Source organism: Pseudomonas sp. URMO17WK12:I9, assembly GCF_900230165.1.
GTDB lineage: Bacteria > Pseudomonadota > Gammaproteobacteria > Pseudomonadales > Pseudomonadaceae > Aquipseudomonas > Aquipseudomonas fulva.
In genome coordinates, this window is record NZ_OCMQ01000002.1 from 341,852 (window position 1) to 397,646 (window position 55,795).

Below are 55,795 nucleotides of genomic sequence, written 5' to 3' on the forward strand. Positions count from 1 at the left end.
CGCGATTTCATCAACCTGCCGAAACAGGCAAGCGGCTGGCCCAATGTGCGGGCGCACTGCTTTGCCCAGCACCGGGCGCAGGCCATCAGTCAGCGTGTGGCCGAGCTCTTCCAGACTGCGCGGCAGTTGCACGCACAGGACGTTCCTGGCCGTTACCTGGTGCAGGTGGCGCACCAGGTTCATGTGCTGGAGTGGCTCCAGGGCAAGGTCGTCCTCACGAGCCTTGACGACCATGATGCGCTACTCACGTTCATGGGCCAGGAGCGCAGTACCTACAGCCCCGTGTGCCTGGATGCCAATGCCCTGCCGGACACCGATGTGGGCCTTGTGCTCGAGCAAGGCCGCCGCGACTGCGTCCAGGTCTTCTATCGACTGTTCGACAGCTGGGCCGAGCTCTACGTGCTGGATGAATGCAACGCTTTGTGGCACCAGCGCGTGCCGTTGCAGGACGAACCTCACCTTCTGCTGCCGCTGCACCGCTTTCTGGCTTCGGTCTTGCGCCGACGCGAGGCGCAGTTGCCTTATGGTGCAAGGCAAGCAGCACGCCTGGACATCGTGTACGCGCAGCTGCTTGGGTCTGGATCAGCCAGGGCACGGGGCCTGGAGCAGAGGGCGGCACCGGATGCGGGGAACGTGCAGCCCTACTACGACGTCCAGGCCATGATTCACGCCGACACCGACGGTGCCACGCACGTGACCTTGTTCTGCGAACAACAGGAGTTCTCCGAGCTCGACCATGGGCCGAGCCTGTATGGCGTGGTGGCACGAGAAATCATCGCCCAGCGGCGAAGTGCAGGCCTGTATCGGTGCTACATCACCGACTTGGATGTTTCCGGGTTACCCGATGGCCGCCAGGCCACGACGCAGGTTTACCTGAACTACAAGCGGACACTTGAGCAGGCCTTGAATGAGGGGCTACAGCAGGTGCTGGCTGGCCAGGCTTAGGCACTGGCCACGCCACAGGTGCGTTGAAAGCACTACAGGTCGAAATCGCCCGCCGCTTCCGGCTGATACTCGACTTCCAGCAACTCTAGCCTGAGGGTCTTGCCCCCTGGCGCCGGCCAGTCGATCTGCTCACCCACCGACAACCCGAGCAAGGCACAGCCGATGGGCGCCAGGACCGAGACCTTGCCGTCTGGCCCGGCATCCTTGGGGTAGACCAAGGTCAAATGGTAGTCCTTGCCACTGGCTAGCTCGCGGCAATGCACGCGCGAATTCATGGTCACCACACCTGCCGGCACCTCATCATGCCCCACCACCTGCTCGGCGCGGTCGAGCTCGCCGCTGAGCGCGAGCACGCCAGGGGTACTTTCGTCGAGACTATCGAGCAGACGCTCCAGACGTTGTACATCCAAACGGGTGAGGATAAGGGAAGGCTTGGTGCTCATGATCCAGTCAGACTCCTTTGAACAGGCAGTTTTCGATGCACAGATAAAGCAAAACCCCGCCCTATGCGCGTAGTGCTGTTCACTTGAGAGTGTTTGGGCTGCAGAGCAGCCCTAAGTGACCAGCATTACGCCCAAAGGCGGGGTTTTCGAATGCTTTGGCGTCATCGACGCAAGCCCCGACACTACCACAGCGGGGCAAATACTCAAGCCCTTGCTATCAGTGTGCCTTAAGGTCGCGAAGCGCAGTGGCCTCGCGGCAGATCTGCCGACGGCGCTCATCATCGGCAGACCGCCATTCGCGGATATGTTCAACATGCCGATGACAGCCGGTGCACACGCGCTGTTCGTCAAGGCGGCAGATGCTGATGCACGGCGATGGCACCGCTGGGCTGACGTTGCTGTAAAGCGGCTTGGGGGGCCGAACGGGTGCAGTGCTCATGTCAGATGTCGTCGAAATCCAGCTTTTCGCCGGCTCGCTCCCACACGATGCGCTCAAGCATTTCACCCAGCAGCTCTTCGCTCTTCTCGCACACCCATTTGCCGCTCTCTTCGTCATAGTCGAAGTGGAAGCCGCCGGACCGATCGGCCAGCCACAGCTGGCGCAGAGGCTCCTGGCGGCTGAAGATCAGCTGGGCTCCACCTTCGAACTTCACGGTCAGCACTCCAGCGGAGTTCTCCATGTCCAGATCCAGCCCGCTTTCGTCGAACAGGTCTTCCAGCGCCTGCTGGGTAGCGTCGACCAGATCATGGAAACGCGCTTCACTCAAACTCATTGCAGGAACCTCGAAATTGGCGGCGTGACAGGCAAGCCGGGCACGATACGGGCGCTTGCCGATGAATGCAAAGGTTTAGCCAGGGTCCTTGCAGGCCACTTCGCTTGCAACGCGGCCCTGACGGCAAACAGGTGCGGGTCGGCACCCAGAATAGCCTGCCCGGCGGGCCGGTACTTGCATAGGCAAGCCGCCGGTCGCTCGGTATACTCGGGCTCAATACTGCATTTTTCTAAGGATTTCATCCATGAAGCGCCTGATTTCCTCCCTCGCGGCGCTGGTCGCTGTTGCCTGCCTCGTTTCTGCATGCGGCCAGAAAGGCCCGTTGTACCTGCCCGATGACGGCAAGGACCGCAAAGACGCCCACTCGGCGCACCAGCACCAGACCAAAGCCAAGTCAGCACAGACCCAGGAGCAGCAAGACACGCTGCAGTCCGAGCCTGAGCAATCGCCTGAGCAGTAAGGGAATCGGATGAACGTCTTCAATTACCGCGACGGTGAACTGTTCGCGGAAGGGGTGTCCCTGTCGGCAATCGCCGAGCGGCACGGCACCCCCACCTACGTGTACTCGCGTGCCCACATCGAGGCCCAGTACCGTAGCTACACCGATGCCTTGCAAGGTTGCGAACACCTGGTCTGCTTCGCGGTGAAAGCCAACTCGAACCTGGGCGTGCTCAATGTACTGGCGCGCATGGGTGCAGGGTTCGACATCGTTTCCGGTGGCGAACTTGAGCGCGTACTGGCTGCCGGCGGGCGCGCTGACCGCGTGGTGTTTTCCGGCGTGGGCAAAACCCGCGAAGACATGCGTCGCGCGCGCCTGGGCGATCGGGACCTGGCGCTGGTATTCGAGCCGGGGCGCTACATCGTGGCCAACGCTGGCGTACTGCTGACCCGTGTGGAGTACCTCAAGCATACCGAACACAAGGACTTCGCCATCATCGATGCGGCCATGAACGACTTGATCCGCCCAGCCCTGTACCAGGCCTGGATGGGCATCTGTGCAGTCAAGCCGCGTGAAGGCGAAGGTCGCCCGTATGACCTGGTCGGCCCGATCTGCGAAACCGGCGACTTCCTGGGCAAGGACCGGGTTCTGAACCTCGCCGAGGGTGACGTGCTGGCCGTTCAGTCAGCGGGCGCCTATGGTTTCGTGATGAGCTCCAACTACAACACCCGTGGCCGTTGTGCGGAAATACTGGTCGACGGCGACCAGGCTTTCGAAGTACGCCGCCGCGAAACCATCGCCGAATTGTACGCTGGCGAAAGCCTGCTGCCGGAGTAAGCCCATGCTGCTGCGTTTTACCAAGATGCATGGGCTGGGCAACGACTTCATGGTCCTGGACCTGGTAAGCCAGCACGCCCACATCCAGCCCAAGCACGCCAAGCAGTGGGGCGATCGCCACACGGGCATCGGCTTCGACCAGTTGCTGATCGTCGAGGCGCCGAATAACCCGGAAGTCGATTTCCGCTACCGTATCTTCAATGCCGACGGCTCCGAAGTGGAACAGTGCGGCAACGGGGCACGCTGCTTTGCGCGGTTCGTGCTCGACAAGCGCCTGACCGCCAAGAAGCGCATACGCGTGGAAACCAAGAGCGGCATCATCGTGCTGGACGTACAGAACGACGGCCAGGTTAGTGTCGACATGGGTCCGCCACGCTTCGTCCCTGCCGACATCCCGTTCGTCGCCGACGAGCAGTCGGTGAGCTACCCGCTGGAGGTAGACGATCAGGTGCATTCGATTGCCGCGGTGTCCATGGGCAACCCTCACGCCGTACTGCGCGTGGACGACGTGGTCAGCGCCCCTGTGCATCAGCTGGGGCCGAAGATCGAACACCACCCGCGCTTCCCCCAGCGCGTCAATGCCGGCTTCCTGCAGGTCATTGACCGCCATCGCGGCAACTTGCGCGTGTGGGAGCGCGGTGCTGGGGAAACCCAGGCGTGTGGCACTGGCGCCTGTGCAGCTGCCGTGGCGGCCATCAGCCAAGGCTGGATGGACTCGCCCGTCGCACTTGACCTGCCGGGCGGGCGCTTGCATATCGAGTGGGCCGGGCCAGGCAAGCCGGTGGTGATGACCGGCCCGGCCGTACGCGTCTACGAAGGACAGGTTCGATTCTAAGCGAGTAACCGTCATGACCGATCACCCCAAGGATATACCCCAGCAGGCCGCTGAGCTCGATGCCGAAGCGGTGGTCGCCTACCTGCGTGCTCATCCAACCTTTTTCACCGAGCATGATGAGCTCTTGGTCGAGCAGCACATTCCCCACCAGCGCGGTGACAGTGTTTCGCTGGTCGAGCGCCAGCTCAAGTTGCTGCGCGACCGCAACATCGAGATGCGCCACCGCCTTTCGCAGTTGATGGACGTGGCCCGCGACAACGATCGGTTGTTCGACAAGACCAGACGCCTGATCCTGGACCTGCTCGATGCAACCACGCTGGAAGACGTGGTGATGGTCGTCGAAGACAGCCTGCGTCAGGAGTTCCAGGTACCTTTCGTCAGCCTGATCCTGTTTGGCGACAACGTAGCGCCGGTGGGGCGCTGGGTCAGCAACGCCGAAGCCCAGCAAGCGATCGGCCCGCTGCTCGGTAGCGGCAAGACCGTCAGCGGCAGCCTGCGCGAGCACGAGCTGGCGTTTCTGTTCGGTGAGGAGCAACGCCGCGACGTGGGCTCCAGCGCGGTGGCGACCTTGGAGCACCAGGGGCTGCATGGGGTGCTGGCCATTGGTAGCCGCGACCCGCAGCATTACAAGAGCAGTGTCGGCACACTGTTCCTGAGCTATATCGCCGAGGTGCTGGGCCGTGTGGTCCCCCGCGTCAGCCAAAGCCTGCGCCCGGTGCGCTGATGGAGCGCCAGCTGGAAGCTTACTGCGCACACCTGCGCAATGAGCGCCAGGTCTCCGAGCACACGCTTGTGGGCTACCGCCGGGACCTGGAGAAGGTCATGGCGTACTGCAGCGAGCAGGCTATTGGTGGTTGGCAAGCCTTGCAGATTCAACACCTGCGCCAGCTGATCGCGCGCCAGCATCACCAGGGCCAGTCTTCGCGCAGCCTGTCCAGGCTGCTATCGGCGGTGCGGGGCCTGTACCGTTACCTCAACCGCGAAAAGATTTGCCAGCACGATCCTGCCAATGGCCTGAGCGCCCCCAAGGGGGAGCGTCGATTGCCCAAGGTGCTCGACACCGACCGTGCCTTGCAACTGCTCGATGGCGGCGTGGACGATGATTTCATTGCCCTGCGCGATCAAGCCATTCTCGAATTGTTCTATTCCTCGGGCCTTCGCCTTTCAGAGCTGACCAACCTTGACCTCGACCATGTCGACCTGGCCGGTGGCCTGGTACAGGTGCTGGGCAAGGGCGGCAAGGCCCGCGTGCTGCCGGTAGGGCGCAAGGCGCGGGAGGCACTGCAGGCGTGGTACCGCCTGCGCGGCGCCGGCAACCCCAGGGATCGCGCCGTCTTCATTACCCGGCAAGGCAATCGCATCAGCCCACGCGCCGTGCAACAGCGGGTCAAGGTGGCCGGGGAACGCGAGCTGGGCCAGCACCTGCATCCACACATGCTTCGCCATTCCTTTGCCAGCCACGTGCTGGAATCGTCCCAGGACCTGCGCGCTGTACAGGAAATGCTCGGACACGCCGACATCGGCACGACGCAAATCTATACGCATCTGGATTTCCAGCACCTGGCAACGGTGTACGACAGCGCCCATCCCAGGGCCAAACGCAGCAAAGGCAACGACTGATGAACATCAAGCTGATCACCTTCGACCTCGACGATACCCTTTGGGACACCGCGCCGGTCATTGCCAGTGCCGAAGTCGTGCTGCGCGACTGGCTTCAAGCCAATGCCCCGTTACTGGGCGATGTGCCTGTCGAGCATCTGTTTGCCATCCGAGAACGGATCGTCCTGGCAGAGCCCGAGCTCAAGCACCGCATCAGCGCCTTACGCCGCCGCGTGCTGACCCGCGCCCTCGAAGACGTGGGCTACGGCCAGATGCAGGCACAGCAACTGGCCGAGCAGGGGTTCGAGGTGTTCTTGCAGGCCAGGCACAAGGTCGAGATATTCCCGGAAGTTCAACCGATGCTGGAATTGCTGAGCCAGCATTACGCCCTGGGTGTCATCACCAATGGCAATGCCGATGTCAGCCGGCTGGGGCTGGCCGATTATTTCCGCTTCGCCTTGTGCGCGGAGGACCTGGGCATCGGCAAACCCGACCCGGCCCCGTTTGTAGAGGCCCTGCGCCGCAGCGGCGTGCCTGCCAGCGAAGCGGTGCACGTCGGCGATCATCCTCGCGATGACATTGCCGGTGCTCAGCGCGCCGGGCTGCGCGCGGTTTGGTTCAACCCCCAGGCCAAGGCGTGGCCCGGTGAGCAAGCACCCGACGCCGAAATTCAGCGCCTGTCGCACCTGCACGAGGTGCTCGCCCGCTGGCAATGACCTTGCCGACAGCACCTCCCTGCGCAAGCCAGGCATAAAAAAACCCGCAGCGACGGCGGGTTTTTCGAAGGCATCGCTTAGATAGGGCGACTGCCGTATTTATTGTCCGGCTTCTTGGGTGGGTCGGCGACCACGTTGGCCTCGACTTCCTGAACCTTGCCACCACGCGACAGGAACTCTTCCATGGCCTTGGCCAGGGCATCACGCTCCTTTTGCTTGGCTTCCAGGCTGGGCATCTCGTCTACCGAGACAGCCGCCTTGGATTTGCCCTTGGCAGCGGGTGCAGGACTGCTGTCGTCGTCGCCAGCGTCTTCTGCAACATCATCGGCAGCCGCTTCAAGGCCGTCATCAGCCTCGTCTTCATCACCGACCTCGAGGTCATCATTTTCCAGATCGTCGTCGCTCATGTTCTACCTCATGACGTGCAAAAGCAGGTTAGTTAGAGACCAGTGCTGCCGTAGACCGGCAGCTTCTGGTGAAAATTCCACTGGCCGTGGGTTCGACCACGGCCTTTGGGCCAACGCATCTGACGGACGGCTGTACCCGGGTGGGCCTGCACGTGGCAGTGCCGCACAAAACCTGTGACCCCTGCTGGGCCACGCGCTTTTTAGCCAGCCTGGCAAAGGCCGGCAGGGGTGATGAATGTACGTTCCAGCACCCTTCGGCGCGCATTCTAGCGCGCTCGCAGAAAAAGCAAAGCGCCATGAATGCCCCAACTTTTGTAAGTTTTGTACCCGTGTCACAAATAGACGGGATAAACCGTTTGCGCACGTGAAAATGCTGGGCAAGTGATCAAAAAAAATGGCAGCAGGTGCCGCTTGTGAGCGCCTTGCCAGCCCCCTGCGCGCACGCTTGATCAGGCCGACCTTAAACACAAGACGAAAAAATGCCCGGCGAGCCGGGCACATTTCTGCAGCGTCGTTGTTAGAGGTTGTAGCCGCGTTCGTTGTGCTGCGCCAGATCCAGACCAACGGATTCTTCTTCTTCGTTGACCCGAAGCCCCATCACCAGGTCCAGGACCTTGAGGATGATGTAGGTGACGATGGCGGTGTAGGCCACGGTGAAGATCACGCCTTTGGCCTGCACCCAGACCTGCATGCCGATATCGGTGACCGCGCCGAAGCCACCCAGCGCCGGGGCTGCGAACACGCCGGTCAGGATGGCGCCGACGATACCGCCGATGCCGTGTACGCCAAACGCATCCAGGGAGTCGTCGTAGCCCAGCTTGCGCTTGAGGCTGGTGGCGCAGAAGTAGCAGATCACGCCCGATGCCAGCCCGATGACCAGCGCGCCCATCGGCCCCACCGTGCCCGCTGCTGGCGTGATGGCAACCAGGCCAGCGACCACGCCCGAGGCGATACCCAGCGCACTGGGCTTACCGTGACCGATCCATTCGGCGAACATCCAGCCCAATGCCGCGGCAGCCGTGGCGATCTGGGTGACCAGCATGGCCATGCCCGCAGTGCCGTTGGCCGCAGCCGCCGAACCGGCGTTGAAACCGAACCAGCCGATCCACAGCATGGCCGCACCCATCAGCGTATAGCCCAGGTTGTGCGGTGCCATGGGTGTGGTCGGGTAGCCTTTACGCTTGCCCAGTACCAGGCAGCAGACCAGGCCTGCGATACCAGCGTTGATGTGCACGACGGTGCCGCCCGCGAAGTCCAGCACGCCCCAATCCCACATCAGGGCACCGTCACCGCTCCATACCATGTGGGCGATCGGAGCATAGACGAGGGTGAACCAGATGCCCATGAACACCAGCATGGCCGAGAACTTCATGCGTTCGGCGAAGGCACCCACGATCAAGGCTGGGGTGATGATGGCGAACGTCATCTGGAAGGTGATGAACACTGCTTCAGGGAACAGCGCCGTGGCCGAGGTCAGGCTGTCAGGCGTCACGCCGCTGAGAAATGCCTTGGAGAAGCCGCCGACGAAGGAGTTGAAATTGAGTACGCCCTTCTCCATACCGGTGGTATCGAAGGCCATGCTGTACCCGTAGACGACCCAGAGAATGCTCATCAAGCCAGTGATGGCGAAGCACTGCATCATCACCGACAGCACGTTCTTGGAGCGCACCATGCCGCCGTAGAACAGCGCCAGGCCTGGGATGGTCATGAACAGCACGAGCGCCGTGGCGGTGAGCATCCAGGCGGTGTCGCCGGAGTTGAGTGCTGGCGCGGCCTCCTCTGCAAGGGCGAGCCCTGGCATGACGAAGGACAATAGGGCTCCTAGCCCTGCGATCTTACGCAGAGTCATGTTGTTTTCTCCTGGGGCGTTGGGTTTGGTGAGGCTTGTGTTGCTGCTTAGATCGCGTCGGTATCGGTCTCGCCGGTACGGATGCGGATCGCCTGCTCCAGATTCACCACGAAGATCTTGCCGTCACCGATCTTGCCGGTGTTGGCAGCCTTGGTGATGGCCTCGATTACCCGATCCAGGTCTTTGTCATCGATAGCAACATCGATCTTCACCTTGGGCAGGAAATCGACCACGTATTCGGCACCGCGATACAGTTCGGTGTGACCCTTTTGACGCCCGAAGCCTTTGACTTCGGTGACGGTGATGCCCTGCACGCCGATTTCCGACAGTGACTCGCGCACGTCGTCCAGCTTGAACGGCTTGATGATGGCTGTGACTAGCTTCATGAAACTCTCTCCCGATTTGGTGGACTTGCCCCAGGAAAACAAACCCGTCTCAAGTCTAAGCGCAGCGGTTGCCTTTTGTAACGCGTCGTCGGCATGCGCACTGCCTGGTCACAAGGAACTGCATCAGTGCATGGCTCGCTTAGCACTTTGCAGAAACCTTGCCAGGTCTGTGAACACCAGCGAAATCAGGGGGTTGGCCCGACGTTACAGCTTTGGCTAATCGCCAGCACTCAACCTGTGCACCCATACGGTGCGAGGCTGGTTCGGGCTTTGCGCGAAAAACGTGCAACACCGCCTCGTCATGGGAGGCACAAGGGTGCGTGCTACACTGGCCGCCATTTCTCGACACTGGTGGACACCCTCATGCTCGCGCCCAAAGCCCTTCTCGACGCCCTGAGCGACCAGGCCTCGCGCCTGTTCAGCAGCGACAACACCCAGCCTCGGGCCGAGCTGGAAAGCCAGTTCAAGGCCTTGATGCAAGGCGCTTTGAGCAAGCTCGACGTGGTCAGCCGCGAGGAGTTCGACAGTCAGATGGTGGTGCTGGCACGCACCCGGGCTCGCCTGGAGGCGCTGGAACAACAAGTCGCAGAACTCGAAGCGCGCCTGGAAGGCAAGCGCTGACACCAAAGCTGCGTGACCCAGCCTCCTATCGACTTTCAGCGCGCTTCAAGCCTGCTGGCCGGTCGATCCAGGCCAGGTTTGGGCGGCAGTTCGCTGGGGCGTAGGGTGCCCCGGAACAACGCGGCGCCGTATTGCGTGAACAGCGTCCGTACCCTGTTGCGCGAATTGAGGACTTCGGCGTGAATGTCTTCGATGGCTGTGTCGCCAGGTCGCAGGCTCGCCGCATGGGTCACCCACTCAATGGCTGCATAGCGGCTTTGCCTGCGTGTACCTTGCCCCTGCATCCAGGCAAGCCCCAGCTCGGCACTGGCACGTGCTGCAATAGCGCTGTCCGGGTGCTCCACCAGGCTCAGCAAGTAGGCGACCGCCTCGGCTCGCTCACGCGGCTGGCCAAACTGGCGCAGCAATATGCCCAGGTGCAACCGTGCGCAGGCATTGGTCTGAGCATTGCCCAGGGCGTCTATCAACAGGCGCCTGACCTCGAGCATTTTTTCTCGATCACCCAGGTTCGTCCCCCCTTGCATCTGCAAGCAGGCCAACCGGTATTTGGCCTGGCGACTCCCTGTCTGGACGGCGCGCAGCAACCATTGCTCAGCCACTTCACAGTCCATGTATCGCCCAGGGGTATCGCTCCACTCACCCTGGTGAAGCTCGAACAGGCTCAACGCCGCACCTGACAGGGCTTGCTCGGCACCGCCTTGAAGCAAATAGTAGGCAACCTCATGCCGATCATGGGACCAGAGCAAGCGGGCCAGTTCCAGGATTTTCAGGCCGGGAGCCTGACCCGCCCGCTGGCGCTTGATCGCAATCGTCAGCCAGCGTTTGGCTTGATCGCCGCTGCGCGCCAGGCCCCACAAGCCAAAGTGATGTCCCGCGGCCCGCAGCGCGCAGGCAGCGGCGTGGGAGCGGCCATCGCTCAGGCGAAGAATCGCGGTATTGAGCAGTGCCTGCTCGTGCGCAGGGCTGCGTGTCAAAGCCGTGATGACCAAATGCCGAAGCGGTGGTCCCAGCGCCTGGATGCCGCCCAGGTCGGCGGGGCATGCAAGGCTTTGGGTAAAATCGGCCAGTGCCTTGTCATGGTCGCCCCAAACGCTCGCCTGCAACGCACCGCGCCATGCCAGCAATACGGCAGTCTCCCTAGGCAGCAGTGGGCGCACGGCCCAGTCTTCGAACAATTGCTGGTACTTGGCCACTGCGCTTGGGCGTTCGGCACTTGGGCGTTTCAAGCGTGCTTCCACGGCCATCCATCGCAGCGCGTTGCGCAACGGCTCGCTCCAGCCCCGGCAAGCCGGCATGTTGACCAACCGTTCTATGGACTCGACTTGCCCACGTCGGTCCTGCAATAGATACAACGCGTGGGCCTTGATGGCCTCGAAGCAGCCCGGCCGTGCGGTCAGTGCCTGGCTCAGCCAATAGGCCTGCGGCTCCTGGCGCTCTGTGCGCGGCTCAAGTCCATCGGGCAACATCCGAGGCAGCTCGGCCAAAGGCATCACGCCATGCCTGACCAAATACGGCGCGGCAGCCTCCTGCACCTCCACGTCCGCATGTGTACTGGGCCTGAAGCGGGCTGGCTGCTCATTGAACAGCTCGACCAGCCAGCCCGGCTCGCGAAACCTGGCACTGAGCAACTGCAAGCCTATGGCAGCCGCGACCGGCCGCTGCGAACGGGCCAAGGCTCTGAGTAAATGGGCAGTGGCGGTTTCGCACATTTGCTCGATCGCCAGCCAGCGTGCCGGTGTGCGGGCGCCGCCGTGGTCCACCTGGCAGGCACGGCTAAGGCAGTAGAAGCCCATGACGACCTGCGGGTGATAGGCCCTGGGGCAGGCATCGATCCAGGCGCGAAGCACTTGGCTCAGCGCCCTGTCCCCCTGGTCCGGGTCGACCAGCAGATGGCTCTCGACGGCTGAGAGATAGGCCGGGAACTCGCCCGGGGGCGCTTGGTACCAGCGAGCCTCCAGGGAATCGAAATAGCGATTGAGCTCGACGAACGCGTTGGTCTGAACCAGTTCGCGAATAACCTCACGGGTGTGGGTGAGCGTTTGCACAGCGCAATACCTCAAGTCCATTTCAAGGTCGAAGCGGTGCCATCCCATGGCATCGGTGGTTTGCTTGAACAACACTAAGCCAAAGAAGGCCGCTGCGCAAAACTATTGGATCCATTTCTAGGCGGTGCACAGGTAGAAATGATCAGAAGCACACTGGCATCCCCTGCCCCGTCTCGGCTCGCTATGCTGGGTCCATCCGCAGGAAGCGGTCTTGGCAGCGAATGGAGCGCCCATGTCTTTAGCCCTTGTTCACAGCCGCGCCCAGGTAGGCGTGCAGGCCCCGGCCGTCAGCGTTGAAACCCACCTGGCCAATGGCTTGCCTCATCTCACACTGGTCGGCTTGCCCGAAACCACGGTCAAGGAAAGCAAGGACCGCGTGCGCAGTGCCATCGTCAACAGTGGCCTGAACTACCCAGCCCGGCGCATCACGCAAAACCTCGCTCCGGCCGACCTGCCCAAGGACGGTGGCCGCTACGACCTGGCCATCGCCCTGGGCATCCTGGCGGCCGATGCCCAGGTGCCCGTGGCCACCCTGGCCGAGCTCGAATGCCTGGGCGAACTGGCACTGTCGGGCGCGTTGCGGCCGGTGCAGGGCGTCTTGCCCGCAGCGCTTGCCGCACGCGAGGCGGGGCGGGCACTGGTAGTGCCCCGTGAAAATGCCGAGGAAGCCAGCCTTGCCAGTGGCCTGGTGGTGTATGCCGTAGGCCATCTATTGGAGCTGGTGGCCCACCTGAACGGACAGGTACCGCTAGCTGCCTATGCCGCCAATGGCTTGCTCCTGAACCCTCGCCCCTATCCCGACCTGAGCGAGGTGCAGGGGCAACTGGCGGCCAAACGCGCGCTGCTACTGGCCGCTGCCGGGGCGCACAACCTGCTTTTCACCGGGCCGCCAGGTACTGGCAAAACCTTGTTGGCCAGCCGCCTGCCGGGCCTGCTGCCACCGCTGGATGAGCATGAAGCGCTGGAGGTCGCCGCCATCCAGTCGGTCAGCGGGCACACCCCGCTGAACAGCTGGCCACAACGGCCGTTTCGCCACCCTCATCATTCCGCCTCCGGACCTGCGCTGGTGGGTGGCGGAAGCCGGCCGCAACCCGGGGAAATCACCTTGGCCCACCACGGGGTGCTGTTTCTGGACGAGTTGCCCGAATTCGAGCGCCGGGTACTGGAAGTGCTGCGTGAACCCCTGGAATCTGGCGAGATCGTAATCGCCAGGGCGCGGGATAAAGTGCGCTTTCCCGCCCGCTTTCAGCTCGTCGCTGCCATGAACCCCTGCCCTTGCGGCTACCTGGGCGACCCTACAGGGCGATGCCGCTGCAATACCGAGCAGATATCCCGTTATCGCAACAAACTGTCAGGCCCGCTACTGGACCGGATCGACTTGCACCTGACCGTGGCGCGCGAGAGCACCACGCTCAACAACCAGCCTTGCGGGCAAAGCAGCGCCGACGTCGCCCTTCAGGTCGCGCACGCCCGGGAGGTGCAACAACGTCGGCAAGGGTGCGCCAATGCATTCCTCAACCTCGATGGCCTGCGCCAGCACTGTAGCTTGGCAGCACCTGATCAAGCTTGGTTGGAAGGCGCCTGTGAACGATTGACGCTGTCGCTGCGAGCAGCACACCGATTGCTCAAGGTCGCCAGAACACTGGCAGACCTCGAGGGATGCACGGCAATTGGCCGGGCGCACCTGGCTGAGGCCCTGCAGTACCGTCCCGGGAGTGGTTGAGAGGCGAACGCGGTAGCTGGAAGCACTTGACCAGGCCGGAGCACCTCACCTCCTGTACATCGCATCAACCTCCAGGTGGGTAGACGCTCCTCCCCAAGCACTACTCGCCGTTTCGTTTGTTTCGAATATTGTGCATTTCGTTTGTTTCGAATATAAATTGGCTATCTGTCGTACTAGGCGCCGGAATTCTGTTTAACGACTGGAGACAACCCATGACTACCGCCGATCTCGCTCAAGCCATCCTTCCAGATGAAAAAGCGATCACCGCGGCTATTGAGTCAAGCCGCCAGATTGCCGCGTTCGTCTCAACCAAGTTGGATACTCAGCGCATTGAGTTGGTAGATGAAGCCCAGCAACGGCAGACTGTTGAACTGCCAACGTTCGCGCTCAGATTGCTTGGCGACATACTCAACGAGCTGGCCTTGGGCAACACCGTAAAGGTGGTGCCTATCCATGCGGAACTGACCACCCAGGAGGGCGCCGATATGCTCAACGTCTCGCGTCCTCACTTGGTCAAGCTGCTGGATGAGGGGCTAATCCCACACACCAAAACCGGCAGCCACCGCCGTGTAAAATTTACTGACCTAATGGCCTACAAGGCCGATCGTGATAAAGCAAGCCAGGCCGCCATGGATGAACTGGCTGCACAAGCCCAAGAACTTAATATGGGCTATCAATGAGGCACTCACCTTTTACAGTTATCTACGACGCCTGCGTGCTTTATCCAGCACCATTGCGTGACCTATTGATGCATCTGGCTCTGACTGGCGCGTATCGCGCGCGCTGGTCCGAGCAAATCCACGATGAATGGACACGAAACGTGTTAAGAAACCGTCCCGACGTGTCAGAAACACAACTTTATCGCACAGTCGGACTCATGAATCGGGCGATTCCTGACTCTCTGGTAAATGACTACGAGCCACTTGTGCAGGGGCTTGACCTTCCAGACGAAGACGATAGACACGTCTTGGCAGCAGCGATCAAATGTGGCGCCTCGGTGATTGTCACGTACAACCTCAAAGATTTTCCGGCCGAGATTCTGAAACGTTTTGAGATCGAGGCGTTGCATCCCGATGTATTCCTCTCCGACATCTGGGACCTTGATCAGGCAGCTGTGCTCAAGGCCGTCCAGAAGCAGCGCGCAGCCCTTAACAATCCGGTTTACTCACCCCGCGAGCTGCTGGACATCCTCCTCAAGCAGCGGCTCCCAGAGACCGTCAAGCACCTCTCGAACTACGAGCTGCTGATCTAACCATCTTGACCGGACGCACCTGGCTGAGGCCCTGCAGTACCGTCCCGGGAGTGGTTGAGGGGCGAACCCTGGTGCCCGCCCCCCGGCAGAAACAAGGCTGTCCAGCGCCCTCAATGCCTGAATGAACTTCCCCAGCCGCTTCGCTTTCCATCTACAAAGCGAACGATTTCAGGTGCTCGATGCTCCCACACAGCCAGCAAGGCCGCGGTCCCGTTACCTTCGTGTTGATGCATTTTTTGGGTGGTTCGCACCGAACATGGTCCGCCACGGTCCCTTACCTAGACCGAGCGCATGCCTGCATCGCCCTGAACACACCCGGGTACGGCGATGCCAATGCCGTCACCGGCTATACCGTTGAAGAAATGGCCGATCAGGTCGATGCGAGCATCCGTGAGCTTGGGCTCAAGCACTGCATCCTCGTTGGCCACTCGATGACCGGCAAAGTCGCGGTCGTGCTGGCCGCTCGTCGCCCGGACTACCTTCGGGGCCTGATCCTGGTGGCCCCATCGCCTCCCGGCCCCCAGCCGATGAGCGATGAAGACCGCGACCAGCAACGGGCCTACACCGCCAGCCGGGAGCAAGCCGAAGCCTTCGTCGACGACTCGAGCTACCACAGGCTGCCCGATGCGCTGCGCGAAGTCGCCATCGCCGACGCCCAGGCCGTCAACCTTGACGCCTGGCGTGCCTGGGTCGATCACGGCAGTCGCGAGGACTGGAGCGATCGCATCGGCCTGCTGCCCTATCCGGCCCTGCTGATCTGCGGCGCCGATGACCAGCAGGTGCCCGACGCCCAAGAGCAGCGGCGCACCACCTTGTCGCACTTCCCCAACGGCACCTTGCTTACCCTGCCCGGTGCGGGCCACCTGATGCCTTACCAGACCCCTCAGGCATTGGCCGAGCCGATGCTTGATTTCGCAAGACCAATCGCTGCTGAACTTTCCCTGGGAGATCGTTGATGGATTTAGGTTTGAAAAACCGTGTGGCCCTGATCAGCGGTGCAGCTGGCAGCATTGGCCTGGCCACTGCCCACCTCCTCGCCGAGGAAGGTGTGAAGCTGGTGTTGACTGACATCGACCAGGACAAGCTCGAAGATGCCGTCAAGGCGCTGGGTGGCGCGCCCTTGCTCATCGCGGCGGACATGACCAGTCAGGACGAGGTGGATAACTTGGTCCGGCAAGCCGAAGAGCGTTATGGCCAGGTGGATATCGTGGTGCATACCACGGGGGTAACAGGCGCCAAAGGCGACCCGCTGGAAATGAAGGACGAGGATTACCAGGAAGCCTGGGATACCGACTTCTTCACCGCCGTGCGCGTGGCGCGGGCCACCGTTCCGGCGATGCGCAAACGGGGCTGGGGGCGGTTGGTGTGCATCACCTCCGAGAATGCCGTGCAGCCTTACTGGGAAGAGGCGGTGTACAACGTCGCCAAGGCCGCACTGGCCGCGTTCATCAAGAACCTGTCCTACAAGGAAGCGGCGCATGGGGTGCTGTGCAACACGGTATCGCCGGCATTTATTGAAACCAACATGACCGATGGCATGATGAAGCAGCGCGCCGAAGAGAAAGGCGTGAGCTTCGAGGAGGCCATCGAAAGCTTCCTGGAAGAGGAACGACCCGGCATCGTACAGAAGCGCCGAGGCAAGCCAGAAGAGGTCGCGGCCGCGATCGCGCTGCTGGTTTCGGAGCGGGCTTCGTTCATCAATGGCAGCAACCTGCGGGTCGATGGCGGCTCGGTGCAAAGCGTCCAGAACTGAACCTGCACTGGCGCTCGGGCCAGGGCAAGCACGCACGCGCTGCGGCCCAAGCGCCAGATGCGGCATCCAGCTTCCAGGAACGTTAAACTGCGCAGGCCGCCCTTGGCGGGTTCTGTGGAGACGCATTCTTGGAAGACCTCAACTCGCTCTACTACTTCACGCAGGTGGTCGAGCACGGTGGCTTCGCCCCGGCGGGTCGGGCGCTGAACATGCCCAAGTCGAAACTCAGCCGACGCATTGCCGAGCTCGAAGAGCGTCTGGGCGTGCGCTTGCTGCAGCGCACCAGCCGCCGCTTCGCACTGACCGAGATCGGCCAGGCTTATTACAACCGCTGCCTGGCCATGCGCGTCGAAGCCGAGGGTGCGGCCGAGATCATCGAGCGCAACCGCAGCGAACCACGAGGGCTGGTGCGCATCAGTTGCCCGACCACCCTGCTCAACGCTTGGGTCGGGCCGATGTTGACGCGCTACATGCTCAAGTACCCGCAGGTGGAGCTGTTCATCGAAAGCACCAACCGGCGCGTCGATCTCTTGGATGAAGGCTTCGACATTGCCCTGCGTGTTCGTTTTCCGCCGCTGGAAAACACGGACATGGTGATGAAGGTGCTGAGCGACAGCACCCAGTGCCTGGTAGGCCATCCCCACCACCTGGCGCAATTGCCCGACGGTTTCGATCCTCAGCTACTGGGCACGCTGCCCAGCCTGCATTGGGGCAGTGCCCAGCGGGAGTATCACTGGGAGCTGTCCCGAGACGGTGACAACAACCAGAGCATCGTCATACCGCACATGCCGCGCATGGTCACCGACGACCTGTTCGCCCTGCGCCATTTCGTAGTGGCGGGTATCGGCATTGCGCACCTGCCACGGGTGGCCGTGCGTGACGACCTGGCAGCGGGCCGCCTGGTGGAGTTGCTGCCAGGCTGGTACCCGCGCAGTGGCATCGTGCACGCGATCTTCCCCTCACGACGCGGCTTGCTGCCTTCGGTGCGGGCATTGATCGATCACCTGGCGGACGAATTTGCGCTTTGCGACATGGCTTGAGGTTCGAGCCTGCAACGCCCATGGCCACCGCCCAAAATGTCCCGCCGCTACAGTTTCAGGGGGAGTGGGCGGCTGGTGATGGGGGCGCTCACTGATCGCGATGGGCTGCAAAGCGGCCCCGGCAAAATGAGCTGCCAAGCTGAAACCTTGGGGCCGCTGTGCGGCCCATTGCGGTCGGTTCGTCGCCCCGGCAAGGCCGCTTTCACAGAGTTAAGCGGGTTGAGGCCTGCGCTGTACTTGCAGGCTGGCTGCGACGGGTTGCTGCACAGCCCTCAGCATCTCGGCCTAGAAGGCAAAGCACGAGCAACCCAACGCGCCCCAGAACCCCTGGAAGTCATTGACCGGCACGCTGGAATGCCGGGCCTTTTCATGGCTGTGGGCATGGACACCGCACGGGCCCGAGCACTGGTGTGCCATGGCTGCCAGCGAGGGGGTGCCCACGCGCCAGTGGCCGGGCACCTTGGCGACCGGTGACCACTCAGGCAACACAGGCACCTGCGGTGGCCCCAGCTTGTCGAACTCGGCGGCGCCGTATACGACCTTGCCGTCTACCAGGGTGAGCACCGACTCGATACCCTTGATCGCCTCTTCCTCCACCGAGAAGAAATCCTGCGACAGCGCCGCCAGGTCGGCGAGCTGACCGACCTTGATCTGCCCCTTCTTGCCCTGCTCACTGGAAAACCAGGCACTGCCTTGGGTGAACAGCTGCAAGGCCGTGTCCCGGCTCAACCCTTCGGGATACAGTGCCATGCCGCCAACGGTCTTGCCGCTGACCAGCCAGTACAGCGAAGTCCACGGGTTGTAGCTGGACACGCGGGTCGCATCGGTGCCCGCCCCTACCGGCACCCCCATCTCCAGCATGCGCTTGATCGGTGGTGTCTGCTGCGCCGCTTGGGCGCCATAGCGGTCGACGAAATACTCGCCCTGGAAGGCCATGCGGTCCTGAATGGCAATGCCGCCACCCAGGGCGCGTACCCGCTCGATGTTACGGGGCGTGATGGTTTCGGCATGATCGAAGAACCACGGCAAGCCGTTGAACGGTACGTCGCGGTTGACCTTCTCGAACACGTCGAGCATGCGTGTGATCGACTCGTCATAGGTCGCATGCAGACGGAACGGCCAGCGTTGCTCGACCAAGTGCCGCACCACCGGCTCCAGTTCTTGCTCCATGGTCTGCGGCAGGTCCGGGCGCGGTTCCAGAAAGTCTTCGAAGTCAGCCGCCGAGAACACCAGCATTTCGCCCGCACCGTTGTGACGCAGGAAATCGGTGCCACTGTGCAGCTTGACGCTGGCAGTCCACTTGCGGAAATCGTCCAGCTCTTCCTTGGGCTTCTGGGTAAACAGGTTGTAGGCGATGCGCACCGTCAGTTGACCCTTGTCGGCCAGCTCCTGGATCACCGAATAATCGTCCGGGAAATTCTGGTAGCCGCCACCGGCATCGATGGCGCTGGTCAGCCCCAATCGGTTCAGTTCGCGCATGAACTGGCGCGTGGAGTTGACCTGGTATTCGAGTGGCAGCTTGGGGCCTTTTGCCAGCGTGGCGTAGAGAATCATGGCGTTCGGCCGCGCGATCAGCATGCCCGTGGGGTTGCCGAACGTGTCACGCTGGATTTCCCCGCCAGGCGGATTGGGCGTGGTCTTGTCATAGCCCACAGCCTTGAGCGCTGCACGATTGAGCAACGCCCGGTCGTACAGGTGCAGCAGGAACACCGGGGTATCCGGGGCAGCCTGGTTGATTTCCTCGAGGGTGGGCATGCGCTTTTCGGCGAACTGGAACTCGTTCCAGCCACCCACCACCCTGACCCATTGCGGGGTCGGCGTACGTGCGGCTTGGTCCTTGAGCATGCGCAGGGCATCGGCCACCGACGGCACCCCTTCCCAGCGCAGCTCCAAGTTCTAGTTGAGGCCCCCGCGGATCAGGTGCAGGTGCGAGTCGTTGAGCCCGGGAATGACGGTGCGCCGGCGCAGGTCGACAATCTGAGTGGCCGTTCCTTTGTGGGCCATGGCCTCGGCATCGCTGCCCACGGCGATAAAACGGCCATCCTTGATGGCCACGGCGGTGGCGTTGGGGTTCTCGCGGTCGACGGTGTGCAGCTTGCCGTTGAACAGAATCAGATCGGCGTCCATAGGGCCTCCTTGGAATGGAGTTCATAGGTCAGGCGCAGCGGCGTCGTCGCGACGCCGCTTGCCTGTCTGGCTCAGCGCTGGAGAAACGCCAGCAGGTCTTCGTTCAGTTGTTGCGCATGGGTCACTGCGAACCCATGCGGCGCACCGGCATACACTTTCAACTCGGCGCCGGCGATCAACTGCGCGGCGCGCTTGCCGGTGGTTTCGAAGGGCACGACCTGGTCGGCGTCGCCGTGAATCACCAAGGTGGGCACGTCGACCTTGGCCAGGTCCTGCCGGAAATCGGTCTGCGAGAACGCCGTCACGCAGTCCAGCGTGGCCTTGAGCGAGGCCAGCAGCGCGATGTTCAAGGTCTGCGTCTGCACGCCCTGGGACACCTGCTGCCCCTGGTTCAGCCCGTAAAACGGGGCCGCGAAGTCGGCGATGAACTGGGCGCGGTCGGCCCGCAGCCCGGCCTCGATCCCTTCGAACACCGACAGGTCCACCCCGTCCGGATTGTCTGCGCGCTTGCCAAATACAGGCGTGACGGCCCCCAGCAGCACCAGCCCAGCCACCCGCCCGGTACCGTGGCGACCGATATAGCGGCTGACATCACCGCCCCCCATCGAAAAGCCCACCAGGGTGACCTCACGCAGGTCCAGGTGCTCGATCAATTGCGCGATGTCATCGGCGAAGGTGTCATAGTCGTAGCCGGTCCACGGCTGGCTCGACCGCCCGAAGCCACGGCGGTCAAAGGCGATGGTCCGGTAGCCGCGGCTGGCCAGGTACTCCATCTGCGTGTCCCACATGTCGGCATCCAGCGGCCAACCATGGCTGAACAGTACCGGCTTGCCAGTACCCCAGTCCTTGAAATAGATCGAAGTGCCATCACGCGTTTGGAACGTGCTCATATCGGTATCTCCTAGTGGTACGTGGAAAAAGGCTTGTTCAGCCGCGCAGCCAATGGGCGCAACGGCGGGTGATCCAGGGCATGATGTAGAACACCACAGGCAAGATGACGAACAGGTTACCGATCAGGGTGCCTCTGACCGGGCCAGCCAGTTGTGGCAAACGTTCGAATAACGGGGCCAGCAGGTGCGGCACCACCAACGTCATCGGGCAGATCACCAGGTACGTCAGCACCGCCTGTTTCCAACGCGGTGGTGGTACGGCGCGGGTGCCGGGTGGGGTGAACCAGAATTCCGGGTCCTCATGGACCTGAGGGCTGTCACCACCGTCGAGCAGCGGCAGCACGTCCCGGACCATCGCCTGGCGTTCTGCTGAGTTGACCCACGCCTGCAACAGGTCGGCGTTGGCGAACCGGACCACGGTGGTGAAGTGTAGACCGCCCTCATCGGGTCGAATGACATTGACGTCCAGGTGCCCCGCCTGGCGGCGGGCGGTGCCTACCGCATGCTTGAGCCACACTTCGTAGTCGTTCAGTGACGCGGCGCGGACCTTGTGCTGGATCACCAGGGTAACCACGTCGCGGTTGTCTTGGGCGGCGGTGTTCATCTGCATTCCTTGGGCTGAGCCTGCCCGCTTGCGCTGGGCAACAGTGGACGGGCTGAACGTTATCGAGGTGTGCGGCCCGGCGGGCACCGGCCGGGGTGCCCGCGGCGATGGGGTTACTTGCTGGCGTTGAAGGCGTTGTAGCTGGTCATCAGGTTGCGGTAGTCAGGGATATGGTTGGAGCACAGTGCGGCCAGGCCCTCGACGTCGTTGCGCCAGTCACGATGCAGTTCGCAGGCTACGCCGAACCAGGTCATCAACTGCGCGCCAGCACGGCTCATGCGGTCGTGGGCGGCATCGCGGGTCATGGCATTGAAGGTGCCGGACGCGTCGGTCACCACGAACACCTCGAATTCTTCCTCCAGGGCGGCCAGGGCCGGGAAGGCCACGCACACTTCGGTGACGACACCCGCGATGATCAACTGCTTCTTGCCAGTGGCTTTCACCGCCTTGACGAAGTCTTCGTTGTCCCAGGCGTTGATCTGGCCAGGACGCGCAATGTAAGGCGCGTCCGGGAACAGGGCCTTGAGCTCTGGCACCAATGGGCCGTTGGGGCCTTGCTCGAAGCTGGTGGTCAGGATGGTCGGCAGGTTGAAGAACTTGGCCAAGTCCGCCAGGGCCAGCACATTGTTCTTGAAGGTGTCGGGCTCGATATCGCGCACCAGCGACAGCAACCCAGCCTGGTGATCGACCAGCAGAACGGCAGCGTCGTCTTTGTTCAGGCGGTTGTATTTGAATTGAGTCATGGCGGTAGCTCCAGTAGTCGTGATTTGCAGTAGGTGGGGTGTTTCGCGTTGATGGGAGAAGATTAAAACCATCCAGTTTTCGGCGGTAGATAGCGTTTTTTGGCTTTAGCGTTCTATTTTATGAACGATGGTTCAGCGCCCTGTAGGGCCGGTTCTATGCAACGCCATGCCCATTGCCTCCTGCGTGAACCTGCTCTATTACTACCGGCAGCCCTTCCCTGTCCCGAGACCATCATGCTGGCGTTCATCCAGTCCTCCCCACTGCTGCTCGGCACCACCTTGTTGTTGCTCGACTTGATCGTTTGGCAGCTGATCCCGGCACAGCGCCATGCCTGGCGAATAGCCGCGCGGCTGACCCTGTTCCTGCTCTTCAGCCTGGTGCTGGTGGCGGCAGGGATGAGCCCGCTACAGCCCGCGCCCTGGGCCGACGACGTTGCCCGTAACTTGTTGGCCACGGTGCTTGCCATCGCCTGGTGGCTGTTTGGCGCGCGCACCGTCACGGTGGTTTTCGGCCTGCTGTTGGTGGCGCGCGGCAGCCACGGCGGCCGGTTGCTGCAGGATGTGCTCGGGGCGTTGATCTTCATCGCCGCGGTGGTAGCGGCAGCCGGCTATGTACTGCAATTGCCCGTCAAAGGGCTGCTGGCCACATCGGGAGTGATGGCCATCGTCATCGGCCTGGCCTTGCAGAGCACCCTGGCGGACGTGTTCAGCGGCATCGTGCTCAACACCACGCGGCCCTATCAGATCGGTGACGCCGTTTCCATCGATGGCACGGAGGGCAAGGTGCTGGACATCGACTGGCGCGCCACGCGGCTGCTCACCAGCAGCGGTAGCCTGGCGGTCATCCCGAACTCCGTGGCTGCAAAGGCCCGCTTGCTCAACCATAGCCGTCCAACTGATGTGCATGGCGTGTCGATCAGCGTGGTCGTGCCTGCAAGCGTGCGCCCTGGCAAAGTGTTCGATGCGCTGGAAAAGGCGCTGCGCGGTACCCGTGCGCTCCTCCCTTCACCTGCCCCCAAGGTGGCCGTGAAAACCGCGACGCTCGATTCGGTGGAATACGAAGCCAGCGGTTTCATCGCCGATATGAGCGCCAAGAACGCTACGCGCAACCAGTTGTTCGACCTGGCCCATCGGCACCTGGAAGCGAACGGGGTCATCTGGAACCAGGACCTGGCGACGGCGCCGCGTAGCCGTCAACGGGAGGTGCTGGACGAAGTACGGGTGTTCCGCGCGCTGAGTGATGAAGAGCGCGACGCACTGAGCCAACACATGATCGCCGTTGAGTACCTGGCTGACACAACGATCCTGGAGGTGGGCAAGCAGTCCGAACACGTGCTGGTCATAGGGCGAGGTGTCGTATCAGCGGCGGTGCTGGAAGATGGCAAGCGCCTGGAGGCCGGACGCATGGGCCCAGGTGAAGTACTGGGTATCGACGGGCTCGTCGATGAAGACGACTCGCTGGTGGAGTTCAGAACCTTGACCAGTTGCCTGCTGTATCGCATCGACAAGCAACGAGTCAAAGCGTATCTGCAGCAGCACGGCGATGTGCAGACCGCCTTGGGCAAACTGCAACGCGTCCGACGTCAGGGTCGCGATTCGCTGCTCTTGCACAAGCCTGCTTCCATCAAGAAAGGCGGTTTCCTGAGCTGGCTGCACAAATGACGCGTCACCTGCCGTTGCGGAGCGTTGCCTTACAGCACAACGCGCAGGCACTGGCCGGCGTGGTACAGCGAGAACCCGGACTCGTAGAACGCGGTGCGCAGTGAGGTCGCGCTCACGCCTTTCATGGTCGAGAACGGTATCGGCAGGCTGGCGGCTTCCCCTTTGGACAGAAACTCGGCGAACGCCCGGCCAATGACGGTGCCAGTGGTATTGCCGCGCCCGTTATAGCCGGTGACCGCCACCAACCCTGGGGCGGGTTCGAACAAACGCATCAGGTGGTCGGGCGTAAAGTCGATGCAGCCGGTCCAGTGCATGTCCCATTCGACCTTGCCAAGCGTCGGGTAGTAGTGACGCTGGATACGGTCGGCCCAGCTGCGCACGAACCACGCGGGTTTATTGTCGACCCGGCCCAGGCTACCGAGCAGCAAACGGCCCTGATCATCGCGACGGATACTGCTGAGCACGGTGCGGGTATCCCAGGAGCCTTGGCCGTGAGGGAGTACCTTGTCGGCCTGCGCGCCCTGCAATGGCTTGGAGGCGACCTGGTAGTAATAGCCTTTGAAGAACTGCTTTTGCAGGTTGCTCCAGTCCCCTTCGGTGTAGGCGCCAGTGGAGATCACCACCTTCTCGGCGCGAACCGAACCGCGTGCAGTCTGCACACGCCAGCTGTCACCTTCGCGCGTCAGGCCCTGGACTGCGGACTGCTGGAACAGCTTGCCACCCAGGCGCACCACGGCAGCTGCCAGGCCCTGGGTGTAGCCCATCGGGTTGATGGTGCCGGCGCGCCGGTCCAGCAGGGCGGCGGCGATCTTGTCGGTGCCGCAATATTCCTGGCACTGTGCGCCGGTCAGCAGTTCGACATCGGCACCGCGCCGTCGCCATTGCTCGTGGCGGGCCTGCAGATCGGCGATGCCGGTCGCGTTATGTGCCATGTGCAGGGTGCCCTGGTGCCGCGCCTGACAGTCGATGCCCAGGCGTTCGATCATGGCGAACACATCGGCCGGGGCCTGACCCAGCACCGTGTTCAACCGGCTGCCTTGTTTCTGACCCAGGGTGGCCTCGACATCATCCGGGCGAATCCAGGTACCGGCATTGACCAGACCGACATTACGGCCGGAGCCGCCGTGGCCCACTTTCCAGGCCTCCAGCACGATCACCGACTTGCCCTGCTCGAGCAGGTGAATGGCTGCTGACAATCCGGTAATGCCGCCGCCGATCACGCAGACATCGGCGTGGTACTCCCCCGCCACGGCCTGGACAGTCACGCTCGGCACGGTGACGCATTCCCACAAGCATTCTTGACGCAGTTCGGACATGGCCCGGCTCCCGCAATTTATTCTTGTTCGAGACCGCCGTGCGGCCTTTCGCAGCCAAGCCCGCATGCCCAGATAGCGGTGCAAGCACACCGATCCTGATGGCCGCGGGCTTGGTCGCCCACCAGGGGCCGTGCCCCTGGTTCTACACCATTACGCTGATCAGTCGAACACGATGCCTTGCGCCAGTGGCAACTCACGGGAGTAGTTCACGGTGTTGGTCTGACGGCGCATATAGCCTTTCCAGGCATCTGAACCGGACTCACGGCCACCACCGGTCTCCTTCTCACCCCCGAACGCCCCGCCGATTTCGGCACCGCTGGTGCCGATGTTGACGTTGGCGATACCGCAATCGCTACCAGCCGCGCTCTGGAAACGCTCAGCCTCGCGTAGATCGGTGGTGAAGATGCAGGACGACAAGCCCTGCGGGACTTCGTTGTTCAGCCGCAAGGCTTCGTCGAAGTCATCGTAAGCCAGTACATAGAGAATCGGCGCGAACGTTTCATGGCGCACCACCTCGCTTTGCCCAGGCATTTCGGCAATGGCAGGCGACACGTAATAGGCATTGGGATACTGGTCGGCCAACTGACGCTCGCCCCCGAACACTTGGCCCCCTTCGTCGCGAGCCTTGGCCAGGGCGCCTTGCATGGCATCGAATGAGGCCTTGTCGATCAGGGGCCCAACCAGGTTGTCCTTGCGCGGGTCGCCAATGCGCACCTTGCCGTAGGCGGCCTTGACCCGAGCCACCACTTCGTCCTTGATCGAACGGTGCACGATGAGGCGGCGCAGCGTGGTACAGCGTTGCCCGGCAGTGCCGACTGCCGAGAAGAGAATGCCCCGCACGGCCAGGTCCAGGTCGGCGCTGGGTGCAAGGATCATGGCATTGTTGCCGCCAAGTTCCAGGATGCTGCGCCCGAAACGTGCGGCTACACGCGGCCCGACTTCACGGCCCATGCGCGTGCTGCCGGTGGCACTCACCAGGGCCACGCGGGGGTCATCGACCAGGGCTTCGCCTGCTTCACGGCCACCGATGACCAGCTGCGCGAGACCTGCCGGCGCATCGCCGAAGGCTTTCAACGCCTTGTCGAACAACGCCTGGCACGCCAGGGCGGTCAATGGCGTTTTCTCGGAGGGCTTCCACACCACCGAGTTGCCGGCCACCAGGGCCAGGGCGGTGTTCCAGGACCAGACCGCCACCGGGAAGTTGAATGCGCTGATCACACCGACCACACCCAGCGGGTGCCAGCTTTCGCGCATGTGGTGACCCGGGCGTTCGGAGGCGATGGTCAGGCCGTACAACTGGCGTGACAGCCCCACTGCAAAGTCACAGATGTCGATCATTTCCTGCACTTCGCCCAGACCTTCCTGGGTGATCTTGCCTGCCTCGATCGAAACCAGTTCACCCAGGTCTGCCTTGTGCTCGCGCAGCACTTCGCCGAACAGGCGCACCAGCTCACCCCGGCGAGGGGCTGGCACGCTGCGCCATGCCTCGAAGGCCTGCTGAGCCTGCTCGATGCGCGCGGTAGTCTCGGCTTGACCGAGCAGTGTCACCGAAGCGATCTGGCTGCCGTCGATGGGCGTGTGTACAGCGTAATCGCCTTGCGTGTAAGCCTGGGCAGCAACCCCCAGGCGCTCGAGCAATCCAGCAACCATTGGTGTTCTCCTACATCGGTGGACAGGTTGGATATGATGTGGATCAGTATTAATCCGATCAGTTAAGCGCAACAAACGACCTTTATTCCGCATATCATTCCGTCAGGTAATGACTCGAGCCTTTGAGAACGCTATGTCAAAACGTCTGGTGCCTTCCATGACCGCCCTGCAGTGCTTCGAAGCTGCAGCCCGTCACTTGAGCTTCACCCGAGCCGCCGAAGAGCTGCACTTGACCCAGAGTGCGGTCAGCAAGCAGGTCGCGCAGCTTGAAGACCTGTTGCGTCACCATCTTTTCCTGCGCATTCGCCGACGTTTACAACTCACGCCAGCCGGCAGCCTCTATCTGGCCGAGGTGAACAAGATCCTCACGCAGGTCGATATGTCCAGCCGCTATGTGCTGACCTACGGGGAGCAGACCGAGATCCTGAAGGTCGCAACGCAGCCGAGCTTTGGTGTGCGGTGGCTGATCCCCCACCTCAAGGGCTTCGGCCGGCGGCACAGCAACATTCACTTGGACATCCGCAACGAAATGGAGCCCTTCTCGCTGTTGCAGGGCTCGGCCGACGTCGTGTTCTTCTACGGCCAGGGCACCTGGCCGGGGGCCAGCTGCATCGAGCTGTTCGGTGAAGAAGTGGTGCCGGTGTGCTCGCCAGAGTTACTGGCCGCCCGTGACCTGGCCAGTGCCGAGGCATTGACCGACCTGGTGTTGCTGCAAAGCACTTCACGGCCGGAAGCCTGGCACGAATGGTTCCTGGAGCAGGACCTGCAAAGCGTCAGCGCCTACCACGGCCCACGCTTTGACACCTTCTACATGGCACTGAGCGCTGCCCAGGCCGGCTGCGGGGTAGCGCTGGTGCCGCGCTACCTGGTCGCAAAGGAGTTGGCCGAAGGCAGCCTGGTCATGCCTTGGAACCATGCGATGCGCAGTGCCGGCGCGCACTACCTGGCGTACGCCGAACATGCCGCAGAAGTGCCCAAGGTGCGGGCGCTGGTGGATTGGATCGGTGAGCAGTTGCAGGCCTGATGCTCTAGACAGGCGTAGCGCCCTAGCCCGCCTACGTCGATCAAAAAAGGAATGACACACCTACTTTTTTTCGCTTGTAGACCGGGTGCATTCCCCGCTTTCATGTAAAGGTCAGCCATCAACCAGGAATCCAGCGATGCCCGCCCATGATTTCGTCAGCCCCGACAGCATCCGTGCGCAGTTTTCTGCCGCCATGTCGCTCATGTACAAACAGGAAGTGCCGTTGTACGGCACGCTGCTTGCGCTGGTGAGCGAAATCAACCAGCAGGTGATGGCCGAGCAGCCAGAAGTGACGCAGGCGCTGCGCTGGACTGGGGAACTCGAACGGCTGGGCCATGAACGCCATGGGGCCATCCGAGTAGGTACGGCCCAGGAGCTGGCGACCATCGCGCGACTTTTTGCGGTCATGGGCATGCAGCCGGTGGGCTACTACGACCTCAGCAGTGCTGGGGTGCCGGTGCACTCCACCGCGTTCCGTGCCGTGCACGAGCAGTCGCTGCACGTCAGCCCGTTCCGCGTCTTCACCTCGCTGTTGCGCTTGGAGCTGATCGACAACCTGCAGTTGCGGGAAATGGCCAAGGATATCCTGGCCAAACGCCAGATCTTCACCCCTCGCGTACTCCATCTGATCGAGCAGCACGAACGCGATGGCGGCTTGAATGCCGCAGATGCTCAGGCTTTCGTACAGCAAGCCCTGCAGACCTTCCGCTGGCACCACGACGCCACCGTCACCGCCAAGCAATACCAGCAGCTGCACGACCAGCACCGCCTGCTTGCCGATGTGGTCGCGTTCAGGGGTCCGCACATCAACCACCTGACTCCGCGCACCCTGGACATCGATGCCATCCAGCTCGGCATGCCAGCCAAGGGCATCACGCCCAAGGCCGTGGTCGAAGGCCCCCCTCCCCGCCGCCACCCAATCCTGCTGCGCCAGACCAGCTTCAAGGCCCTGCAGGAAAAGGTCGCATTCTGCGGTCAGCACGGTAGCGAAGGCAGCCACACCGCGCGCTTTGGGGAAATCGAGCAACGTGGCGCGGCGTTGACACCGAAGGGGCGCCAGCTCTATGACAAGCTGCTCGACACGACGCGTGTCGCATTGGGGGGTGCGCCCGTCGAGGCCAATGCCGCACGGTACATGGCGATACTCACCGACACCTTCGCCGCCTTCCCGGACGACCTGGCGCAGATGCGTGAACAGGGCCTGGCGTATTTTCGCTACTTCGCCACCGAGAAAGGCCTGGCCGCGCGCGATAAGCAAGGCAGGCCAACTACCCTGCAAGGGCTGATCGACGCAGACCACGTGCATTTCGAGGCGCTGGTGTACGAGGATTTCTTGCCGGTAAGCGCCGCAGGGATCTTCCAGTCCAACCTGGGCGACGATGCCCAGGCCGAGTACGGCAGCAACGCCAACCGCGCGGCCTTCGAAGCGGCGCTGGGGCTGCAGGTGCAGGATGAACTGGCGCTGTATGCGCAAAGCGAGCGCCGCTCGCTGCAGGCCTGCGCCCAGGCATTGAACCTGGTATCGGTGTAAGGCGACAGAGTGAAGGGGCACGTGGGTGCCCCAGCGTGTCAGCGGAAGCGGTCCACTTCCTGACGCAACTGCGCAGCCAATCCTTCCAGCTCCCGCGCTGTGAGTGCCAGCTCGTTGGCCACCTCGCGCTGCTCACCGTTGGCCTGGGCGATGCTCTGCAAATTGCGGCTCAGCACGGTCGCTGTGCTGCTCTGCTCCTGGGTCGCCGTACTGATCACGGCAAACTGCTCACCCGCCGCACGGCTTTGTTCGTCGATGCGGGCAAGTGCTTGCGCGACCTTGTCGTTACGCTCAAGGCCGTCCTGCATCAGCTGGTTACTCTGCTCCAGTGTGGTGATGGCGTGCCCGGTATCGGACCGGGATATAGCGCTCGCAATCAAAGGGCTGGCAGGATCACCACCTCGGGTAGCGCCATGGCAGCCACCTCTGCTTGCAGGAAGGCACTGAGGCGGCGCAGCCGCTCGCCGCCCGGTCGGGTCCGCGGCCATACCAGGTAGTAGTCCAAGCCGCTGGGGACCGCCGTGGGCCATGGCAGGCTCATGCGCCCCTGCGCCACATCTTCGGCCACCATAATCAGGTCGCCAATCGAAACACCGTAGCCACGGGCCGCTGCAATCATGCCCAGTTCCAGCGTGTCGAACACCTGGCCGCCCTTGAGCGAAACCCTGCTACCCAGGCCCAGGCGTTCCAGCCACACTCGCCAGTCGCGCTTGTCCATTGTGGGGTGCAGCAGTTCGCTGCTCGCAAGGCGCGCCGCGCACCAAGGCCCGTCATCCAGCAGCCCTGGTGCGCCCACCGGCACCAGCAGTTCGGGGAACAGCTTGCGCACCTCCCACTCCGCCGGGAACACCCCATCGCCCAGCAGCACCGCGCAATCGAAAGGTTCCTGGTTGAAGTCCACATGGTCGACGTCCATCCAGGCACTGGTCAGTTGCACTTCATTGCCAGGCTGCAGCCGACGGAAGCGGCTTAGCCGGGCCAGCAACCAACGCATGGTCAGGGTGGACGGCGCCTTCATGCGCAGCATGTCGTCTTCACCGCGCAACGTGTCACAGGCACGCTCAAGCGCGGCAAAGCCTTCGCGCACACCCGGTAGCAGCACCCGCGCCGCTTCGGTCAGTTGCAGGCTGCGGCCACTGCGCGTGAACAGGCGGCAGGCAAAGTGATCCTCCAGCGTGCGAATGTGCCGGCTGACCGCGCTTTGGGTAATGGACAACGCTTCGCCAGCACGGGTGAATGAGTTCAACCTCGCCGCGGCTTCGAATGCACGCAGCGCATACAGGGGCGGCAGCTTGCGGGTCATGAGATTCCTTGTTCGGTGGAGAAGCGGCGACCTGCGCATCATATCGCCATGATTAAAACTCATGCCAATGATCGCATTTATCCTTTTGTTAAAAGCTGACCCAAGCCTCAGAATCGCCCTTCGTCCGCCATTGTCTTTGCCAAGGATCACATCCATGCACGTCGCACCTACGCTCGAGCTCAAGGCATTACTGCGCTTGGCAGGCCCACTGATCGCCTCGCAGCTGGCGCACATGCTCATGGTACTGACCGACACCCTGATGATGGCACGCATCAGCCCGCAGGCCCTGGCCGGGGGCGGATTGGGCGCGGCGGGCTATTCGTTCGTGTCCATCTTCTGCCTGGGCGTCATCGCGGCGGTTGGCACCCTGGTAGCCTTCCGCAGGGGCGCCAATGACATCGAGGGCGCCACACGGCTGGCGCAAAGCGGTCTGTGGCTGGCCTGGGGCCTGGCCCTGTTCGCGGCGCTGGTGCTGTGGAACCTCGAACCTGTCCTGCTGCTCTTCGGGCAACAGCCTGACAACGTGGCCTCGGCGGCCGAGTTTCTCACCCTGCTGCCGCTGGCTTTGCCGGGCTACCTGACCTTCATGGCCTTGCGCGGCTTCACCAGCGCCCTGGGCCGCTCTACGCCGGTGATGGTCATCAGCCTGGTGGGTACCGTACTCAACTACTTGCTGAACGTTGCACTGATCGAGGGCATGTTCGGCCTGCCCAAGCTTGGCCTGATGGGCATCGGCCTGGTCACTGCGGTGGTCTCGATGGGCATGGCCATTGCCCTGGCGCTGTATATCCGCTGGCACCCGGCCTATGCGGCCTACCCACTGCGCAAAGGCCTGTCACGGCCATCGCTGCCAGCGTTGGGCGAGCTGTGGCGGCTGGGCCTGCCGATCGGCGGCACCTACATGGTGGAGGTAGGGCTGTTCGCCTTTGCGGCGCTGTGCATGGGCGTGCTGGGCAGTACCGAGTTGGGCGCGCACCAGATCGCCCTGCAGATCGTGTCGACCGCCTTCATGGTGCCCACTGGCCTGTCCTATGCCGTGACCATGCGCGTGGGCCATTACTACGGCGCGGGGAACTTGCTCGCAGCGCGCAGCGCAGGCCGGGTGGGTATCGGCTTCGGAGCCATGCTGATGTTCGCCTTCGCTGCCCTGTTCTGGTTGCTGCCAGACGCACTGGTAGGGCTGTTCATCGACCGGGCCGACCCGGCGTTTGCCGCCATCTTCCAACTGGCGGTCCAGCTGCTGATGGTCGCCGCCTGGTTCGAGCTCTTCGATGGCGTGCAGACCATCGCCATGGGCTCTATTCGCGGGCTGAAGGACGCCAAGACCACGTTCCTGATCGGGCTGGTGTGCTATTGGCTCATCGGGGCACCCAGCGCCTGGTTGTTCACCTTCGTCTTCGGCGGGGGCGCGGTGGGCGTCTGGTGGGGGCTGGCATTGGGGCTGGCGTGCGCCTCGGTGGCACTGACCTTCGGCTTCGAGTGGCGGATGCGGCGGTTGCTACGCCACGCCGGGACAAGCGCCGCAACGGCCACACCTGCCTGATGTCAACGACTTGATGTGGATTTGCGCATTGGCCAAGGGGGCGCGGCTGGCTAGCCTGCAAACCCCACCTGGCGATGGGACACCTGGCGCAGGAACGGGATCAGCGCGTCTACCGGCAGGGGCTTGCTGACCAGGTAACCCTGTACCTGGTTGCAGCCAAACCCGCGCAGCAACGCCAATTGCGCTTCGCTTTCGACGCCCTCGGCCACCACTTCGAGGTTGAGGTTGTGGGCCAGGTTGATCATGGCATGCACCAGCTTGCGGTTCTCTTCGCGCATTTCCATCTGCGCAACGAAACTGCGGTCCACCTTGAGCAAGGTGATCGGCAGGCTGTTGAGGTGCACGAACGAAGAAAACCCTGTGCCAAAGTCGTCCAGCGAGAAGCGCACGCCCAGGCGCCCCAGTGCATCCATGGTCTGACGCACCCGCTCATTGCGCCGCATCACGGCCGTTTCGGTCAGCTCGAATTCCAGCCAGTGAGCATCGACACCGTACTCGGCGATCAGCCTGCTCAAGGTCGCCAGCAGCTGGCTGTCCTGGAACTGCCGGAAACTGAGGTTGACCGCCATGTGCAATGGCGCAAGCCCTTGGGTGTTCAGGGCCTGCATGTCGCGCAGGGCACGGGCGATGACCCAGTAACCCAGCGGCACGATCAGCCCGCTCTGCTCGGCCAGCGGCACGAACTCACTGGGCGGCAGCAAGCCCCGTTCGGCGTGGCGCCAGCGCACCAGCGCTTCGAGACCGACGACCCGCCCATCCGCCAGGTTCAGGCGCGGCTGATAGTGAAGTTCCAGCTCGTCACGGCGCAAGGCCCGGCGCAGCTCGCTTTCGAGATCGGCCAGGCTGCGTGCGTGGCGATTGATGCGCTCGTTGAAGACATGGAAGGTACAGCCCTGGATGGCCTTGGCCTGGCGCATGGCGATGTGCGCATGCCACATCAGCGGGTCGGCGCCGCCCTGGGCGCGGGCGTGGGCCAGCCCCAGGCTGCAGCCGAGCAGCAGGCTTTCGCCATCGACCCAGTAGGGCTCGGCCAATGCCTCCACGATGCGCTCCGCCATCCACTCGGCCCGCCCTGGGTCGCGGCGGGTGTCGATCAGCAAGGCGAACTCGTCACTGCCCAGGCGTGCCAGCTGGTCGCCTGCTTCGAGCTGATGCTTCAGACGTAGCACCACCTGCAGAATGAGGCGATCCCCACTCTGGTGCCCCAAGGCGTCATTGACGTGGCGAAAGTTGTCCAGGTCCAGATGCCCCAAGGCAACGCCGCGCCCGTCATGGTCGGCCAGGCGCGTGGCCAGCAAGGCCTGAAAGCCCTGGCGGTTGGCGATGCCGGTCAAAGGGTCTTGTTCGGCCAAGCGCTGCAGGGTGGCCACCAGTGCACCTCGCTCGCGCACGTGGCGCAGGCAGCGACGCAGGCTGTCGCCATTGAGTTGGTCGCTCACCAGCCAGTCACTGACGCCGCCTGGCGCCGCCTCGGGTTCGCTGTGCAGCAGCAGGATGGTCGGCAGGTCACAGCGACCGGGTGCTGGCCGCAAGGCCGGCGTGGTCAGCACCACGGCCTGCCGGTCGCGGCTGAACAGACTGTCGACGGCATCCCAGTCGGGTGCCGTGAGCAGTACGGCCGTGCCCTTCAAGGCCGGCATGCACGCGTGCAGCAAGGCCGCCCACTCGGGCTCACTGGCCAACAGCAGCAAACGCATAGGTTCGACAGGCGCGGACAAGACGGCTCCTTAAAGCTCGACGATGCAAACGTTGACCGATAATGAGCCCAACGCAATTAATGGAAATGATTTTCACTCTTAAAAGCGGTTTTGGACAGCCTGGTCCGACGTATTTTGTCGTGCATCCTGCGCGAAAGCGGACAAACCGGCAAATACGATTTTTTCAGGCGCAAGTATTAGTGACGCTAATGATCGTTTCGAAAGTCTGACTCGAACGTCAGACGGTCACGCCACGAACACGCATGCCTGTTAGAATGCGCGGCTATTTTCTGGCGACCCCCGGTTTCTAGCATGTCCCGACTCAATCCCCGGCAGCAGGAAGCCCGTGACTATGTCGGCGGCCCTCTTTTGGTGCTCGCCGGTGCAGGTTCGGGCAAGACCAGCGTCATCACGCGCAAAATTGCCCACCTCATCCAGAACTGCGGTATTCGCGCCCAGTACATCGTGGCCATGACCTTCACCAACAAGGCCGCCCGCGAGATGAAGGAGCGGGTTGCCAGCCTGCTGCGTCCGGGCGAAGGCCGAGGGCTGACGGTCTGCACGTTCCACAACCTGGGCCTGAACATCATCCGCAAGGAGCACGACCGCCTGGGCTACAAGCCTGGGTTCTCGATCTTCGACGAATCGGATATCAAGGCCCTGCTGTCGGACATCATGCAGAAGGAGTACTCCGGCGACGACGGCATCGACGAAATCAAGAACATGATCGGTGCCTGGAAGAACGACCTGATCCTGCCTCCCGAGGCCCTTGAGAAGGCACGCAACCCGCGCGAGCAGACCGCTGCGGTCGTCTACACCCACTATCAGCGCACGCTCAAGGCGTTCAACGCCGTGGACTTCGACGACCTGATCCTGCAGCCGGTCAAGTTGTTCCAGGAAAACCCCGAGGTGCTCGAGCGCTGGCAGAACCGCGTGCGTTATCTGCTGGTCGACGAATACCAGGACACCAACGCCAGTCAGTACCTGCTGGTGAAGATGCTGATCGGCATGCGCAACCAGTTCACCGTCGTGGGCGACGACGACCAGTCGATCTACGCCTGGCGCGGCGCGCGTCCTGAGAACCTGATGCTGCTCAAGGAGGATTACCCCTCCCTGAAAGTGGTCATGCTGGAGCAGAACTACCGCTCCACCAGCCGCATCCTGCGTTGCGCCAACGTGTTGATCGCCAACAACCCGCACGCATTCGAGAAACAGCTCTGGAGCGAGATGGGCGTTGGTGACGAGATCCGGGTGATCCGTTGCAAGAACGAGGACGCCGAGGCCGAACGCGTGGCGATGGAAATCCTCACGCTGCACCTGCGCACCAACCGTCCCTACAGCGATTTCGCCATCCTGTACCGCGGTAACTACCAGGCCAAGCTGATCGAGCTGAAGTTGCAGCACCACCAAGTGCCTTACCGTCTTTCCGGCGGCAACAGCTTCTTCGGCCGTCAGGAAGTCAAAGACCTCATGGCCTATCTGCGCCTGCTGGTAAACCCTGACGACGACAACGCCTACCTGCGGGTCATCAACGTGCCGCGCCGGGAAATCGGCTCGACCACCCTGGAAAAGCTCGGCAACTATGCCACCGGCCGGGGTGTCTCGATGTATGCCGCCAGTGAGGAACTGGGGCTGGGCGAGCACCTGGATGCGCGCTACACCGAGCGCCTGCAGCGTTTCAAGCATTGGCTGGACGGCGTGCGCCACAAGGTGGCGCTGGATGATCCCATCGCCGCCCTGCATGAAATGATCCGCGACATCGACTACGAGAACTGGATCCGCCAGCAGACCGCCAGCGATAAGGCAGCGGAGTTTCGCATCAGCAACGTCTGGTTCCTGGTCGAAGCGCTGAAGAATACCCTCGAGAAGGACGAAGAGGGTGACATGACCATCGAGGACGCCATCGGCAAGTTAGTGCTGCGCGATATGCTCGAACGCCAGCAGGAAGAGGAAGAAAACGCCGACGGTGTGCAGATGATGACCCTGCACGCGTCCAAGGGCCTGGAATTTCCCTACGTGTTCATCATGGGCATGGAGGAGGAGATCCTGCCTCACCGCTCCAGCATCGAGGCCGACACCATCGAGGAAGAGCGCCGCCTGGCTTACGTGGGCATCACCCGCGCACGCCAGACGCTGGCGTTCACGTTCGCCGCCAAACGCAAGCAATACGGGGAAATCATCGACTGCACGCCCAGTCGCTTCCTCGACGAGCTGCCCCCCGAAGACCTGTCCTGGGAAGGACTGGACGATGCCCCGGTCGAGGTCAAGGCCGCACGCGGCAACAATGCCCTGGCCGACATCCGGGCGATGCTCAAACGCTGATCAACCATTACTCTTAAACACTGCCGCTGTTTGCGGCCATTTTTGTTCCGAGGAATACCATAGTGGAAGCACTGCATCAGAAGATTCGCGAAGAAGGCATCGTGCTTTCCGACCAGGTTCTCAAAGTCGATGCGTTTCTCAACCATCAGATCGACCCGGCGCTGATGCAGCTGATCGGTGACGAGTTCGCCCGCCTGTTCGCCGATGCCGGCGTGACCAAGATCGTCACCATCGAGGCGTCGGGTATCGCGCCTGCGGTGATGACCGGGCTGAAGCTGGGTGTGCCGGTGATCTTCGCACGCAAGCACCAGTCGCTGACCCTCACCGAGAACCTGCTGACGGCTTCTGTGTATTCGTTCACCAAGCAGACCGAGAACACCGTGGCCATTTCGCCGCGCCACCTGAGCAGCAGCGACCGGGTGCTGGTCATGGATGACTTCCTTGCCAACGGCAAGGCGTCCCAGGCGCTGATCTCGATCATCAAGCAGGCCGGAGCGACCGTGGTAGGGCTGGGGATCGTGATCGAGAAATCGTTCCAGGGCGGGCGCGCCGAGCTGGATCGCCAAGGCTATCGCGTGGAGTCGCTGGCGCGGGTGAAATCGCTGGAAGGCGGTGTGGTCAGCTTCATCGAGTGAGGCGGCACTGGCTCGCTTACATCCGGGCCACAAGGGGCTGCGCGGCAGCCCCTGTCGTCTTCAGGTCGCCGCCAGGCCTGCCAACAGCAACCGTTGGTACAGCTCTTCCTTGAGCCCCTGAGGCTGGTCAAGCTGCATCCGTGCCAGATGCCGCTCATACCCTTGGGGCCCTGGCGCGTCCAGCGCGGCTTTGCCCAGCTCAAGCGCCTCGCTGAGCTTGAACTTGCTTTTCAACCAGTTCAGCGCCCGTAACAAGTCCTGCTCTTCAGCCGTGAAGTCGGTCCCCACGGGGTACTCCGGGAACAGCTGTGGATGCTGCGCCCGGACCGCGGCCAGGCGCTGCGGCGTGTTATCGGCAAAACGCCTGTCGAGCTGAAAATCTTCCGCCAGCTTGCCAGCGTCCCTGGCCTGCTCGATGAGGCTTTGCTGGAACCGGGAGTCACACACCGCAAGCAATCGCGCAATGACCTCACTGTCGGTCTGCCCCCTGAGGTCAGCGATGCCATATTCGGTCACCACGATATCGCGCAGGTGGCGGGGAATGGTGCAATGGCCGTAGTTCCAGAAAATGTTCGATGAAACCTCGCCACCCGCTTCGCGCCAACTGCGCAGCAGCAGTATCGAGCGGCCACCTTCCAGCGCGTGCCCCTGGGCAACGAAGTTGTACTGCCCACCTACCCCGCTCAGCACGCGCCCGTCTTCGAGCTGATCGGCCACACCCGCGCCGAGCAGGGTCATGCCGAACACCGTATTGATGAAGCGTGCGTCCTGTCGCTGAGCACGCTTGAGCTGTTCATCACCGTAGAGCTCATTGACGAAGCCGATACCGGTCATGGCAAACCGCGCACGCTGCTCCATGCTCATGTCGCGCAGGCGCTGGTAGAACGCTTGCGGGCCGAGGAAGAACCCTCCGTGCAGGACTACCCCTTGCTCATCGACAGCACGCCGCAGCAAGCCTGCTTCGGCCAGCGCCAGCAGCCCGTTGACGAACATCTCGCTACAGCCATATAGCCCATGCTCGAAGGGCGCGAGCCCGCCTTCCCGCTCGATCAAGGCCTGCGCGGTACTCGCGCCAAGGCTGTCGAGCGCTGCGCGGTAAGCAACGTTATCGCTCTGGCGAGCGAGCAGCGCGGCGGCAACCGCATCGCCCATGGCACCAATCCCGATCTGCAAGGTACCCCCGTCACGCACCAGGCTGCTGGCATGCAGGCCGATGCAGTGGTCCTGCGTGGTGACCGGCATGTTGGGCGTCGAAAACAATTGGCGCTGCTCGGCTTCGTCCAACAGCAGGTCGAAGGCATCCATTGGCAGCTCGGCATCACCGGGCATGTACGGCAACTGCGCATGCACCTGGCCCAGCATCAGAATGGTCTCGCCAGCGGCGCGGCGGCGTTCGACCATGGGTAACAGGTCCAGGGTGATGTCCGGGTTGCAGGCCAGGCTCAGGTGGACGGGCCGCTCCGGCGTAGCCGCCACCAGTTGGGCGATCAGGTTCAGGCCCTTGGCATTGATGTCTCGCGCGGCATGGCTGTAGTTGCTGCTGACGTAATCCTGTTGGGCCGATTCACTGGCAAGCAGGCTGCCGGGCTGCATGAAGAACTGTTCTACGCGAATGTTTGGCGGCAGGCTGTCATTGCGCAGGTCGGCCAGGTAGTGAAGCTCTTCGTAGTCGCCGAACACGCGCTCCACGAAGGGCTCGAGCAAGCGTCGCTGCAAGCCATCCCCGAGCGCCGGTCGACCCAGGGAAAGGGCCGTATAGATCGTCAGACGGCGTTCGGGCAATTCGCGGATGCGGGCATAGAGGGCGTTGACGAAAGCATTGGGTTTGCCCAGGCCCAGCGGCAGGCCCATGTGGATATGGGTTGGCAGGCGTGACAGGATCTGTTCGACGGCCTGGTCGATGGAGCTGAGGTGCATCGAGGCCTCCTGGTTCGTGCTTGGGTTCAGGAGGTTCGACAGGCAGGTAGACAGGTTGGTTGCCTGGACGGTAAGAGGAAGCCGCAGCCACCTGGGGTCTGGATAACTCGGTGGTCTTCAGCCACAGCGTAGGTCCACGCGTACGCGGTGCCTGAGCGCTCTCGCCGGGGCGCCGGACCGGCCGCGATGGGCCGCGAAGCGGCCCCGGCAAGGCAAGAGGCGAAGCTAGAATACTGGGACTGCTACGCGGCACATTGCGGTATTTACAGGCCAGACATCTTCTGAATAGCGGCCTTGAGCTCATCATCCGAGCAATCCGCGCAGGTGCCCTTCGGCGGCATGGCGTTGATGCCCGTGATGGCCTTGGCCAGGATGCCATCCAACCCACCCTGGTGGTCGGCACGCTCCTTCCAGGCTGCGTTGTCGCCCACTTTCGGCGCGCCGAGCAGCCCCGTGCCATGGCAGGCCGTGCAATGCTTGGCGATGATGTCATCCGGCGTCCTGGCAGACCCGGCACCCGTGCTGGCGGACACGGCCATGCCCTTGCATTCCTGGCCCTGGATACACACCTTGCCGACCGGCTCCAGGCGCTTGGCGATATCGTCGTTGGTCGCAGCGGTAGCGGTGATTGCCCACAGGGCCAGTACGGCGGCCGGGATGGCCAGCATCTTCTTGACTTGATTCACGCGAACACCCTCATGGTGGCTAATCATGCTCGCGGCCACGGATCCTCGAGCGCCGAAAAGTATAACGACAAGCCCGAGGCCGGGAAACGACCCTACACAGGAAAGGGGTATTGACGCGTCAATGCACTGCGCTGGATCAAAAGTTCGAGGGGGTAGCGGCACTGATCAAGCGTGCTGGCTGTTCGAACGGGTTGCGAAAACGGTGCGGGCGGGTGCTTTCGAAGTAGTAGCTGTCGCCTGCTTCGAGAATGAACAGCTCGGTACCGACCACCAACTCCAGGCGGCCTTCGAGCAGGATGCCGGTCTCTTCGCCATCATGGGTCAGCATTTCGGCGCCGGTGTCGGCGCCAGGCGGGTACACCTCGGTCAGAAAAGCGATGGCGCGGTTACGGTGCGATTTGCCAACCAGCTTCATGGTCACCGCACCATCGGAGATGTCGATCAGTTCGTGGGCCTTGTAGACGATTTGCGCAGGGCTCTCGGGTTCGAGCTCGACGGAAAAGAACTCGACCATGGACATGGGAATGCCGCTCAGTACCTTGCGCAGCGAACTGATCGATGGGCTCACACTGTTCTTCTCGATCATCGAGATGGTGCTGTTGGTAACGCCCGCGCGCTTGGCGAGTTCACGCTGGGACAGGCCCTTGAGCGTGCGGATGGCTTGCAGTCGTTCGCCGACGTCCAAAGCTGGAGCCTCCTGAGACGGGTATGCGGGTGGATGTGAACGATATCATGGCAACGCCGTTCAGTATTTACAACACACCACCCGCCCTGACGCCTTAGTCCCCTACGTATTCCCGGGGCACCCGCTTGAGGTTGCAGAAGATCTGGTAAGGGATAGTACCGGCCTGGCTCGCCACCTCAGTGGCATGGACCTGCTTGCCCCACAGTTCGACTGGGCTGCCGACCGTCGCTTGGGGCACGTCGGTCAGGTCGATGCTCAGCATGTCCATCGACACGCGACCAATGAGCGGGGCTCGACTGCCGGCAACGATGACCGGCGTGCCGTTGGGCGCCTGGCGCGGGTAACCGTCGGCGTAGCCCATGGCAACCACGCCTACACGGGTGGGCCGCGTGCTGACGAACGTGGCGCCGTAACCCACCGGCTCGCCGGCCGGCAGCTCCCGCACACTGATGACCCGCGACTGCAGTGTCATGACCGGCTGCAGGCGTTGGGCGTGTGCTTGAGGCATGTCGAACGGCGTGGCGCCATAGAGCATCAGGCCTGGCCGTACCCAATCACCGGCTGCCTGGGGCCAACCCAGCACGGCTGGGGAGTTGCGCAGGCTGCACTCTGCAGCCAAGCCCTGGCGCGCGGTTTCGAACACGGCAATCTGCTCGCTTGTGGCCTTGGCATCCAACTCATCGGCACGGGCGAAATGGCTCATGAGCACGATGCGCCCTACCTTGCCGCTGGCCAGCAGGCGCTCATAGGCATCGCGATAATCCTTGGGATGCAGCCCTACACGGTGCATGCCGGTATCGAGCTTGAGCCAGACGGTGAGTGGGCTGTGCAGCGGGCTTTTCTCGATGGCCTCCAACTGCCAGGCCGAATGCACGACGCACCACAGGTCATGTTCGACGATCAATGGCAGCTCACTGGCTTCGAAGAAGCCCTCCAACAGCAGTACTGGGCTCCTGATGCCGGCCGCACGCAGCTCCAGTGCCTCTTCGATGCAGGCCACGGCAAACCCGTCCGCCTCGGGCTCGAGCGCCAACGCGCAGCGCACGGCACCGTGACCGTAGGCGTCGGCCTTGATCACGGCTAGCGCCTTGGCGCCGGTCAGTTCACGGGCGAGACGGTAATTATGGCGCAGGGCCTGGAGGTCGATCAGGGCACGGGCGGGGCGCATGCGGCTGCCTTAAAAGTCATACGGGTTGAAATCGAAGCTGGGGCACGCGCAGGTCATTCGCGAGCACCCCAATGGATGGCTTACTGCTGATGGGCAGGCGAACCATGCCCGTGACGGGCCACTTCGCGGCTGCTGCCATAGCGCGAGATGTCCAGCCCTTGTGCACTGATCTGCGGTTTCTTGCGCGCGATCAGGTCAGCCAGCAGGCGACCCGAGCCACAGGCCATGGTCCAGCCCAGCGTGCCGTGCCCTGTGTTGAGGAACAGGTTACTGAAGGCGGTTGCACCCACGATGGGGGTACCGTCTGGCGTCGCGGGACGCAGCCCGGTCCAGAAACTGGCTTGGCTCAAATCACCGCCGCGAGGATAAAGGTCGTTGACGATCATCTCCAGCGTTTCACGTCGACGGGGGTTGAGCGACAGGTCAAAGCCCGCGATTTCAGCCATGCCCCCAACACGGATACGGTTGTCGAAACGGGTGATGGCGACCTTGTAGGTCTCGTCGAGGATGGTCGAGGCAGGCGCCATGTCGCCGTTGGTGATGGGCACGGTCAGGGAGTAACCCTTCAACGGATAGACCGGCGCCTTGATACCCAAGGGCTTGAGCATCTGCGGCGAATAGCTGCCCAATGCCAGCACATAGCGGTCGGCGGTTTCGAGCTTGCCATCGATCCAGACACCGTTGATGCGGTCACCTGCATGATCCAGACGCTGGATATCCTGCCCGAAGCGGAACTCCACGCCCAGGTTCCGGGCCATTTCCGCCAGCTTGGTGGTGAACAACTGGCAATCGCCGGTCTGGTCGTTAGGCAGGCGCAGGGCGCCGGCGAGGATGCCCTTCACACTGGCCAGGGCAGGTTCGACGCGGGCGATGCCATCGCGATCGAGCAATTCATAAGGCACGCCTGATTGCTCGAGCACGGCGATATCCTTGGCAGCTGCATCGACCTGGGCCTGGGTACGGAACAGCTGGGTAGTGCCCAGGCTACGGTTCTCGTACGCGATTCCGGTTTCGGCGCGCAGTTCGTCGAGGCAGTCGCGGCTGTACTCGGACAACCGCACCATGCGCTCCTTGTTCACGGCATAGCGGTTGGCCGTGCAGTTACGCAGCATCTGCGCCATCCACAGGTACTGGTCCACGTCACCGGTCAGCTTGATGGCAAGCGGAGCGTGACGCTCGAGCAACCACTTCACGGCTTTTAGAGGCACCCCTGGCGCCGCCCACGGCGAGGCATAGCCGGGCGAGATCTGGCCGGCGTTGGCGAAGCTGGTTTCCATGGCCACCGCTGGCTGGCGGTCCACCACCGTCACTTCGAACCCTTGCCGGGCCAGGTAATAGGCACTGGCGGTTCCAATCACGCCGCTACCAAGTACCAGAACTCGCATCGTTTCTTTCCCCTCGCGCACTGCCGCAGTGTGTTGTTGGACTGCCATTGATGGGCGAAGTATAGGAATTCGTGAGCAGTGCAATTCACTATATAAAAGCCTATTATTGGCGAGAATTCTCGGCACAATGGCCTTTCACGGAGGGGCATCCCCTATGAGAACCCAGCATCAAAGTAAGCGTGAGCTGGACAAGATCGACCGGAACATCCTGCGCATCCTGCAGAACGACGGGCGTATCTCCTTCACCGAATTGGGCGAGAAGGTCGGCCTCTCCACCACGCCGTGCACCGAGCGCGTACGTCGGCTGGAACGTGAAGGCATCATCATGGGCTACAACGCGCGCCTGAACCCACAGCACCTCAAGGGCAGCCTGCTGGTGTTCGTGGAAATCAGCCTGGACTACAAGTCTGGCGATACCTTCGAGGAGTTTCGTCGGGCAGTGCTCAAGCTGCCGCACGTGCTCGAATGCCACCTGGTTTCCGGCGACTTCGACTACTTGGTCAAGGCGCGCATTTCGGAAATGGCTTCGTATCGCAAGCTGCTTGGCGACATCCTGCTCAAGCTGCCCCACGTGCGTGAGTCCAAAAGCTACATCGTGATGGAGGAGGTGAAGGAAAGCCTCTGCCTGCCAATCCCGGACTGACGCCGGGCTCTACCACGAACGCCTAGACCAGCACTTGCCGGGTGGTAGCAATGAACTGGTGCACCAGCTGCTCGGCCGCAGGGTCGATCATGGGTTCGGGCCCACGACCGCGTGGGCAGGCCAGGCGTGGGGTGGTGCCGAACAGGCGGCAGATCATTGGCCGCTCTTCATATACCGTGCAGCCCTGGGGCCCCAAATGCACGCAGTCCAGGCGCTCCAGGGCAGCGTCCTGTTCGGCCTGGGATTTGCGCGGCAGCCGAGCCATCTCTTGCGCCGAGGTAGTGACCGGTCCGCAGCAGTCATGGCAGCCGGGCTCGCATTCGAACGACGGGATGAGTTCGCGCAGGAAGTGGATTTTGTGGCGATCGCAGGACATGACTAGGCACAGGCTGAAAATGTTCGCCCATTATAGGCCGGTTGCCCGCCCTGGGCCTGCGGCTTATCCTCCCGTTCCAGCCCATGCACCAGGACGCGTCCAATGATCCACAGCGCGCAGCACGCCGCTTCTTATTACGCCGCCAGCAGCGCGCCTCACCCTGATCATGCCTTTCTGCAGGGTGATCACACCGCCGATGTGTGCATCGTCGGCGGTGGCTACTCTGGTCTGAACACGGCCCTGGAGTTGGCCGAGCGTGGCTTCTCGGTGATCCTGCTCGAAGCGCGCAAGATCGGCTGGGGCGCCAGTGGGCGCAACGGTGGGCAGTTGATCCGCGGGGTCGGCCATGGCCTGGAGCAGTTCCTGCCGGTCATCGGCGAGCAGGGCGTTCGCGACATGCAACGGATGGGATTGGAGGCCGTGCAGATCGTGCGCGACCGTGTAGCGCAGCACGCCATCGCCTGTGACCTGGTCTGGGGCTATTGCGACCTGGCCAACAAGCCGGCGCAAATGGCGGGCCTGGCCGAAGAGGCCGAACACTTGCGCAGCCTGGGTTACGCCCACGAACTGCGGCTGGTCGCAAAGGATGACATTCACGACGTGGTGGGCTCGCAGCGCTATGCAGGCGGGCTGGTGGACATGGGTTCTGGCCACTTGCACCCCCTCAACCTGGCCTTGGGCGAAGCCGCGGCAGCCGCGCGCCTGGGCGTGAAACTCCACGAGCAGTCCGAGGTGACCCGCATCGACTATGGCCCCCAGGTGCAGGTACACACTGCCCAAGGCCGGGTCCGGGCGCAAACGCTGGTCCTGTGCTGCAACGCCTACCTCAATGGGTTGCACGGTGAGCTGGGCGGCAAGGTATTGCCCGCCGGCAGTTACCTCATCGCTACCGAGCCGCTGGGTGAAGCGCGTGCACGTTCGCTGCTGCCACAGAACATGGCCGTGTGCGACCAGCGGGTGGCGCTGGACTACTACCGCCTGAGCGCAGATCACCGGTTGCTGTTCGGCGGCGCTTGCCATTATTCCGGGCGCGACCCAAAGGATATCGCCGCCTACATGCGGCCCAAGATGCTGCGGGTGTTCCCTCAACTGGCGGACGTCCGCATCGACTACCAGTGGGGTGGCATGATCGGGATCGGCGCCAACCGCCTGCCCCAGGTAGGCCGTCTGCCCGATCAGCCCAACGTCTACTACGCCCAGGCCTACGCAGGCCACGGGCTGAACGCGACCCATCTGGCCGCCCGGCTGCTCGGGGAGGCCATCAGTGGCCAGCAAAGCGGGCGCTTCGACCTGTTCGCCAAGGTGCCACACATGACGTTCCCAGGCGGCAAGCACTTGCGCTCACCTTTACTGGCATTGGGCATGCTGTGGCACAGGCTCAAGGAGCTGGCCTGAAAGCGGTCAAGGCCTCCAGAACGGCTTGCGGCCTTCCGAGCGCGCCTCTTGCCAGCTGAGCCCCACATCACGCAATTCATGGTCGCTCAACTGGAGCAGCGCCCTGCGGGTGTGCCAGCGGCGCAGCATCAACTGCAAGCGACTCGAAGCCTTTGGCGTAGCGTGGGTTTCGCTTCGCTGCAGGGCCTCTTTATCGCCTACCGACGGTTCAATGCGCACATCGCTCAAGCTTCCCATCGCTGCTGTCTCCCTTTCGATGACAATGTGGGGACAGCATGCAGGGTGCATGGCCTGACAATACAGATCCAAAAAAGCGTTATTATTTGGATACAGATCGGGCTTCCAGGTAACTGAATGCAGCCTTTTCAATCAATCTGTATGGTGCGTTACCCGGCGCAGCCCAGGAGTATGACGTGACGCTCTACCTGAACCTTGCCGAGGTACTCGGCGCGCGCATCGAACAGGGCCTCTATCGCCCCGGCCAGCGGCTGCCATCGGTGCGCGCACTAAGCGTGGAGCACGGGGTAAGCCTGAGCACCGTGCAACAGGCCTACCGCATGCTCGAAGACAGTGGCATGGTCTCGCCACGGCCAAAATCCGGCTATTTCGTGAGCGATCACCGCCACCTGCCGGCCTTGCCTGCGGTCAGCCGACCCGCCCAGCGCCCCGTGGACATCTCCCAGTGGGAGCAGGTACTGGAACTGGTGCGCAGTACTCCGCAGCCAGGGGTGATACAGCTTGGACGGGGCATGCCAGACATCGAGAGCCCTACCCTCAAGCCGCTGTTGCGCAGCCTCGCCCGACTCAGCCGTCGGCAGGACATGCCCGGGCTGTATTACGACAATATCCACGGCAACCTGGCCTTGCGTGAACAGGTGGCACGCCTGGCCCTGGACTCCGGTTGCAGGCTCTCCCCCTCGGAGCTGGTGGTGACGACAGGCTGTCACGAAGCCCTGTCGTGCAGCATCCGCGCCGTGTGCGAGCCTGGCGATATCGTTGCGGTGGACTCGCCCAGCTTCCATGGCGCCATGCAGACGCTCAAGGGCCTGGGCATGAAGGCGCTGGAGATCCCCACGGACCCGGTGACGGGCATCAGCCTCGAGGCGCTCGAACTGGCCCTTGAGCAGTGGCCGATCAAGCTCATCCAGATCACCCCAAGTTGCAACAACCCGCTGGGCTACATCATGCCCGAGGCTCGTAAAAAGGCCCTGTTGAAGCTTGCACAGCGCTACGACGTGGCCATTCTCGAGGACGATGTCTACGGTGACCTGGCCTACACCTACCCTCGGCCACGGACGGTCAAGTCATTCGATATGCAAGGCCGCGTGCTGTTGTGCAGTTCATTTTCAAAGACCCTTGCCCCTGGCCTGCGTGTCGGTTGGGTAGCGCCCGGACGCTACCTGGAGCGGGTCCTGCACATGAAGTACATCAGCACAGGCAGCACCGCCAGTCAGCCTCAATTGGCGGTAGCGGACTTCATCGCCAACGGGCACTACCAGCCCCATGTGCGACGGATGCGTAGCCAGTACCAACGCAGCCGTGAGTTGATGAGCGACTGGGTGACCCGGTATTTCCCACCCGGCACCCGCGTAAGCCGTCCGCAAGGCGGCTTTATGCTGTGGGTGGAATTGCCGGAACATTTCGATACCTTGCAACTCAATCACGCCTTACTGGAACAGGGCGTACAAGTGGCCGTGGGCAGCATCTTTTCCGCTTCCGGCAAGTTCCGTCATTGCCTGCGCATGAACTTCGCCGCCAGGCCTACAGCGCAAATCGAGGCGGCGGTGCGCAAGGTGGGTGAGACCGCCCAACGCTTGCTGGACGAGGACATCGTCGCGACGTAACTTTGCGTTGCCTGCCACTGTCCAACCCCAAAGCCCTGCTGCACAGGACGTCCACCGTTGAAACTCCAGCGAGCCCTACCCTTGCTGCTGACGCTGCTGCTCGGCGTCGGCGGCTGCGCCAGCGTCGATACGCCGCGCCAAACCAGCCAAGCCCTGCCGGCCGATGGCTCGGCGTTCGGCCGCTCGGTGTTGCGCCAGGCAGCACCTTATGAAGGCCGTTCCGGCTTTCGCCTGCTCCCCAACAGCAACGAGGCTTTCCGGGCGCGCGCCGAGCTGATACGCAATGCACAGGCCAGCATCGACGTGCAGTACTACATCGTCCATGACGGGCTCAGCACCCGCGCCCTGGTCCATGAACTGTTGCGGGCGGCAGACCGGGGGGTGCGGGTACGCATCCTGCTGGACGACACCACCAGTGACGGCCTGGATGCAATCATGGGCACCCTCGCCGCCCACCCGAACATCCAGATCCGCGTGTTCAACCCCCTGCACCTGGGACGCGCCACCGGGGTCACGCGCGCCATGGGCCGGTTGCTCAACCTGTCGCGTCAGCACCGGCGCATGCACAACAAGCTGTTCCTGGTGGACAACAGCATGGCCATCGTCGGCGGACGAAACCTGGGCGACGAGTACTTCGATGCCGAGCCCAACCTGAACTTCACCGACATCGATCTGCTGGGTGTGGGCCCTATAGCAGAGCAGTTGGGACACAGTTTCGATCAGTACTGGAACAGCGCCCTGAGCCGCCAGATCACCGACTTCCTCTGGCACCAGCCCAATGCCAGCGACCTGCGCACCAGCCGCCATCGGCTGGAGGTCTCGCTGGCCGAAGCCAGAACTCGGCGCAAGGTCTTGTATGACCGCCTGATGGCCTATCAATCCCAGCCGCGGTTGGACACCTGGCGCAACGAACTCATATGGGCCCATGCCCAGGCGCTGTGGGACGCACCCAGCAAGGTGCTGGCCGATGACGAGCCTGACCCACAGCTGCTGCTGACACGGCAACTTGGCCCTGACCTGCGCGATGTGCGTCACGAACTGATTCTGGTCTCGGCTTATTTCGTGCCCGGCGAACCAGGGCTGCTTTACCTCACTCAGAGCGCCGACGCGGGCATTTCGGTAAAGCTGTTGACCAACTCGCTGGAGGCTACCGATGTGCCTGCCGTACACGGCGGTTATGCCCCTTACCGCAAGGCATTGCTGGAGCACGGGGTGAAGCTATACGAAATGCGCCGCCAACCCGGGGACCCCAGCGCGGGCAAGCTGAGTTTTCATGGCAGCTCCAATTCCAGCCTGCACAGCAAGGCGATCGTGTTCGACCGTCACAAGACGTTCATTGGCTCGTTCAATTTCGATCCGCGCTCGGTGTTGTGGAACACCGAAGTCGGCGTGTTGGTCGACAGCCCCGAACTTGCCGAATACACCCGTGCGCTGGCGGTGCAGGGCATGGCACCGGCCCTGAGCTACCAGCCTGAGCTCGTCGGCGGCAAGCTGGTCTGGGTGACCGAGGAGGACGGACAGCGGCGGGTGCTCACGTCAGAGCCTGGTAGCCTGTGGCGGCGGTTCAATGCCTGGATCAGCAAGGCGGTCGGGCTGGAAAAGATGCTCTAGCGCTGCGCAGTCACGCCGCCGCAGGCTCGAACGCTCCGGGCCGCCGGGTCAGCACCACAAGCCCAGCGGCGCCTGCTGCCATCAGCAGCGGCAAGGCGTGCCCACTGATCCACTGGCTACCTGCGCCGGCCAGCAACGGCCCCAGCAGGCAACCGATGCCCCACAGCTGGGCCACGTGGGCATTGGCCCGCACCAGGGCATCGTCTCGGTAGCGCTCACCGATCAACACCAGCGACAAGGTGAACAACCCACCGGCGCTTGCGCCGAACAATACCCACACAGGCCAGATCGCCCAGGTGTGCAACAGCAGGGGGATGGCAAGGCTCGACCCCAACAATGCCGAGGCGCAACCGGTGAACAGCGCGCGCCGCGACATGTGGTCCGCCAGTGCGCCAATGGGCAACTGCAGCACCGCATCGCCGACCACCACCGTACTGACCATGAACAACGCGATTTCCGTGCTCAAGCCCTGTTGCAGGCAGTATATCGGCAGCAGGGTCAGGATCATGGCTTCGAACGAAGCGAACAATGCGATGGCCCAGGCGATCACGGGCAGCCTTCTGCAGAAGGCAAACAGGTCGGCAAAGGTGACATTGCATGCTTGCGTAGAGGGCGCGCCACCGCGGCCCAGCAACAGCAAGGGCGACACCAGCAGCAGACCGGTCGCCGCCCAGAAGCCGAAGTCGTCGTCCGACCCCAGCATGCCCAGCACCAACGGCCCTGCCAGTTGGCTCAGCGCATAGCTACTCCCGTACAGGGCTACCAGCCGTCCGCGCCACTGCTCGACCACCAGTTGGTTGATCCAGCTCTCACCCAGCACGAACACCACGGTCAACGCCATGCCGATCAACAGCCGCAGCAGCAACCAAAGCGGGTAGCTTGGCAGCAGGGCCAACAGGCCGATGGACAATGCCCCGCCCCACAGGCACAGGCGCATGGCCGCAGGCACGCCTACCCACCCGGCAAGACGGCTGGCTAGGCTGGCGCCGGCCAGCACGCCCAGAGCAGGCATGGCGGCCATGACGCCAATGGCGAAGCCGCCATACCCCCAGGCCTCCAGACGCAAGGACACCAACGGCATGCTCACACCCAATGCGAGCCCGACGCTCAGCACCGACGCCAGCACGGCAAAATAGGTTCCCCAACGCATGACGGCCTCCCAGGCAGCATTGTTGTATGACAGAAACAACGAAGCCGGGACGGTATGAGCCGCCCCGGCCAGTGGTGGAGTGTCCGCCCCGCGTGCAATCGAGCTGCCTCAGGCCCTGCTCAGCTCGCAACAGCGATACCAGGCCCTTGGAAGCCGAATTGCCTGCTACAGGCTGCTGGAATTACAGCTTGATCCAGGTGGCCTTGAGCTCGGTGTACTTCTCCAGCGCGTGCAGCGACTTGTCACGGCCGTTGCCCGACTGCTTGAAGCCACCGAATGGCGCGGTCATGTCGCCGCCATCATATTGGTTGACCCAGACACTGCCGGCGCGCACGGCGCGGGCCGTCCTGTGCGCCTTGGAAATGTCCGAAGTCCAGATGCCCGCCGCCAGCCCATAGGGTGTGTCGTTAGCGATGGCAACCGCCTCTTCGGCCGTGTCGAAAGCAATCACGGACAGGACGGGGCCGAAGATTTCTTCCTGGGCGATCTTCATGGCATTGGTCACGCCATCGAAGATGGTCGGCTCGACGTAGGTGCCGCCGGTATCTTCCAGCGTCCGCTTGCCACCGGTCAGCAGCTTGGCACCGTCCTTGTGGCCGGCCTCGATGTACGACAGCACGGTATTCATCTGCTGGGTATCGACCAGGGCACCAACGGTGGTCTGCGGGTCCAGCGGGTTGCCGGGCTTCCAGGCCTTGAGGGCCTCGACCACCATGGGCAGGAAGGTGTCCTTGATCGAGCGCTCCACCAGCAAGCGAGAACCTGCGGTGCACACTTCTCCCTGGTTGAAGGCGATGGCGCTGGCAGCAGCCTGGGCGGCGGCCTCAAGGTCGGGCGCGTCGGCAAAGACGATGTTCGGGCTCTTGCCACCGGCTTCCAGCCAGATGCGTTTCATGTTCGATTCGCCTGCATACACCATCAGCTGCTTGGCGATCTTGGTGGAACCTGTGAATACCAGGGTGTCGACGTCCATGTGCAGGGCCAGGGCCTTGCCCACGGTGTGGCCATAGCCAGGCAGCACGTTCAGCACACCTGCCGGGATGCCGGCTTGCACCGCCAGCTGAGCGATGCGAATGGCCGTCAGCGGCGATTTCTCGGAAGGCTTGAGCACAACCGAGTTGCCCGTAGCCAATGCGGGGCCCAACTTCCAGCTCGCCATCAGCAGCGGGAAGTTCCACGGGACGATGGCACCCACCACGCCTACCGGCTCGCGGGTGACCAGGCCCAGTTGATCGTGAGGCGTAGGAGCGACTTCGTCGTACACCTTGTCGATGGCTTCGGCTGTCCAGTGAATGGCATTGGCAGCGCCTGGGATATCGATGCTGGAGGCGTCACCGATTGGCTTGCCCATGTCCAGCGTTTCAAGCAGCGCCAGCTCTTCGACGTTCTTGCGCAGCAGGTCGGCGAAGCGGATCAGAATGGCCTTGCGCTTGGCCGGAGCCAGCTGTGACCATACGCCCGAATTGAAGGTCGCGCGGGCGTTTTCGACCGCGCGGTTGGCGTCGGCCAGGTCGCAGCTGGCAACCTTGGCCAGGAAGCGTCCGTCGACCGGGCTCAGGCATTCGAAGGTTTCACCGGATGCGGCATCGGTGTATTCGCCGTTGATGAAGGCGCGGCCTTCGATCTTCAGTTGCTGGGCACGTTGTTCCCAGTCTGCACGAGTCAGGGTGGTCATACGAAACTCCTCCTCTTGTTTAGGTGCAACGCTGCACTGAGGACTTGCAGGCGTTGTCGGGGTCCGGGCGTGCGACAGGCGCACACAGGCATGCAATACCCTAAACCAGCCCTTTCAAACTATCAATATATTTGACACTATCGGCTCAAACGCCCAGCGATGTTAATTTTATTGAACATACAGGAGCCCCCTCATGAGCATCGACAGCATCATCGACTTCGCCCAGGCCATTACCGAGGCCGAGCGCTATCGCCCCGCAGCCGAAAAGGTTCTCAAGGGCGAGCCGGACCAGGCCGTGTACAACCACTATGCAAGCCCCTGCGGGCAGTTTGCCGCTGGCGTCTGGGAGGGGAAGTCGGCCAGTGGAAGGTCAACTACACCGAGCATGAGTACTGCGAAATCGTGCAGGGCGTGTCGGTGCTGCGTGACGAAAAAGGCGCCAGCAAGACACTGCGTGCGGGTGATCGGTTCGTCATACCCGCCGGGTTCAAAGGGACATGGGAAGTGCTGGAGCCTTGCCGCAAGATCTATGCATTGTTCGAGCAGAAGTAACCCATGGCCTGCCCACCCTTTCGGCCAGGCATAAAAAAACCCGCCTCTGTTCAGAGGCGGGTTTTTTTCAGGTCGCCGATCAATTACTTGATCTTGGCTTCCTTGTACACCACGTGCTTGCGAACAACGGGATCGTATTTCTTGATCTCGATTTTGTCCGGGGTGGTGCGCTTGTTCTTGTCGGTGGTGTAGAAGTGGCCGGTACCGGCACTCGAAACCAGACGGATCAATTCACGCATGATGCTCTCCCTTAAACCTTGGCGCCAGCTTTACGGATGTCAACCAGAACGGCATCGATGCCGCGCTTGTCGATGATGCGCATGCCTTTGGCGGAAACGCGCAGACGCACGAAACGCTTCTCGGATTCAACCCAGAAACGGTGGTGCTGCAGGTTTGGCAGGAAACGACGACGGGTTTTGTTGTTTGCGTGGGAAATGTTGTTCCCGGTTACTGGACCCTTACCAGTAACTTGACAGACTCTCGACATGACTCAGCCCTCTAAAACCACATGCCCAACCCGGCATGGGTTGGCCGCTTAATCTCTCAGTCTTTGGCGCCGAGGCGCCGTGATTCTGGAGGTCTTATCGACCGGATTCGCTGATGCGACAGGCCGAGCCCCTAGAAAAGAGCGCTGCTTTATACCAGAAAGACTCGATTGCAACAATACCTGATCAACATTCGAGCCGGGGCGAACCGCCGCGGGCGGCACGGCCGCAGGCCCTATCGTACGCTGACCGCTCGTCGCCAAGATTGTAAAAAAGAGTGTGGTCATTTTCCGGCAGTCACACTAGGGTAGGCCTTTTCCAGACTGCACTGGCAGATGGGCCACTGACAGCCAAGGAGCCACCATGCGTGCCGCCGCTCTTTCCTTATTGTTCACTTCCCTGCTTGCCGTGGGTGCAGCCCAGGCAGCGCCACTGAGCGTTTGCAGCGAAGCCAGCCCCGAAGGCTTCGACGTGGTGCAGTATAATTCGCTGACTACCACCAATGCCACGGCCGATGTCCTGATGAACCGCCTGGTGGAGTTCGATGCCGGCAAAGGCAAAGTGGTGCCGAGCCTGGCCGCCAGCTGGACGGTGTCGGCCGATGGCCTGGTGTACGATTTCACCTTGCGCGACAACGTGAAATTCCATACCACCGGCTACTTCAAGCCCAGCCGTACGCTCAATGCCGACGACGTGCTGTTCAGCTTCCAGCGCATGCTCTACCCCGCCCACGCCTGGCACAAGACGGCACCCGGCGGCTACCCCCATGCCCAGTCGCTGCAACTGGGCAGCCTGATCAAAACGATCGACGCACCAGCGCCCAATACCGTGCGCTTTACCCTCACCCACCCGGATGCGACCTTCCTGGCTACCCTGAGCATGGGCTTTGCCTCGATCTACTCCGCCGAATACGCCGACACGTTGCTCAAGGCAGGCACTCCCGAGAAGCTCAACAGCCAACCCATCGGCACCGGGCCATTCGTCTTCCAGCGATTCCAGAAGGATGCGGTGGTGCGCTATCGCGCCAACCCTGACTACTTTGCCGGCAAACCGGCCGTCGACCCGCTGATCTTCGCCATCACCACCGATGCGAACGTGCGCCTGCAGAAGCTCAAACGCAATGAGTGCCAGGTAGCCCTGTCGCCCAAGCCACTGGACATTGCCGAAGCCAGCCAGGACAGCAGCCTCAAGGTGGCCAGCACGCCAGCGTTCATGACGGCATTCATCGCGCTCAACAGCCAGCACCCACCCCTCGACAAGCCAGAGGTGCGTCAGGCCATCAACCTGGCTTTCGACAAACAGGCCTACGTGAAGGCTGTTTTCGAAGACTCGGCCATCGCGGCCAATGGCCCGTACCCGCCCAATACCTGGAGCTATGCCAAGGACCTGCCCGGTTACCCACTGGATGTGAAGAAAGCCAAGGCCTTGCTGGCCAAGGCCGGCCTGGCGGACGGCTTCAGCACGACGATCTGGACACGTCCTTCGGGTAGCCTGCTCAACCCCAACCCCAGCCTGGGCGCGCAGATGCTGCAGGCTGATCTCGCCAAGGTGGGCATCAAGGCTGACATTCGGGTGATCGAATGGGGCGAGCTGATCCGCCGCGCCAAGGCCGGCGAGCACGACCTGCTGTTCATGGGCTGGGCAGGTGACAACGGTGACCCGGATAACTTCCTCACCCCGCAGTTCTCCTGTGCAGCGGTCAAGTCCGGGACCAATTTCGCGCGGTTCTGTGACAATCGCCTGGACCAGCTGATCAGTGCCGGTCGCACCACCAATGATCAGAGCGTGCGCAGCCGGCTGTACCAGCAGGCGCAGACCCTGATCCAGCAGCAGGCGCTGTGGGTGCCATTGGCGCATCCGAATGCGGCGGCCCTGCTGCGCCAGGGTGTCGAGGGTTATCAGGTCAACCCGTTCGGCCGGCTGGACTTCAGCAAGGTGAGCGTGACCAAGTAAGCCCTGGCCACGCCTCGCCCTTGTCATGAACGGGGGAAGGCGCCCCTTCCCCGGTCATGACAGGTCATCCTGGACAGCGCCGCTACCACAGCGGCGTGCCCTAAGCCACGACCCACCCTTGCTCGGCCATGGACAGCGGCTCCCCGTCGCCAATGATGATGTGATCCAGCACACGCACATCGATCAAGGCCAGCCCACGCTTGAGCGACAAGGTCAGGTGCACATCCTCCTTGCTCGGTTCGCTGTTCCCCGAAGGGTGGTTGTGACACAGGATCAGCGCCGCGGCATTGTGCATCAATGCCCGTCGCACGACTTCCCGCGGATAGACACTGGCTCGGTCGATGGTACCCCTGAACAGAATCTCGAACGCCAGTGGCCGGTGCTTGGTGTCCAGAAACAGGCAGCCGAACACCTCGCTGGGTTCATGGCGCAGCATGGCCTTGAGGTAGCGTCGTACGGCCTGGGGGTCCTCCAACGCCGCTGCGCGGGTGATCCCCTCATCGAGGTAGCGACGACCGATTTCCAGCAATGCCTGCAGCTGTGCGTATTTGACCTCCCCTATGCCAGGCTCGCGCAAGACGGCCCGCCGATCGGCCTCCAGAAACGGCCGTAAGCCGCCAAAACGCACCAACAAGCCGCGCGCCAAGTCGAGCACGTTGTGCCCTGCAACGCCTGACCCCAGCAGCACAGCCAGCAGCTCGGCGTCAGACAGCACCGCCGCCCCACGCTGCAGCAGCTTTTCCCTTGGCCGATCCTGAACCGGCCATTCCCTGATGTTCATCGCGTCCCTGCCCTTGCTGCGGCCCATTTCGGCCCTGTGTTAATCTATTTGCCCTCGTACATGCGACGTTCTGCCGCACGCAGTTTCTGTCGCCGCCCGCTTTCACTGGAAAAAGGCAACCCTATGCAGCGGCTGTATCGCAAGCGCATCGTTCTTGGCGTCGGTGGTGGCATCGCCGCCTACAAGAGCGCCGAACTGATCCGCCGACTCCTGGAGCACGGCGCCCAAGTGCGTGTCGTCATGACCCGCGGTGGCGCCGAATTCATCACGCCGCTGACCTTGCAGGCGTTGTCCGGCCATCCGGTGCACCTGGACCTCCTCGACCCGGCAGCAGAGGCGGCCATGGGCCATATCGAGCTGGCCAAATGGGCTGATCTGGTGCTGATCGCTCCGGCCACCGCCGACCTCATGGCACGCCTGGCCCAGGGCATGGCCGATGACCTCTTGACGACCCTGGTGCTGGCCACCGACGCCACCGTCGCCGTCGCCCCCGCCATGAACCAGGCCATGTGGCGTGACGCTGCCACCCAGGCCAACCTCCAAGTGCTCAGGAGCCGAGGCATTCAGGTGTTCGGCCCTGCCTCGGGTAGCCAGGCCTGTGGCGACGTGGGCCTGGGCCGCATGCTCGAGGCCACCGACCTGGCCTGGTGCGCCGCCGAAAGCTTCAAGCGCCAGGCATTGACCGGCAAGCACGTGCTGATCACCGCCGGCCCCACTCAGGAGAACATCGACCCGGTGCGCTACATCACCAATCATAGCTCCGGGAAGATGGGCTTCGC

52 protein-coding genes and 3 pseudogenes (2 of these 55 cut by a window edge) are annotated in these 55,795 nt (G+C 62.6%); 27 read left to right on the top strand and 28 right to left on the bottom strand.

Annotated elements, in window-relative coordinates:
* Window positions 1-945: the 3' end of a class I adenylate cyclase gene (locus tag CRP40_RS06215; RefSeq protein WP_027913410.1), read on the top strand. The gene continues 1,911 nt to the left of window position 1, outside the view; only the last 945 of its 2,856 coding nucleotides appear in the window; its start codon lies beyond the left edge, outside the window; it ends in the stop codon at window positions 943-945.
* Window positions 946-977: 32 nt separating this feature from the next.
* On the opposite strand, the gene rnk is transcribed toward CRP40_RS06215, so the two are convergent.
* The 3 genes from rnk to cyaY all read right to left on the bottom strand — a co-directional run bounded on the left by rnk (window position 978) and on the right by cyaY (window position 2,161).
* The gene (gene rnk, locus CRP40_RS06220; protein ID WP_023532559.1) at window positions 978-1,388 is read right to left on the bottom strand and encodes a nucleoside diphosphate kinase regulator; all 411 of its coding nucleotides are present in this window, start codon (window positions 1,386-1,388) and stop codon (window positions 978-980) included.
* Window positions 1,389-1,605: 217 nt separating this feature from the next.
* Window positions 1,606-1,827 carry a DUF1289 domain-containing protein gene (locus CRP40_RS06225; RefSeq protein WP_033694876.1) on the bottom strand — a complete coding sequence of 74 codons (222 nt, stop codon included), beginning with the start codon at window positions 1,825-1,827 and terminating at the stop codon, window positions 1,606-1,608.
* A 1-nt stretch (window position 1,828) separates the two neighbouring features.
* Window positions 1,829-2,161 carry an iron donor protein CyaY gene (gene cyaY / locus CRP40_RS06230; RefSeq protein WP_023532439.1) on the bottom strand — a complete coding sequence of 111 codons (333 nt, stop codon included), beginning with the start codon at window positions 2,159-2,161 and terminating at the stop codon, window positions 1,829-1,831.
* A 244-nt stretch (window positions 2,162-2,405) separates the two neighbouring features.
* Here cyaY and CRP40_RS06240 point away from each other — a divergent pair, with 244 nt between their 5' ends.
* The 6 genes from CRP40_RS06240 to CRP40_RS06265 are packed head-to-tail and all read left to right on the top strand — an operon-like array spanning window position 2,406 to window position 6,587.
* Window positions 2,406-2,621, top strand: coding sequence for a lipoprotein (locus tag CRP40_RS06240; RefSeq protein WP_033694875.1), 216 nt, complete (start codon window positions 2,406-2,408; stop codon window positions 2,619-2,621).
* Between the two features lie 9 nt (window positions 2,622-2,630).
* Window positions 2,631-3,437: a diaminopimelate decarboxylase gene (locus CRP40_RS06245; protein WP_027913409.1), complete on the top strand. Its 807-nt coding sequence runs from the start codon at window positions 2,631-2,633 to the stop codon at window positions 3,435-3,437.
* Between the two features lie 4 nt (window positions 3,438-3,441).
* Complete coding sequence (gene dapF, locus CRP40_RS06250; RefSeq protein WP_027913408.1) at window positions 3,442-4,272, top strand: diaminopimelate epimerase; 831 nt, start codon at window positions 3,442-3,444, stop codon at window positions 4,270-4,272.
* A 13-nt stretch (window positions 4,273-4,285) separates the two neighbouring features.
* Complete coding sequence (locus tag CRP40_RS06255) at window positions 4,286-4,996, top strand: DUF484 family protein (protein ID WP_023532867.1); 711 nt, start codon at window positions 4,286-4,288, stop codon at window positions 4,994-4,996.
* The gene (gene xerC / locus CRP40_RS06260; protein WP_027913407.1) at window positions 4,996-5,892 is read left to right on the top strand and encodes a tyrosine recombinase XerC; all 897 of its coding nucleotides are present in this window, start codon (window positions 4,996-4,998) and stop codon (window positions 5,890-5,892) included. Before CRP40_RS06255 ends, xerC begins: the two co-directional genes overlap by 1 nt.
* Complete coding sequence (locus CRP40_RS06265; RefSeq protein ID WP_027913406.1) at window positions 5,892-6,587, top strand: HAD-IA family hydrolase; 696 nt, start codon at window positions 5,892-5,894, stop codon at window positions 6,585-6,587. The genes xerC and CRP40_RS06265 overlap by 1 nt, the downstream gene beginning before the upstream one ends.
* 77 nt (window positions 6,588-6,664) lie before the next feature.
* Here the strand turns inward: CRP40_RS06265 and sutA are convergent, their stop codons facing one another.
* The 3 genes from sutA to glnK all read right to left on the bottom strand — a co-directional run bounded on the left by sutA (window position 6,665) and on the right by glnK (window position 9,229).
* Window positions 6,665-6,994, bottom strand: a complete 330-nt coding sequence (sutA, locus tag CRP40_RS06270; RefSeq protein ID WP_023532471.1) for a transcriptional regulator SutA — start codon at window positions 6,992-6,994, stop codon at window positions 6,665-6,667.
* Window positions 6,995-7,511: 517 nt separating this feature from the next.
* Window positions 7,512-8,843, bottom strand: a complete 1,332-nt coding sequence (locus CRP40_RS06275) for an ammonium transporter (protein ID WP_023532646.1) — start codon at window positions 8,841-8,843, stop codon at window positions 7,512-7,514.
* Between the two features lie 47 nt (window positions 8,844-8,890).
* Window positions 8,891-9,229, bottom strand: coding sequence for a P-II family nitrogen regulator (gene glnK, locus CRP40_RS06280; protein WP_002555808.1), 339 nt, complete (start codon window positions 9,227-9,229; stop codon window positions 8,891-8,893).
* Between the two features lie 363 nt (window positions 9,230-9,592).
* Between glnK and CRP40_RS06285 the strand changes: the two genes are divergently transcribed.
* Window positions 9,593-9,850, top strand: a complete 258-nt coding sequence (locus tag CRP40_RS06285) for an accessory factor UbiK family protein (RefSeq protein WP_027913405.1) — start codon at window positions 9,593-9,595, stop codon at window positions 9,848-9,850.
* Window positions 9,851-9,885: 35 nt separating this feature from the next.
* Here the strand turns inward: CRP40_RS06285 and CRP40_RS06290 are convergent, their stop codons facing one another.
* The gene (locus CRP40_RS06290; protein ID WP_027913404.1) at window positions 9,886-11,895 is read right to left on the bottom strand and encodes a DUF4034 domain-containing protein; all 2,010 of its coding nucleotides are present in this window, start codon (window positions 11,893-11,895) and stop codon (window positions 9,886-9,888) included.
* 232 nt (window positions 11,896-12,127) lie between these two features.
* Between CRP40_RS06290 and CRP40_RS06295 the strand changes: the two genes are divergently transcribed.
* The 6 genes from CRP40_RS06295 (at window position 12,128) to CRP40_RS06320 (ending at window position 17,663) form a co-directional block, all read left to right on the top strand.
* Entirely contained in the window at window positions 12,128-13,618 is a 1,491-nt protein-coding gene (locus CRP40_RS06295) for a YifB family Mg chelatase-like AAA ATPase (RefSeq protein ID WP_027913403.1), read from the top strand.
* A 212-nt stretch (window positions 13,619-13,830) separates the two neighbouring features.
* The gene (locus CRP40_RS06300; RefSeq protein WP_027913402.1) at window positions 13,831-14,298 is read left to right on the top strand and encodes a helix-turn-helix domain-containing protein; all 468 of its coding nucleotides are present in this window, start codon (window positions 13,831-13,833) and stop codon (window positions 14,296-14,298) included.
* Complete coding sequence (locus CRP40_RS06305) at window positions 14,295-14,870, top strand: PIN domain-containing protein (RefSeq protein ID WP_027913401.1); 576 nt, start codon at window positions 14,295-14,297, stop codon at window positions 14,868-14,870. Before CRP40_RS06300 ends, CRP40_RS06305 begins: the two co-directional genes overlap by 4 nt.
* Window positions 14,871-15,049: 179 nt before the next feature.
* Complete coding sequence (locus CRP40_RS06310; RefSeq protein WP_027913400.1) at window positions 15,050-15,826, top strand: alpha/beta hydrolase; 777 nt, start codon at window positions 15,050-15,052, stop codon at window positions 15,824-15,826.
* Entirely contained in the window at window positions 15,826-16,623 is a 798-nt protein-coding gene (locus tag CRP40_RS06315) for an SDR family oxidoreductase (RefSeq protein WP_027913399.1), read from the top strand. The genes CRP40_RS06310 and CRP40_RS06315 overlap by 1 nt, the downstream gene beginning before the upstream one ends.
* A gap of 128 nt (window positions 16,624-16,751) precedes the next feature.
* Window positions 16,752-17,663 carry a LysR substrate-binding domain-containing protein gene (locus CRP40_RS06320; protein WP_027913398.1) on the top strand — a complete coding sequence of 304 codons (912 nt, stop codon included), beginning with the start codon at window positions 16,752-16,754 and terminating at the stop codon, window positions 17,661-17,663.
* Window positions 17,664-17,948: 285 nt separating this feature from the next.
* Here the strand turns inward: CRP40_RS06320 and CRP40_RS06325 are convergent.
* From CRP40_RS06325 to ycaC, 4 genes and pseudogenes are all read right to left on the bottom strand, one after another.
* Window positions 17,949-19,790 (bottom strand): annotated as a pseudogene (locus CRP40_RS06325) (amidohydrolase).
* Between the two features lie 71 nt (window positions 19,791-19,861).
* On the bottom strand, window positions 19,862-20,680 hold the full coding sequence (locus CRP40_RS06330) for an alpha/beta hydrolase (protein ID WP_027913397.1): 819 nt from the start codon (window positions 20,678-20,680) through the stop codon (window positions 19,862-19,864).
* 37 nt (window positions 20,681-20,717) lie between these two features.
* On the bottom strand, window positions 20,718-21,284 hold the full coding sequence (locus CRP40_RS06335) for an antibiotic biosynthesis monooxygenase (RefSeq protein WP_027913396.1): 567 nt from the start codon (window positions 21,282-21,284) through the stop codon (window positions 20,718-20,720).
* 113 nt (window positions 21,285-21,397) lie between these two features.
* Window positions 21,398-22,027, bottom strand: coding sequence for an isochorismate family cysteine hydrolase YcaC (gene ycaC / locus CRP40_RS06340; RefSeq protein WP_027913395.1), 630 nt, complete (start codon window positions 22,025-22,027; stop codon window positions 21,398-21,400).
* Window positions 22,028-22,261: 234 nt separating this feature from the next.
* Here ycaC and CRP40_RS06345 point away from each other — a divergent pair, with 234 nt between their 5' ends.
* Window positions 22,262-23,689, top strand: coding sequence for a mechanosensitive ion channel family protein (locus tag CRP40_RS06345; RefSeq protein ID WP_027913394.1), 1,428 nt, complete (start codon window positions 22,262-22,264; stop codon window positions 23,687-23,689).
* A gap of 29 nt (window positions 23,690-23,718) precedes the next feature.
* Here CRP40_RS06345 and CRP40_RS06350 read toward each other — a convergent pair whose 3' ends face one another.
* Together CRP40_RS06350 and CRP40_RS06355 are read right to left on the bottom strand one after the other, a co-directional pair.
* Window positions 23,719-25,005: an FAD-binding oxidoreductase gene (locus CRP40_RS06350; protein WP_027913393.1), complete on the bottom strand. Its 1,287-nt coding sequence runs from the start codon at window positions 25,003-25,005 to the stop codon at window positions 23,719-23,721.
* A gap of 159 nt (window positions 25,006-25,164) precedes the next feature.
* Window positions 25,165-26,655, bottom strand: a complete 1,491-nt coding sequence (locus CRP40_RS06355) for an aldehyde dehydrogenase family protein (RefSeq protein ID WP_027913392.1) — start codon at window positions 26,653-26,655, stop codon at window positions 25,165-25,167.
* A gap of 133 nt (window positions 26,656-26,788) precedes the next feature.
* On the opposite strand from CRP40_RS06355, the gene CRP40_RS06360 reads away from it, so the two are divergent.
* Both CRP40_RS06360 and CRP40_RS06365 read left to right on the top strand, forming a co-directional pair.
* A complete protein-coding gene (locus CRP40_RS06360; protein WP_027913391.1) occupies window positions 26,789-27,679 on the top strand; it encodes a LysR family transcriptional regulator in 891 nt (296 codons plus the stop codon).
* Window positions 27,680-27,815: 136 nt separating this feature from the next.
* Complete coding sequence (locus CRP40_RS06365; RefSeq protein WP_027913390.1) at window positions 27,816-29,210, top strand: VOC family protein; 1,395 nt, start codon at window positions 27,816-27,818, stop codon at window positions 29,208-29,210.
* Window positions 29,211-29,248: 38 nt separating this feature from the next.
* Here the strand turns inward: CRP40_RS06365 and CRP40_RS06370 are convergent.
* Both CRP40_RS06370 and CRP40_RS06375 read right to left on the bottom strand, forming a co-directional pair.
* Window positions 29,249-29,569: pseudogene (locus CRP40_RS06370) on the bottom strand (methyl-accepting chemotaxis protein); the annotation flags it as partial.
* Between the two features lie 17 nt (window positions 29,570-29,586).
* Window positions 29,587-30,513, bottom strand: coding sequence for a LysR substrate-binding domain-containing protein (locus CRP40_RS06375; RefSeq protein WP_027913388.1), 927 nt, complete (start codon window positions 30,511-30,513; stop codon window positions 29,587-29,589).
* A 154-nt stretch (window positions 30,514-30,667) separates the two neighbouring features.
* On the opposite strand from CRP40_RS06375, the gene CRP40_RS06380 reads away from it, so the two are divergent.
* The gene (locus CRP40_RS06380; protein WP_027913387.1) at window positions 30,668-32,056 is read left to right on the top strand and encodes a NorM family multidrug efflux MATE transporter; all 1,389 of its coding nucleotides are present in this window, start codon (window positions 30,668-30,670) and stop codon (window positions 32,054-32,056) included.
* 50 nt (window positions 32,057-32,106) lie between these two features.
* On the opposite strand, the gene CRP40_RS06385 is transcribed toward CRP40_RS06380, so the two are convergent.
* On the bottom strand, window positions 32,107-33,774 hold the full coding sequence (locus CRP40_RS06385; RefSeq protein WP_027913386.1) for a bifunctional diguanylate cyclase/phosphodiesterase: 1,668 nt from the start codon (window positions 33,772-33,774) through the stop codon (window positions 32,107-32,109).
* A 291-nt stretch (window positions 33,775-34,065) separates the two neighbouring features.
* Between CRP40_RS06385 and rep the strand changes: the two genes are divergently transcribed.
* Both rep and xpt read left to right on the top strand, forming a co-directional pair.
* Window positions 34,066-36,075, top strand: coding sequence for a DNA helicase Rep (gene rep, locus CRP40_RS06390; protein WP_027913385.1), 2,010 nt, complete (start codon window positions 34,066-34,068; stop codon window positions 36,073-36,075).
* A 62-nt stretch (window positions 36,076-36,137) separates the two neighbouring features.
* Entirely contained in the window at window positions 36,138-36,710 is a 573-nt protein-coding gene (xpt, locus tag CRP40_RS06395; RefSeq protein ID WP_023532789.1) for a xanthine phosphoribosyltransferase, read from the top strand.
* Between the two features lie 60 nt (window positions 36,711-36,770).
* On the opposite strand, the gene CRP40_RS06400 is transcribed toward xpt, so the two are convergent.
* The 5 genes from CRP40_RS06400 to dadA all read right to left on the bottom strand — a co-directional run bounded on the left by CRP40_RS06400 (window position 36,771) and on the right by dadA (window position 42,551).
* Complete coding sequence (locus CRP40_RS06400; protein ID WP_027913384.1) at window positions 36,771-38,627, bottom strand: acetyl-CoA hydrolase/transferase C-terminal domain-containing protein; 1,857 nt, start codon at window positions 38,625-38,627, stop codon at window positions 36,771-36,773.
* A 263-nt stretch (window positions 38,628-38,890) separates the two neighbouring features.
* Window positions 38,891-39,340 carry a c-type cytochrome gene (locus tag CRP40_RS06405; RefSeq protein WP_225806663.1) on the bottom strand — a complete coding sequence of 150 codons (450 nt, stop codon included), beginning with the start codon at window positions 39,338-39,340 and terminating at the stop codon, window positions 38,891-38,893.
* A gap of 109 nt (window positions 39,341-39,449) precedes the next feature.
* The gene (locus tag CRP40_RS06410) at window positions 39,450-39,998 is read right to left on the bottom strand and encodes a cupin domain-containing protein (RefSeq protein WP_023532512.1); all 549 of its coding nucleotides are present in this window, start codon (window positions 39,996-39,998) and stop codon (window positions 39,450-39,452) included.
* A gap of 94 nt (window positions 39,999-40,092) precedes the next feature.
* Complete coding sequence (alr, locus tag CRP40_RS06415; protein WP_027913382.1) at window positions 40,093-41,166, bottom strand: alanine racemase; 1,074 nt, start codon at window positions 41,164-41,166, stop codon at window positions 40,093-40,095.
* An 80-nt stretch (window positions 41,167-41,246) separates the two neighbouring features.
* Window positions 41,247-42,551 (bottom strand): D-amino acid dehydrogenase, encoded by a 1,305-nt coding sequence (dadA, locus tag CRP40_RS06420; protein WP_027913381.1) that lies wholly within the window; start codon window positions 42,549-42,551, stop codon window positions 41,247-41,249.
* Between the two features lie 154 nt (window positions 42,552-42,705).
* Here dadA and dadR point away from each other — a divergent pair, with 154 nt between their 5' ends.
* The gene (dadR, locus tag CRP40_RS06425; RefSeq protein WP_003258963.1) at window positions 42,706-43,194 is read left to right on the top strand and encodes a transcriptional regulator DadR; all 489 of its coding nucleotides are present in this window, start codon (window positions 42,706-42,708) and stop codon (window positions 43,192-43,194) included.
* Between the two features lie 22 nt (window positions 43,195-43,216).
* On the opposite strand, the gene CRP40_RS06430 is transcribed toward dadR, so the two are convergent.
* Complete coding sequence (locus tag CRP40_RS06430; protein WP_027913380.1) at window positions 43,217-43,570, bottom strand: YkgJ family cysteine cluster protein; 354 nt, start codon at window positions 43,568-43,570, stop codon at window positions 43,217-43,219.
* 102 nt (window positions 43,571-43,672) lie between these two features.
* On the opposite strand from CRP40_RS06430, the gene CRP40_RS06435 reads away from it, so the two are divergent.
* A complete protein-coding gene (locus CRP40_RS06435; protein WP_027913379.1) occupies window positions 43,673-44,965 on the top strand; it encodes an FAD-binding oxidoreductase in 1,293 nt (430 codons plus the stop codon).
* A 6-nt stretch (window positions 44,966-44,971) separates the two neighbouring features.
* Here CRP40_RS06435 and CRP40_RS06440 read toward each other — a convergent pair whose 3' ends face one another.
* Window positions 44,972-45,202: a DUF1127 domain-containing protein gene (locus CRP40_RS06440; RefSeq protein ID WP_027913378.1), complete on the bottom strand. Its 231-nt coding sequence runs from the start codon at window positions 45,200-45,202 to the stop codon at window positions 44,972-44,974.
* Between the two features lie 176 nt (window positions 45,203-45,378).
* Here CRP40_RS06440 and CRP40_RS06445 point away from each other — a divergent pair, with 176 nt between their 5' ends.
* Window positions 45,379-46,809 (top strand): PLP-dependent aminotransferase family protein, encoded by a 1,431-nt coding sequence (locus tag CRP40_RS06445; RefSeq protein ID WP_042138954.1) that lies wholly within the window; start codon window positions 45,379-45,381, stop codon window positions 46,807-46,809.
* 57 nt (window positions 46,810-46,866) lie between these two features.
* On the top strand, window positions 46,867-48,420 hold the full coding sequence (locus tag CRP40_RS06450; RefSeq protein ID WP_027913376.1) for a phospholipase D family protein: 1,554 nt from the start codon (window positions 46,867-46,869) through the stop codon (window positions 48,418-48,420).
* 10 nt (window positions 48,421-48,430) lie between these two features.
* Here CRP40_RS06450 and CRP40_RS06455 read toward each other — a convergent pair whose 3' ends face one another.
* A complete protein-coding gene (locus tag CRP40_RS06455; protein ID WP_027913375.1) occupies window positions 48,431-49,570 on the bottom strand; it encodes an MFS transporter in 1,140 nt (379 codons plus the stop codon).
* Between the two features lie 181 nt (window positions 49,571-49,751).
* Window positions 49,752-51,245 carry an aldehyde dehydrogenase gene (locus CRP40_RS06460; RefSeq protein ID WP_023532569.1) on the bottom strand — a complete coding sequence of 498 codons (1,494 nt, stop codon included), beginning with the start codon at window positions 51,243-51,245 and terminating at the stop codon, window positions 49,752-49,754.
* A 193-nt stretch (window positions 51,246-51,438) separates the two neighbouring features.
* On the opposite strand from CRP40_RS06460, the pseudogene CRP40_RS06465 reads away from it, so the two are divergent.
* Window positions 51,439-51,797 (top strand): annotated as a pseudogene (locus CRP40_RS06465) (cupin domain-containing protein).
* 83 nt (window positions 51,798-51,880) lie between these two features.
* On the opposite strand, the gene rpmG reads toward CRP40_RS06465, so the two are convergent.
* Window positions 51,881-52,036, bottom strand: a complete 156-nt coding sequence (gene rpmG, locus CRP40_RS06470) for a 50S ribosomal protein L33 (RefSeq protein ID WP_003253507.1) — start codon at window positions 52,034-52,036, stop codon at window positions 51,881-51,883.
* 11 nt (window positions 52,037-52,047) lie between these two features.
* Window positions 52,048-52,284: a 50S ribosomal protein L28 gene (gene rpmB, locus CRP40_RS06475; RefSeq protein ID WP_003253504.1), complete on the bottom strand. Its 237-nt coding sequence runs from the start codon at window positions 52,282-52,284 to the stop codon at window positions 52,048-52,050.
* A gap of 361 nt (window positions 52,285-52,645) precedes the next feature.
* Between rpmB and CRP40_RS06480 the strand changes: the two genes are divergently transcribed.
* Window positions 52,646-54,235, top strand: coding sequence for an ABC transporter substrate-binding protein (locus CRP40_RS06480; RefSeq protein ID WP_027913374.1), 1,590 nt, complete (start codon window positions 52,646-52,648; stop codon window positions 54,233-54,235).
* Between the two features lie 100 nt (window positions 54,236-54,335).
* On the opposite strand, the gene radC is transcribed toward CRP40_RS06480, so the two are convergent.
* Window positions 54,336-55,016: a DNA repair protein RadC gene (gene radC, locus CRP40_RS06485; RefSeq protein ID WP_027913373.1), complete on the bottom strand. Its 681-nt coding sequence runs from the start codon at window positions 55,014-55,016 to the stop codon at window positions 54,336-54,338.
* A gap of 123 nt (window positions 55,017-55,139) precedes the next feature.
* Here radC and coaBC point away from each other — a divergent pair, with 123 nt between their 5' ends.
* On the top strand, window positions 55,140-55,795 hold the 5' portion of the coding sequence (gene coaBC, locus CRP40_RS06490; RefSeq protein ID WP_023532606.1) for a bifunctional phosphopantothenoylcysteine decarboxylase/phosphopantothenate--cysteine ligase CoaBC. The gene runs 556 nt beyond the window's last position; only the first 656 of its 1,212 coding nucleotides appear in the window; it begins with the start codon at window positions 55,140-55,142; its stop codon lies off the right edge, out of view.

What these genes read in the sequence shown, in the direction of transcription:
- rnk (WP_023532559.1), bottom strand. Translation starts at nt 1,388, where the DNA reads ATGAGCACCAAGCCTTCCCTTATCCTCACCCGTTTGGATGTACAACGT.
- CRP40_RS06225 (WP_033694876.1), bottom strand. Translation starts at nt 1,827, where the DNA reads ATGAGCACTGCACCCGTTCGGCCCCCCAAGCCGCTTTACAGCAACGTC.
- cyaY (WP_023532439.1), bottom strand. Translation starts at nt 2,161, where the DNA reads ATGAGTTTGAGTGAAGCGCGTTTCCATGATCTGGTCGACGCTACCCAG.
- CRP40_RS06240 (WP_033694875.1), top strand. Translation starts at nt 2,406, where the DNA reads ATGAAGCGCCTGATTTCCTCCCTCGCGGCGCTGGTCGCTGTTGCCTGC.
- CRP40_RS06245 (WP_027913409.1), top strand. Translation starts at nt 2,631, where the DNA reads ATGAACGTCTTCAATTACCGCGACGGTGAACTGTTCGCGGAAGGGGTG.
- dapF (WP_027913408.1), top strand. Translation starts at nt 3,442, where the DNA reads ATGCTGCTGCGTTTTACCAAGATGCATGGGCTGGGCAACGACTTCATG.
- CRP40_RS06255 (WP_023532867.1), top strand. Translation starts at nt 4,286, where the DNA reads ATGACCGATCACCCCAAGGATATACCCCAGCAGGCCGCTGAGCTCGAT.
- xerC (WP_027913407.1), top strand. Translation starts at nt 4,996, where the DNA reads ATGGAGCGCCAGCTGGAAGCTTACTGCGCACACCTGCGCAATGAGCGC.
- CRP40_RS06265 (WP_027913406.1), top strand. Translation starts at nt 5,892, where the DNA reads ATGAACATCAAGCTGATCACCTTCGACCTCGACGATACCCTTTGGGAC.
- sutA (WP_023532471.1), bottom strand. Translation starts at nt 6,994, where the DNA reads ATGAGCGACGACGATCTGGAAAATGATGACCTCGAGGTCGGTGATGAA.
- CRP40_RS06275 (WP_023532646.1), bottom strand. Translation starts at nt 8,843, where the DNA reads ATGACTCTGCGTAAGATCGCAGGGCTAGGAGCCCTATTGTCCTTCGTC.
- glnK (WP_002555808.1), bottom strand. Translation starts at nt 9,229, where the DNA reads ATGAAGCTAGTCACAGCCATCATCAAGCCGTTCAAGCTGGACGACGTG.
- CRP40_RS06285 (WP_027913405.1), top strand. Translation starts at nt 9,593, where the DNA reads ATGCTCGCGCCCAAAGCCCTTCTCGACGCCCTGAGCGACCAGGCCTCG.
- CRP40_RS06295 (WP_027913403.1), top strand. Translation starts at nt 12,128, where the DNA reads ATGTCTTTAGCCCTTGTTCACAGCCGCGCCCAGGTAGGCGTGCAGGCC.
- CRP40_RS06300 (WP_027913402.1), top strand. Translation starts at nt 13,831, where the DNA reads ATGACTACCGCCGATCTCGCTCAAGCCATCCTTCCAGATGAAAAAGCG.
- CRP40_RS06305 (WP_027913401.1), top strand. Translation starts at nt 14,295, where the DNA reads ATGAGGCACTCACCTTTTACAGTTATCTACGACGCCTGCGTGCTTTAT.
- CRP40_RS06310 (WP_027913400.1), top strand. Translation starts at nt 15,050, where the DNA reads ATGCTCCCACACAGCCAGCAAGGCCGCGGTCCCGTTACCTTCGTGTTG.
- CRP40_RS06315 (WP_027913399.1), top strand. Translation starts at nt 15,826, where the DNA reads ATGGATTTAGGTTTGAAAAACCGTGTGGCCCTGATCAGCGGTGCAGCT.
- CRP40_RS06330 (WP_027913397.1), bottom strand. Translation starts at nt 20,680, where the DNA reads ATGAGCACGTTCCAAACGCGTGATGGCACTTCGATCTATTTCAAGGAC.
- CRP40_RS06335 (WP_027913396.1), bottom strand. Translation starts at nt 21,284, where the DNA reads ATGAACACCGCCGCCCAAGACAACCGCGACGTGGTTACCCTGGTGATC.
- ycaC (WP_027913395.1), bottom strand. Translation starts at nt 22,027, where the DNA reads ATGACTCAATTCAAATACAACCGCCTGAACAAAGACGACGCTGCCGTT.
- CRP40_RS06345 (WP_027913394.1), top strand. Translation starts at nt 22,262, where the DNA reads ATGCTGGCGTTCATCCAGTCCTCCCCACTGCTGCTCGGCACCACCTTG.
- CRP40_RS06350 (WP_027913393.1), bottom strand. Translation starts at nt 25,005, where the DNA reads ATGTCCGAACTGCGTCAAGAATGCTTGTGGGAATGCGTCACCGTGCCG.
- CRP40_RS06355 (WP_027913392.1), bottom strand. Translation starts at nt 26,655, where the DNA reads ATGGTTGCTGGATTGCTCGAGCGCCTGGGGGTTGCTGCCCAGGCTTAC.
- CRP40_RS06360 (WP_027913391.1), top strand. Translation starts at nt 26,789, where the DNA reads ATGTCAAAACGTCTGGTGCCTTCCATGACCGCCCTGCAGTGCTTCGAA.
- CRP40_RS06365 (WP_027913390.1), top strand. Translation starts at nt 27,816, where the DNA reads ATGCCCGCCCATGATTTCGTCAGCCCCGACAGCATCCGTGCGCAGTTT.
- CRP40_RS06375 (WP_027913388.1), bottom strand. Translation starts at nt 30,513, where the DNA reads ATGACCCGCAAGCTGCCGCCCCTGTATGCGCTGCGTGCATTCGAAGCC.
- CRP40_RS06380 (WP_027913387.1), top strand. Translation starts at nt 30,668, where the DNA reads ATGCACGTCGCACCTACGCTCGAGCTCAAGGCATTACTGCGCTTGGCA.
- rep (WP_027913385.1), top strand. Translation starts at nt 34,066, where the DNA reads ATGTCCCGACTCAATCCCCGGCAGCAGGAAGCCCGTGACTATGTCGGC.
- CRP40_RS06400 (WP_027913384.1), bottom strand. Translation starts at nt 38,627, where the DNA reads ATGCACCTCAGCTCCATCGACCAGGCCGTCGAACAGATCCTGTCACGC.
- CRP40_RS06405 (WP_225806663.1), bottom strand. Translation starts at nt 39,340, where the DNA reads ATGATTAGCCACCATGAGGGTGTTCGCGTGAATCAAGTCAAGAAGATG.
- alr (WP_027913382.1), bottom strand. Translation starts at nt 41,166, where the DNA reads ATGCGCCCCGCCCGTGCCCTGATCGACCTCCAGGCCCTGCGCCATAAT.
- dadA (WP_027913381.1), bottom strand. Translation starts at nt 42,551, where the DNA reads ATGCGAGTTCTGGTACTTGGTAGCGGCGTGATTGGAACCGCCAGTGCC.
- dadR (WP_003258963.1), top strand. Translation starts at nt 42,706, where the DNA reads ATGAGAACCCAGCATCAAAGTAAGCGTGAGCTGGACAAGATCGACCGG.
- CRP40_RS06430 (WP_027913380.1), bottom strand. Translation starts at nt 43,570, where the DNA reads ATGTCCTGCGATCGCCACAAAATCCACTTCCTGCGCGAACTCATCCCG.
- CRP40_RS06435 (WP_027913379.1), top strand. Translation starts at nt 43,673, where the DNA reads ATGATCCACAGCGCGCAGCACGCCGCTTCTTATTACGCCGCCAGCAGC.
- CRP40_RS06440 (WP_027913378.1), bottom strand. Translation starts at nt 45,202, where the DNA reads ATGGGAAGCTTGAGCGATGTGCGCATTGAACCGTCGGTAGGCGATAAA.
- CRP40_RS06455 (WP_027913375.1), bottom strand. Translation starts at nt 49,570, where the DNA reads ATGCGTTGGGGAACCTATTTTGCCGTGCTGGCGTCGGTGCTGAGCGTC.
- CRP40_RS06460 (WP_023532569.1), bottom strand. Translation starts at nt 51,245, where the DNA reads ATGACCACCCTGACTCGTGCAGACTGGGAACAACGTGCCCAGCAACTG.
- rpmG (WP_003253507.1), bottom strand. Translation starts at nt 52,036, where the DNA reads ATGCGTGAATTGATCCGTCTGGTTTCGAGTGCCGGTACCGGCCACTTC.
- rpmB (WP_003253504.1), bottom strand. Translation starts at nt 52,284, where the DNA reads ATGTCGAGAGTCTGTCAAGTTACTGGTAAGGGTCCAGTAACCGGGAAC.
- CRP40_RS06480 (WP_027913374.1), top strand. Translation starts at nt 52,646, where the DNA reads ATGCGTGCCGCCGCTCTTTCCTTATTGTTCACTTCCCTGCTTGCCGTG.
- radC (WP_027913373.1), bottom strand. Translation starts at nt 55,016, where the DNA reads ATGAACATCAGGGAATGGCCGGTTCAGGATCGGCCAAGGGAAAAGCTG.